The sequence below is a fragment of the Neochlamydia sp. AcF84 genome (genome assembly GCF_011087585.1).
Taxonomy (GTDB): Bacteria; Chlamydiota; Chlamydiia; order Chlamydiales; family Parachlamydiaceae; genus Neochlamydia.
The window spans coordinates 1-40,979 of sequence record NZ_VJOT01000020.1 but is presented as its reverse complement, the minus strand read 5'-3'; the positions used below and the strand labels follow the sequence as shown (position 1 = coordinate 40,979).

35 protein-coding genes, 2 tRNA genes, 1 pseudogene and 1 riboswitch are annotated in these 40,979 nt (G+C 37.9%); of the genes and pseudogenes, 18 read left to right on the top strand and 20 right to left on the bottom strand.

Going from position 1 to position 40,979, the window contains the following annotated elements:
* Positions 1-422 precede the first annotated feature (422 nt).
* The 3 genes from lpxK to NEOC84_RS01305 form a co-directional block, all read right to left on the bottom strand.
* Positions 423-1,535, bottom strand: coding sequence for a tetraacyldisaccharide 4'-kinase (gene lpxK, locus NEOC84_RS01315; RefSeq protein ID WP_166154559.1), 1,113 nt, complete (start codon positions 1,533-1,535; stop codon positions 423-425).
* A 45-nt stretch (positions 1,536-1,580) separates the two neighbouring features.
* Positions 1,581-2,180 (bottom strand): SIS domain-containing protein, encoded by a 600-nt coding sequence (locus NEOC84_RS01310; protein ID WP_166154557.1) that lies wholly within the window; start codon positions 2,178-2,180, stop codon positions 1,581-1,583.
* 745 nt (positions 2,181-2,925) lie between these two features.
* Positions 2,926-3,351: a hypothetical protein gene (locus NEOC84_RS01305; protein WP_166154555.1), complete on the bottom strand. Its 426-nt coding sequence runs from the start codon at positions 3,349-3,351 to the stop codon at positions 2,926-2,928.
* Between the two features lie 885 nt (positions 3,352-4,236).
* Between NEOC84_RS01305 and NEOC84_RS01300 the strand changes: the two genes are divergently transcribed.
* A complete protein-coding gene (locus NEOC84_RS01300) occupies positions 4,237-5,463 on the top strand; it encodes a hypothetical protein (RefSeq protein ID WP_166154553.1) in 1,227 nt (408 codons plus the stop codon).
* A gap of 85 nt (positions 5,464-5,548) precedes the next feature.
* On the opposite strand, the gene NEOC84_RS01295 is transcribed toward NEOC84_RS01300, so the two are convergent.
* From NEOC84_RS01295 to nrdR, 7 genes are all read right to left on the bottom strand, one after another.
* Positions 5,549-6,208, bottom strand: coding sequence for an RluA family pseudouridine synthase (locus NEOC84_RS01295; RefSeq protein ID WP_166154551.1), 660 nt, complete (start codon positions 6,206-6,208; stop codon positions 5,549-5,551).
* Between the two features lie 5 nt (positions 6,209-6,213).
* Positions 6,214-7,038 carry an RNA methyltransferase gene (locus NEOC84_RS01290; RefSeq protein ID WP_166154549.1) on the bottom strand — a complete coding sequence of 275 codons (825 nt, stop codon included), beginning with the start codon at positions 7,036-7,038 and terminating at the stop codon, positions 6,214-6,216.
* Positions 7,028-7,864, bottom strand: coding sequence for a class I SAM-dependent methyltransferase (locus NEOC84_RS01285; RefSeq protein ID WP_166154547.1), 837 nt, complete (start codon positions 7,862-7,864; stop codon positions 7,028-7,030). Before NEOC84_RS01285 ends, NEOC84_RS01290 begins: the two co-directional genes overlap by 11 nt.
* A 206-nt stretch (positions 7,865-8,070) precedes the next feature.
* Positions 8,071-8,772 carry a hypothetical protein gene (locus NEOC84_RS01280; RefSeq protein WP_166154545.1) on the bottom strand — a complete coding sequence of 234 codons (702 nt, stop codon included), beginning with the start codon at positions 8,770-8,772 and terminating at the stop codon, positions 8,071-8,073.
* Between the two features lie 4 nt (positions 8,773-8,776).
* A complete protein-coding gene (gene lspA, locus NEOC84_RS01275) occupies positions 8,777-9,310 on the bottom strand; it encodes a signal peptidase II (protein ID WP_166154543.1) in 534 nt (177 codons plus the stop codon).
* A 2-nt stretch (positions 9,311-9,312) separates the two neighbouring features.
* Positions 9,313-9,678, bottom strand: a complete 366-nt coding sequence (locus NEOC84_RS01270) for a TraR/DksA family transcriptional regulator (RefSeq protein WP_166154541.1) — start codon at positions 9,676-9,678, stop codon at positions 9,313-9,315.
* A gap of 27 nt (positions 9,679-9,705) precedes the next feature.
* Positions 9,706-10,221 carry a transcriptional regulator NrdR gene (gene nrdR / locus NEOC84_RS01265; RefSeq protein WP_166154539.1) on the bottom strand — a complete coding sequence of 172 codons (516 nt, stop codon included), beginning with the start codon at positions 10,219-10,221 and terminating at the stop codon, positions 9,706-9,708.
* Between the two features lie 1,477 nt (positions 10,222-11,698).
* On the opposite strand from nrdR, the gene NEOC84_RS01260 reads away from it, so the two are divergent.
* The gene (locus tag NEOC84_RS01260) at positions 11,699-13,231 is read left to right on the top strand and encodes a KGG domain-containing protein (protein WP_166154537.1); all 1,533 of its coding nucleotides are present in this window, start codon (positions 11,699-11,701) and stop codon (positions 13,229-13,231) included.
* Positions 13,232-13,297: 66 nt separating this feature from the next.
* On the opposite strand, the gene NEOC84_RS01255 is transcribed toward NEOC84_RS01260, so the two are convergent.
* The gene (locus tag NEOC84_RS01255) at positions 13,298-14,317 is read right to left on the bottom strand and encodes an LOG family protein (protein ID WP_166154535.1); all 1,020 of its coding nucleotides are present in this window, start codon (positions 14,315-14,317) and stop codon (positions 13,298-13,300) included.
* Positions 14,318-14,564: 247 nt separating this feature from the next.
* Here NEOC84_RS01255 and NEOC84_RS01250 point away from each other — a divergent pair, with 247 nt between their 5' ends.
* Positions 14,565-15,086, top strand: a complete 522-nt coding sequence (locus NEOC84_RS01250; protein WP_242678157.1) for an SAM-dependent methyltransferase — start codon at positions 14,565-14,567, stop codon at positions 15,084-15,086.
* Positions 15,087-15,526: 440 nt separating this feature from the next.
* Positions 15,527-16,333 carry an oxygen-dependent coproporphyrinogen oxidase gene (hemF, locus tag NEOC84_RS01245; RefSeq protein ID WP_166154533.1) on the top strand — a complete coding sequence of 269 codons (807 nt, stop codon included), beginning with the start codon at positions 15,527-15,529 and terminating at the stop codon, positions 16,331-16,333.
* A gap of 120 nt (positions 16,334-16,453) precedes the next feature.
* On the opposite strand, the gene NEOC84_RS01240 is transcribed toward hemF, so the two are convergent.
* A complete protein-coding gene (locus tag NEOC84_RS01240) occupies positions 16,454-17,698 on the bottom strand; it encodes an NAD(P)/FAD-dependent oxidoreductase (RefSeq protein WP_242678156.1) in 1,245 nt (414 codons plus the stop codon).
* A 468-nt stretch (positions 17,699-18,166) separates the two neighbouring features.
* Here NEOC84_RS01240 and NEOC84_RS01235 point away from each other — a divergent pair, with 468 nt between their 5' ends.
* The 3 genes from NEOC84_RS01235 (at position 18,167) to NEOC84_RS01225 (ending at position 20,390) form a co-directional block, all read left to right on the top strand.
* Positions 18,167-19,135, top strand: a complete 969-nt coding sequence (locus NEOC84_RS01235) for a pyridoxal-phosphate dependent enzyme (protein ID WP_166154531.1) — start codon at positions 18,167-18,169, stop codon at positions 19,133-19,135.
* A gap of 591 nt (positions 19,136-19,726) precedes the next feature.
* Positions 19,727-20,131, top strand: coding sequence for a DUF1761 domain-containing protein (locus NEOC84_RS01230; protein WP_166154529.1), 405 nt, complete (start codon positions 19,727-19,729; stop codon positions 20,129-20,131).
* Positions 20,132-20,162: 31 nt separating this feature from the next.
* Positions 20,163-20,390 (top strand): hypothetical protein, encoded by a 228-nt coding sequence (locus NEOC84_RS01225; protein ID WP_166154527.1) that lies wholly within the window; start codon positions 20,163-20,165, stop codon positions 20,388-20,390.
* 255 nt (positions 20,391-20,645) lie between these two features.
* Here the strand turns inward: NEOC84_RS01225 and NEOC84_RS01220 are convergent, their stop codons facing one another.
* The 4 genes from NEOC84_RS01220 to NEOC84_RS01205 form a co-directional block, all read right to left on the bottom strand.
* Positions 20,646-22,490 (bottom strand): hypothetical protein, encoded by a 1,845-nt coding sequence (locus NEOC84_RS01220; RefSeq protein WP_166154525.1) that lies wholly within the window; start codon positions 22,488-22,490, stop codon positions 20,646-20,648.
* 241 nt (positions 22,491-22,731) lie between these two features.
* The gene (locus tag NEOC84_RS01215; protein ID WP_166154523.1) at positions 22,732-23,991 is read right to left on the bottom strand and encodes a glutamate-5-semialdehyde dehydrogenase; all 1,260 of its coding nucleotides are present in this window, start codon (positions 23,989-23,991) and stop codon (positions 22,732-22,734) included.
* A gap of 498 nt (positions 23,992-24,489) precedes the next feature.
* The gene (locus NEOC84_RS01210; protein ID WP_166154521.1) at positions 24,490-26,808 is read right to left on the bottom strand and encodes a ribonucleoside-diphosphate reductase subunit alpha; all 2,319 of its coding nucleotides are present in this window, start codon (positions 26,806-26,808) and stop codon (positions 24,490-24,492) included.
* A 10-nt stretch (positions 26,809-26,818) separates the two neighbouring features.
* A complete protein-coding gene (locus tag NEOC84_RS01205; RefSeq protein ID WP_166154519.1) occupies positions 26,819-27,793 on the bottom strand; it encodes a ribonucleoside-diphosphate reductase small subunit in 975 nt (324 codons plus the stop codon).
* A gap of 181 nt (positions 27,794-27,974) precedes the next feature.
* Positions 27,975-28,163, bottom strand: a riboswitch (cobalamin riboswitch).
* A gap of 342 nt (positions 28,164-28,505) precedes the next feature.
* Between NEOC84_RS01205 and NEOC84_RS01200 the strand changes: the two genes are divergently transcribed.
* From NEOC84_RS01200 to NEOC84_RS01190, 3 genes are all read left to right on the top strand, one after another.
* Positions 28,506-29,492, top strand: a complete 987-nt coding sequence (locus tag NEOC84_RS01200; RefSeq protein WP_166154517.1) for a hypothetical protein — start codon at positions 28,506-28,508, stop codon at positions 29,490-29,492.
* A 70-nt stretch (positions 29,493-29,562) separates the two neighbouring features.
* Complete coding sequence (locus tag NEOC84_RS01195) at positions 29,563-29,994, top strand: hypothetical protein (RefSeq protein WP_166154515.1); 432 nt, start codon at positions 29,563-29,565, stop codon at positions 29,992-29,994.
* A gap of 310 nt (positions 29,995-30,304) precedes the next feature.
* Positions 30,305-30,820, top strand: coding sequence for a GyrI-like domain-containing protein (locus tag NEOC84_RS01190; RefSeq protein ID WP_166154513.1), 516 nt, complete (start codon positions 30,305-30,307; stop codon positions 30,818-30,820).
* Between the two features lie 527 nt (positions 30,821-31,347).
* Here NEOC84_RS01190 and NEOC84_RS01185 read toward each other — a convergent pair.
* Positions 31,348-31,436 (bottom strand) — tRNA-Ser (locus NEOC84_RS01185).
* A 345-nt stretch (positions 31,437-31,781) separates the two neighbouring features.
* Here NEOC84_RS01185 and NEOC84_RS01180 point away from each other — a divergent pair.
* From NEOC84_RS01180 to NEOC84_RS01170, 3 genes are all read left to right on the top strand, one after another.
* Complete coding sequence (locus NEOC84_RS01180; protein ID WP_166154511.1) at positions 31,782-32,558, top strand: zinc ABC transporter substrate-binding protein; 777 nt, start codon at positions 31,782-31,784, stop codon at positions 32,556-32,558.
* Positions 32,559-33,053: 495 nt separating this feature from the next.
* The gene (locus NEOC84_RS01175; RefSeq protein ID WP_166154509.1) at positions 33,054-33,782 is read left to right on the top strand and encodes an ABC transporter ATP-binding protein; all 729 of its coding nucleotides are present in this window, start codon (positions 33,054-33,056) and stop codon (positions 33,780-33,782) included.
* The gene (locus tag NEOC84_RS01170; RefSeq protein WP_166154507.1) at positions 33,779-34,654 is read left to right on the top strand and encodes a metal ABC transporter permease; all 876 of its coding nucleotides are present in this window, start codon (positions 33,779-33,781) and stop codon (positions 34,652-34,654) included. Before NEOC84_RS01175 ends, NEOC84_RS01170 begins: the two co-directional genes overlap by 4 nt.
* A gap of 56 nt (positions 34,655-34,710) precedes the next feature.
* On the opposite strand, the gene NEOC84_RS01165 is transcribed toward NEOC84_RS01170, so the two are convergent.
* Positions 34,711-34,798 (bottom strand) — tRNA-Ser (locus NEOC84_RS01165).
* A 405-nt stretch (positions 34,799-35,203) separates the two neighbouring features.
* Between NEOC84_RS01165 and NEOC84_RS01160 the strand changes: the two genes are divergently transcribed.
* The 3 genes from NEOC84_RS01160 to NEOC84_RS01150 all read left to right on the top strand — a co-directional run bounded on the left by NEOC84_RS01160 (position 35,204) and on the right by NEOC84_RS01150 (position 36,541).
* A complete protein-coding gene (locus tag NEOC84_RS01160) occupies positions 35,204-35,485 on the top strand; it encodes a DUF6444 domain-containing protein (RefSeq protein ID WP_166154505.1) in 282 nt (93 codons plus the stop codon).
* Positions 35,486-35,518: 33 nt separating this feature from the next.
* The gene (locus NEOC84_RS01155; RefSeq protein WP_166154503.1) at positions 35,519-35,974 is read left to right on the top strand and encodes a hypothetical protein; all 456 of its coding nucleotides are present in this window, start codon (positions 35,519-35,521) and stop codon (positions 35,972-35,974) included.
* Between the two features lie 93 nt (positions 35,975-36,067).
* Positions 36,068-36,541, top strand: a complete 474-nt coding sequence (locus NEOC84_RS01150) for a transposase (protein WP_347566621.1) — start codon at positions 36,068-36,070, stop codon at positions 36,539-36,541.
* Between the two features lie 326 nt (positions 36,542-36,867).
* Here NEOC84_RS01150 and NEOC84_RS01145 read toward each other — a convergent pair whose 3' ends face one another.
* Both NEOC84_RS01145 and NEOC84_RS01140 read right to left on the bottom strand, forming a co-directional pair.
* On the bottom strand, positions 36,868-37,014 hold the full coding sequence (locus tag NEOC84_RS01145) for a hypothetical protein (RefSeq protein ID WP_166154499.1): 147 nt from the start codon (positions 37,012-37,014) through the stop codon (positions 36,868-36,870).
* A 423-nt stretch (positions 37,015-37,437) separates the two neighbouring features.
* Positions 37,438-38,263 (bottom strand): annotated as a pseudogene (locus NEOC84_RS01140) (IS5 family transposase).
* Between the two features lie 310 nt (positions 38,264-38,573).
* Between NEOC84_RS01140 and NEOC84_RS01135 the strand changes: the two are divergent.
* Together NEOC84_RS01135 and NEOC84_RS01130 are read left to right on the top strand one after the other, a co-directional pair.
* The gene (locus NEOC84_RS01135) at positions 38,574-39,833 is read left to right on the top strand and encodes a hypothetical protein (protein WP_166154497.1); all 1,260 of its coding nucleotides are present in this window, start codon (positions 38,574-38,576) and stop codon (positions 39,831-39,833) included.
* A 522-nt stretch (positions 39,834-40,355) separates the two neighbouring features.
* On the top strand, positions 40,356-40,979 hold a 624-nt coding region (locus NEOC84_RS01130), incomplete at its 3' end, for a helix-turn-helix domain-containing protein (RefSeq protein ID WP_242678153.1).

Genomic DNA, 40,979 nt, shown 5'->3' with positions numbered 1-40,979 from the left:
TGAGAGTTGCATACTACTCAATATATGATTAAGTAAATATAAACTCTAGAAATTATTTTATTTATCACAAAGTAATTGATAACCCCCGTGACCGCTTACGTCTTTCTACTTAACGATAAAGGCTTTATAAAGTAGGGGATTGCATAAGAAGTAGCTTAAAAGCATATAATTAGAAGAGCTTCTTGCCGCTTCTGACTGCCTATGCATACTAGAGCTACTCATGGACTACCCTCGAAACGAAAAATTTAAAAGATAAGATGCAAATATTCTTTAAACAGCCGAAAGATGCATATTGGTTTTTAATTTAGCAAGCTCTCCAGTTAGCTTAAAAAGCAACCGATATTTCTTGATCTTTTTAAATAAAGCCTAGGATTTAATGAATATCCATTAAGCTAGGGTTTAGGAAAGCTAAAGATTCAAATCTATATCCTGCGCTTAATGTAGTGTTTGGTTTTTTCTATAAAACCCTCCCAATGAATTTTTCCTTCAACAATTCTTAAAGTCATCTTTAACCAACCGATTGGCTGGCCAGCTAGAGCTAATTCATCAAGTTTTACCCTATCTTTCTCCGTGCATAAGATCCACTCCGCTCCCTTTGCCTTAGCTCTTTCACAAAATTGGATTAAGCTTTCAGTAGTAAAAGTTAAATGATCTAGCATAAATTCGGTATCCACAGGCTCTGCTCCTAATTGCTTCACAGTTTGATAAAAATAATCAGGATGAGCGATTGCACAAAAGATTCCGACCTTTTTTCCTACTAGCTCCGCTAACGGCTGTCCCTGTAAATCCAATACCTCTGCAACTTCCATTTTCGTGGCTATTAAAGGAGCTTCTGAGAACTTACGAATCTCTTTTGCTATTAACTGAAGCTGCTCTTTATCTTGTAGATGATTAAGAACAATCAAATCTGCACGGGAAAGAGAAGAAACAGCTTCGCGCAGGAAGCCACGGGGTAGAAAGTACCCCTGGCCAAAAGGATCTAAAGCATTAATGACTACAATCTCATAATCGCGAGCTAATTTACGATGCTGCATACCATCATCTAGTAGAATTAGCTGGGCTCCTGCCCTAACCGCCATTCTGGAGGATTGCTGACGGTTTTTACCAACAATGATATGAGCTTTTGGTAAATTCTGAGCTAAAAGGTAAGGTTCATCCCCACAATAAGCTGCAGGATGTACAGGTCCGTTGCCATAACTTAAAATCACAGGTAAAGGAAGATGCTCGGCTTTAGAACGATAACCTCGCGATAAAATAGCAATAGTAAAATCATTGGAAAAAGCTTGTGCCACCATCAAGGTAACGGGGGTCTTACCAGTCCCTCCCACCACAATATTGCCAATGCTAATTACCACGGGCACAGGAGCATGATACTGCTTACAACAACCTTGATCAAACGCCCAATTGCGGCCAGCTATGATCAGTTGGTAAATCCAGCTAAGAAATCTAAGTAAAGTTTTAGCTATAAAAGCCAAAGCCCCTTGCTTTTTACCTTGAATAAGATCAACCAAATAGCGCTCTAGCTTTTTTAACATACAAGTTTAAATCATAAATTATAGGGTTATGAAGAGCCAATACTTTTATTTACCTAAAGCGGATGCTGAAGAATAAAAAAGCCTATTTTCTACCAATTCAATGATGATATGGATAGCTGCCATGTGTGCCTCTTGAATTCTATCAGAGGTTTCAAATCCATCAATAATTATTTCTAAATCTGCAATACCTTTTAACCGCCCGCCGGTCTTTCCTAAGAAGGCGATTATTTGCATTTGATAGAGGCGAGCTGCTTCAAAAGCTTTAACAATATTCAAAGAATTTCCGCTAGTGGTCAAGCCAACAAATATATCGCCAGGCTTTCCCAACGCCTCTATCCCCCGAGAAAAAATATTTTCATAACCTAAATCATTTCCCACGCAAGTAAGATGACCAGGCTCTGACAAAACAAGAGCTGGCAAAGCAGGTCGTGTCTGCCGAAAAACTCCTGTAAGCTCCTCTGCAAAATGTGCGGCATCACATAAACTACCACCATTTCCGGCAATAATCAGTTTATTTCCCCGACTAAAGCACTCGGCAATCAAAGAAGCTGCCTGCTGCAGGAAAGCTTGATTATGAGGTAATAAAAGCTTTTCAACTGCCTGGATGCTTTGCCGGATGGCCGTAAGGACCTTAGAATTAGACATTATTTTTCTCAATTTTTAATAACATTCATCAAATGCTAGCAAGCTTGCCTATTTCAAATCAAGAAAGGAAAAAGTAGCTCTGCAGCTGCTGTAAATGAAAATTTTAATATCATAACAATCTGAGGAAAGTTGATTCTTAAGCAAAGGTTTTCTCGACGCTTGTTGCTGCCTATTGTTTTTATATTAAATCACACCTGTAAAATCAGCGGGTTTAACTTTCATTTTAAAATTTTTATATCAATAAGCCTCAGAAGTTATTAGCCGTGTATATATGCTATCGACAAATTAGGGAACAAGAAAGGTGGCAAAAAATTTCACGAAGCATTTTTTAGAAGAGCTAAATTGAATAAAGAAAAGGTTTAGCGCTCCCCAGAATGAAGAGTTCAGGCTTCCCAGGCAAGACTTGTTATGTTTTTTAAGATAAATTTCCTTAGGCTATTTGTAAGATTCTAAGTAAGCCCTCATTTGAAGAATCAGGATCGAAGAAGAAAATCATTCGACCAAATTAACCTCTATTGAACCATGCCATGGTATCAGCAAATAGGGAGACATCCTTGGCTCAAAAATCTTAAGTTTGTATACCGGCTCCTCTAAAACCTGCCCCGCTCTACTTACAAAGTGACACTATAAAGTAAAGGATGGGATTACATAAGAAGCAGCTTAAAAACATGTAAATAAGGCTTCTTGGTCGGTAGGATTGCACTTTCATTAACACTATTTAAGATAAAATAATCATAAGATAGCTTTAGCAATTGCAATAACCACATGCATGGCAATATCCACAAGGCGTTTCATCTTTAAAGTTTAAAAGGATATGCGAACTATTTTTGCTCAATATCGTAGATATAACGTCCATAATTAGGCAAATTAAACCTCCAAGGATAGGAATACTTTCACAAACTCCTCTTGCAATCCATTTAAAGCTTCGGATAGTTAGCGAATGTAAGTGTATAGTATTAAAAAAACGATACTCTTGGATCCCTTTATAAACTCGAAAAATCCCCATAGCAGTCCCAATAATAGGGATATAGCCTAAAACTTTAGAGGATCGTTTAGTAGTAAAACTCATTGGAAGCTTAGCGCCCGAAGGTAACAACTGGATCAGCTTGATTAAGGAGTAGCTTTCGGATTTCCAAGCAAACGGACACTCTATTTCTGACATTAAAGGCATGGGTTTTATCTCGGAGAACAGTGGGGATATTAGCTCTGTCTTCACTATTGGCTCTGTCTTTGGTAACAATGAAGATATTAGCTCTACCTTCGGCAAGGATTGAGTTATTGATGCTGTCTTTGTTAACAGTTGGGATATTAGCTCTGCATTCACTATCGGCTCTGTCTCCGGTAACAATGAAGATATCAGCTGTACCTTCGGCAAGGGTTGAGCTATTGATGCTGTCTCTGTTAACAGTTGGGATATTAGCTCTGCATTCGGTAAGCTTTGGGATATCAATTCTGCCTTTGGAAACGTTTGAAATACTAGGGGCCTATTTGCTAATGTTTGAGCCATTGGCTCTGTTATTGGTAACGTTTGAAATATCGGTTGTGTTGAGAAAATTGACATTTAATTACCTTAGTTAACCTTATTGAATAAATAATAACTATATCTACCACAAATAGTAATAGCCAGCAATTTAATTTTCAAGCCAAACAAAATATTTATTAAAATCTCTTAAAGATGTATTAGTGCTAGCACCTGTGTTTTATCCTCTGTAGGGGGCTCTAACGCAGAAGAGAAGATAGGCTCTCCCCCTCCCATCCTTCCTCTACAATTGCTTTTTTTCCATTAACCTCCTTGTAAATCCCTAGATTATATGTTGTAAAAGAAGATGCCTTTGTAAGTTAATGTGAATGATATCACCGTAAGAGCTTGTCCAAAGGCCACTATTCATGCTAAAAAGGCAATCAATTAATTTAGTTGTGGAAATGGCTGGCTATAAAATGCTATTCGAAAATAAAAGCATGCTAAAAAGAAAAAGCTATTCATCCATTTTTTTGAGAATAGATACACAAAAATTAGGTTTATGATAACCTTCGCTTAAATTCACAAAGGTATCCAATGATCGGAATTTTTTTTTCTGCACTCGCCGCCCTCTTTATACTTTTTGCTCCTTTTACGCCAGTTAGCCTGCCAAATGAAAATTTACTAGGCTGCCTCTTATTGATCATAGGAACGGCTTTCTTTGTCCTCTTTTGTTTGACAATGGCAGGCAGTTTAATACCTCTGCAAGAAGCTGGGCAAAATTCCACCCCCTATTTATTAAGCTTATTTAAGAAAGATAAATACCTTTTAGGTATTTATAGCTGGATAGTGCTCTTCGCTCTGTTAAGCTACATGCTTGCCTTAGATACCCTCTGGCTAAACTATCTGCAAAAGAGCCACCGATTAGCTCTCTCGGTTTTTAGCTTAGGAATCACCCTAGATATTTATTATACGCTTTTAAAAAGACTCATCACTTATTTAAATCCTTTGGAACAGGTGGTTTTATTCACCCAAATAGCCAAAGAAAGCATCCAAAATGATAGAAAATCAGAGCTTTGCGAAGCTGTGGAGGCACTTACCGAAACAGCTTTAATATCTACTCATAAAATGAATGCAACTGTTTGCAACCATGCTTTACAAGCCATGCCAAACATTATAAGAAACTTCCTATCTTCCTCTAAAAGGATAGCACATATGGCTACCGATAGTCGGGAGAAAAATTCAGATATGCACGATAAAACTAGCTATATATTGTATTATATCTTTGAACGTATCTCACTTATTAATGAAAAAGTTTTGGCAAAAAAGCTTGAGCAAGTAGCTGCTACCTTAGTAACAGTATGGGGAAAAATAATTCTTCATTGTGCAAGATTTGATTTAACCTTGGCCAGCTATCCTCTCCGCCTTCTAAGCTGCCATGCGAAGGCAGCGATAAACCAGGGCTTACCTGATATTGGTGTTAGAGCCAGCCTGACCCTTCTAGAAATAAGTAGGACTATCTTAGAAGAGATTGAATACACCTCTTTGGATTTAAAAGATCCCTTTTTTAGCCTTATCAATGGATTGGAAGAAATTACTCAATCTACTTTCCTTCAAGATAAAAGCATTAACGTGAAGATTCTTATGCAGCCTTTTCAAGATTTGAAAGATTTATTTAAAAATCCTAAAGTAGCCACCCACCAAGATACCTCTCTTATTATAAAAAACATTGACCGCGTGTTAGGAGAATATGAAGCATTAGAGCTCGTCATGAAAACCATTCCGCCACTTCCAGACATTTCAGGAGAGAAAAGTAAAATTTAAGATTTTAGGTTTATCTAGGTACCCTTCCGCCCATCTTGTCTGCAATCTATAGTTTTTTCTTCTTAAAGCTGATTATGCTGCTTGGTTACAAAAGCTTAAGCATCTCTTCGGGCAAGGTTGCATGTAGGGTAATAGACCTTCCTAAAGTAGGATGAGGAAACATTAACTCCGCGTGATGTAAAGCAATACCTGGAGAAAAACAAGGCTTTTGACTTCCATACTTAGCATCCCCTACAATAGGTTTTCCGATGGCAGCTAGCTGAGCACGAATTTGATGGTAGCGGCCCGTCTCCAAAACAACCTCCACTAAAGAAGCCTGGTTAGTATGCTTAAGAACTTGATAATGTAAGCGACATAATTTTGCACCAAGTCTATTGCTCGAAACTACTAGACTTTGATAGTCATCATGCAAAAGGTAATGCTCTAAAGTATCTACCGGCTTTTCAGGAAGGCCTTCGACAATTGCCAAATATACTTTGCGAAATTGTTGCTGGCGTAGTGCAGCATTTAAGCGGCTAAGAGCTTTACTCGTGCGTGCAAAAACTACAATGCCGCTTACAGATTTATCTAAACGATGGACAGCTTCTAAAAATATATTGCCCGGCTTATTATAAGTTTTTTTAAGCCAGACTTTACAAATGTCTTCTAAATTTTTTTGCTGAGTACCACTAGGTTGCGTTAAAATTCCTGCAGGCTTGCAAACAACAAAAAGATGATTATCTTCATAAAGAATTTGGGGGTCCATATGACTTACCCTTGTCGTTGACGTAAAGCTTCATATAAAAGTAAGGTAGTGGCCATAGCTACATTCAGAGAATCGGCTACCCCAAGCATAGGAATTTTTACCTGGATATTAGCCTGCTGCATCCACGCCTCTGATAGACCTAGCTGCTCGGTGCCAACAGCAATAGCTACCGGTTGTTTTAAGTCGGCTTGTGTATATTCTAACTTAGCGCTAGGAGTAGCAGCAACAATAGAGATGTTATGCTTTTTTAACCAATGAATGGTTTCATGGCCTTTGCTTTCTATCACGGGGACAGTAAACAAAGTCCCTACGCTAGCACGTACTACATTAGGATTATAAATATCTGTACATTTATCGCAAACAATCAAGGCATCGAGATGAACAGCATCGGATGAACGTAAAATGGTACCTAGATTACCAGGCTTTTCAATAGCTTCTGCCACCACTAAAAGAGGAGAATGAGCATTTTTTTTAATCAAGCTTGATAACTGATCTAGCCCTCGCCGCTGTTGAGCAGCGATAGCAATTAATCCGTCGGGACGATCACGATACGACATTTTCCGAAAAATATTTTCCCAGCAATGAAAAAGCTGAGCTCCTTTACTACTTAAAGAGTCGATCAAAGGCTTTTCATTTTCTCCTAAAAACAGTTCCTGGCAATAAAAAAGACTATCAATTTTATATCCCGCTTCATGAGCACGTAAAATTTCTCGATATCCCTCAATAATGAATTGCGCGGACTTATCACGTACCCGGCGCTCACGAAGGCCAATCACTTGCTTAACACGAGCGTTTTGTAAGCTGGTTAACGTAAGGACTTTACTCTGCATATTGCCACCTTGCAAAAGTTCCACTAGGAATAGGAAAGGTTTCGGCACAGCCTTCTAATAACATCTCTCCTTCATCAATCGTTCCGGAAAGTCCTTCTAAGTTTTGTTGGAGAAGATGCTTCATAACTAAAGGAGAAAAGCCGGGAGTATGGCAAGAGAACAAGATGAACAAGGGTTTGGGGGTGAGCAGCTCTCGGCAACTTCTTAAGAGCTTGTTGATTTCCTCCTCAATTTTAAAAACCTCTCCATTAACCCCCCTGCCGAAGCTAGGAGGATCGAGAATAATGGCATCATAGCGGGACCCGCGTCTTAATTCCCGTCCCAAAAACTTGAAAACATCATCAATAATCCAACGAATAGGAGTCTTTTCAAGTTGATTTAAAGCAGCATTTTCACGGGCCCAGGCTACCATTCCTTTGGAAGCATCTAAATGGCACACTTCTGCTCCAGCCTGCGCAGCTGCAAGAGTTGAGCCACCTGAGTAGGCAAATAAATTTAACACACGCTTACCTTTAATACCCCTGCTTTGAATCCACTTCCAAAAAGCTTTTTGCTCAGGAAAAATCCCTAGATGGCCAAAATCTGTTGGAGAGATTTTGAAAACTATATCTGCAACTTTGATCTGCCACACATCTGGGAGCTTTTCTTTCCGAAAAGTCCATTTGTTTTGTCCTTCTCGAGAAAAAAAAGCATGGGCATTATCCCAGCTTTCTTGAGAAAGACGTGGCTCCCATACTGCTTGTGAGCATGGCCTTGATATTGTATAAGGACCAAATTGTTCTAATTTGTAACCGTTTCCACTATCTATTAAATAATAAGTATTCATGCAATTTTTCATAGGTGCTAATATACACTATCAAGCAATAAATTATCTATAGTAGCCTCTACTTTTTATCGGTTTAAAAAGCTTCTTTTTTCATTGATCGTTACCCCTCTGCCAGCTTAAGAAAGCTTATTTTAAGCGCTGGCTATTTAGCAAAAGACCTTCTCAGCCTAGCCTTTAAAAAGCTGGCTTTTATCCGGCTTTTTTATTCAGGGGATTTTCGTAGGGGAAGGAAGTTGGACCTGCAAACCTCTGCTTTCTAGCTGGGGATGTTGATTGATCCAGGAAAAACATTCTTTTCCTATGCGCATAGGCACGTTTATCAATTTTTCTTTAACTAAGAAAGGGGTGGGGACCGTATATTTTCTTTGCCATTGTTGAATCAATCGAAACAAAGCTGTATTAGTATAAGCCTCTCCTACTTTATAGATGGCATGTGTTTGAGGATCTTGATAAAGTTGGGGATATGAAAACTGCAGCCCCCATGAAACCGGCTCTTTTCCTAACACCATCGAACGGAATTTATTATCAGCTACCGAATAATCGAGGGTATGCAGCTGCAGCTGCACGACTGGCTTTGCAATGCGTATGAGCTGGCGATCGTTGCCTATTGACAAAGCATATAAATAATCTGCAGAAAAAGTCAGCACAGAAGTAAAGAAGGAACGAAAGTGCTCCATTTCATGAGTTTGCCTACTTTTAAGTAAGTGAAGGTAATGATTATAAGTAGACAGAAAAACTTCATGAGAAATTTGTCCTTCTCCACTTTTTTCTACCCTTCCTATGGAAAAAATTTTAAAATTTCCTAGAGCCTGAAAAAGAGCCTGCATTTCAGCTTCCTCAATCAGCATAGCTACAGAAAGCCATTTAGAGGCTTGATAAGGCTCAGGACTAGATTTTACACTAAGCATAGCATCAGGTTATAGGGTGGATTTTTTCTCTTTCAAAAAGTGAGCTAATTAATAGCCAGGCTACGCCTACTGTAATGCAGGAGTCGGCTACGTTAAAGACAGGAAAATCATACCCCCAGAAAACGAAATGAAACATATCTATCACATGCCCATAGACAAAGGTATCGATAACATTTCCTGCCGCCCCTACGACAATTAATAGAAGAGGTAGCCGCCAGCTTTTATTTCGATTATAAAAAAGAGAATAACCTATCAATCCCCCAATCATGAAGAGGCGCAAGACTAGCAAAAAGTCCTTTAGCTCAGCAAACATTCCCCAGGCAGCGCCATGGTTAATGGCATGAGTGATAGAAAATTCAATTCCTAGGAAGTCTTTAAATAGTCCTATTCCTCCATAAGGATACCATAGCAACAAATGATTGGAAATAGGTAAGTAGTAATAAGTAAGGTATTTTGTAACGATGTCTACCATCAAAGCACTACATCCAATGAAAGCTAGCATCTGCCATGATAAACAAATGGTAAAATACTTAATCATGCTCAAATTAAACCTTTCTCCAGCTGCTCCTGCGCTTTTACAGTCATAGTAGCATAAGGAACCGCTTCTAGACGAGCTAACGGTATCTCTTCGCCAGTAAGATCGCAAATTCCATAAGTGTTTTCATCAATTTTTTCCAATGCTCTTTCGATTTGTCGAAGAATATGGTATTCTCGGCTAGTTACTTCAAGGCTAATGGTTCTGTCAAAATCATCCGTACCTTGATCTGCTTGATGCTGAGAATAACCTGTAGCTTCATCAGGAGTTTTAACCTCAGCAGTCGAACCTTTCAAGATATGGGTTAGCTGAGCGCGCATCTCCTCTAGCTTCTTTTTGAAATGGGCGACATCATTTTTCTTTAATCCCATAGGGACCTCCTTTTAAAATATAACTATTTAATTTTTTAGAATTTCCGTTAAAGGCTTTCTCGTCGAACAAGCCTGGGAACTTTTATTTAAACTTTCTTTAGGTTGAATGGTTTTAATTGCTTGCATAAGTTCTTCAATATCTTTAAATCGCTTATATACACAAGCAAATCGAATATAAGCAATCTCATCTAATGCTTGTAAATGCTTCATGGCTATTTCGCCAAGTTCCTTAGTACTCACGACATGCACCTGACGTTGCGAGAGTTCCTCACTAATTTCAGCAGCCAAAGCAATGACATGATCATGACTAATAGTGGTATGACGGCATGCCGCCTCTAAACCATTCACGAGTTTTTGCTGTTGAAAATCTTCGTAATGCCCATCACGTTTATGCACTTGTACCGTGAGTTCTACTGTCTCAAAAGTAGTAAACCTTCTTAAGCATCCTAAGCATTCCCTTCTACGCCGAATAGCATTTAGTTCAGCAGCATCGCGCGAATCGATAACCTTAAGCTCACGATGATGGCAAAAAGGACATTTCATTAAACACTCTTTTGTTACAGTTGAGCGTTCATATACAAGTTTTTTAACTCACATTGCAAGCATAAAATAGTATATGTTGAAGCAAATTTTAATCTGTATTTACCGACCGTCATAAGGGTCTTTAAAAAACACACATTTTACTCAACTTTTAGAGTATAAGTATACATTTTTATTCAATCCTTCCTTACATTTATTCTATATCCTTTTTCTGTCTCTCAACCGCCCTACATTTAACTTTTGATTTGCTCATGAAAGAATTAATAAGACTCCTTTCCAAAAGTTTAAAAAATGAATTAAATTTTAAAAGTTTTGAGAAAGAGTCATTTGTAGGATATGTTAAGCCAAGTAGCTTCCTTGGTAAGAGTCTTCCCCTTCATTTCGCTCTTCTAATCCTCTTTACTTTATAAATCCTTAAGATAAAAGCAAGGGTTTATAAGATGGAAGACTTAATAAAGCCGAAAAAGATTTAAACACAGCTACAACTTAAAAAAAACCATCCTTCCAAACTTTTAATTTATCATCAGAAGCCAGCAGCCAAGCAAGAGCCATTTAAGATAAGAAACTTTATAGCCATAAGGCTTCCCAATTTATCTAAAAACCTGTTACTTATTAGATGATTACTCCTCCAAGCTGTTCCTCCATTTGCTGGGCGTCCCTTTCAATACTTCTTAAAAGATGAGCTTAAAAAGCATGCAATAAATTTGGATGCAATAGCATTCATTGAGGCTTGCCGCCACCTTTGATTTTTTAACAATAACTAAAAAACCTGATAAAGAGCATGAAAGAGTATGGCTAAGCTTATAGAAAGCTATTCTCTCTTCTTTGGACTTGCTTTGGCTTTTCGTGCAAGCTAAGCTTTGACCTTCAGAAGGTACCACACGCTCCCTTGCAAGCCAGGAAGAGAAATGAGTATATCTGTAATCTTATAACCTGCTAGAGAAGGAATCTACAAAGCTGAATAAGCTAGTCTAAAAGAGTAAAAAATTAATTTAATCCTCTGTTTTTTTATTTATAAATGGCTTAGGAAGCTAATGAGAAAAGGGTACAGAGGCAGAAGTATAATATTTAAGACCGTTTAATCCATGCTTATCATATTTTTTGGCTCTAGGCTCGCTTAAAAAGCAGGCTTATATGCATATTTAAACAAGCAAATTTTAACGCCTGTAAATAAAACCACTTTATTTTGTTTAAACCTAAGTCCTTGGCTTTAAGTGTTTAACACTCTAATTTTTTTCTTTTTTTGGCTTTTTGCTTCGCGAAGATGAAATTCCTGCTTGTCATCAAATTCTTATCTTTTCATAATCCAAGTCATAAGGTGATACTACAAGCTCTATTCTATTATAATGAATATGAGAACTGAAAATTACACCTGGAAACCCTCACAATCGAACTTTCAAATTAGCAAGCTTTCTAGCAAGCACTCAACATCTCTTATCACCTGTCAGTGTCCTTTTACTAACATATGAAGGAGGTTATTATGCCTACTAGAAAATCGTCTGGAGCGACTCGCCAAGAAGCAGGCCAAAAAGGAGCTGAAGCTCGTTCAGGTAGAAGTTCTTCTGATCGTGGTGGACGCGGTGGCCGTAGCCATCAAGAGCCTATGAGCCGCCAAGAAGCAGGCCAAAGAGGCGGCAGAGCCGTCTCGGAAAAATATGGGCCAGAGTTTTACCAAGAAATTGGACATAAAGGTGGCCAAGCTGTAGCTTCCAAATACGGCCCTGACTTTTATCGCGACATTGGTCACAGAGGAGGAGAAAAGGTAGCTTCCGAACGTGGACATGAGTTCTATCAAGATATTGGTCATCGAGGCGGACAGAGGGTCGCCGAAGAGTATGGCCCTGACTTTTATCGCGAAATTGGCCGAAAAGGTGGCCGTGCCGTCGCTTCTAAATATGGTCCTGACTTTTATCGTGAAATTGGCCACAAAGGAGGAGAAAAAGTAGCTTCCGAACGTGGACATGAATTCTATCAAGATATTGGCCATAAAGGCGGACAAAGGGTCGCTGAAGAGTATGGCCCTGACTTTTATCGCGAAATTGGCCGAAAAGGTGGTCGTGCCGTCGCTTCTAAATATGGTCCTGACTTTTATCGTGAAATTGGCCACAAAGGAGGAGAAAAAGTAGCCTCCGAACGTGGACATGAATTCTATCAAGATATTGGTCATAAAGGCGGACAAAGGGTCGCTGAAGAGTATGGCCCTGACTTTTATCGCGAAATTGGCCGAAAAGGTGGTCGTGCCGTCTCTTCTAAATATGGTCCTGACTTTTATCGTGAAATTGGTCACAGAGGAGGAGAAAAAGTAGCTTCCGAACGTGGACCTGAGTTCTATCATGATATTGGTCATAAAGGCGGGCAAAGGGTCGCCGAAGAGTATGGCCCTGACTTTTATCGCGAAATTGGCCGAAAAGGCGGCCGTGCCGTCTCTTCTAAATATGGTCCTGAATATTATCGTGAAATTGGCAGCAAAGGAGGCCATGCACGTGGGGGCTATGAGGAAGGCCATGAATCTGATGAAGATTATGAAGAGGAGGATGAAGGTTATAGAGGCCACCGAGGTGAAAGCCATGGTCGCTATCAAAGAGCTGGCTCTCACGGCGAGGAATCTCATCAAGGCTATGAATCCGATGAGGATTATGAAGACGAAGATGAAGGCTATAGAGGCCACGGTGGTGAAAGCCATGGTCGCTATCAAAGTGGCCATCACGGCGAGGAATCTCATCCAGGCCATGAATCCGATGAGGATTATGAAGAGGAAGATGAAGGTTATAGAAGCCAAAGGGGTGCAAGCCATGGCTATAGCCAAAGAGGTCAGCACCAAGGTGCTGAAGCGCATCACGACGAAAGTGATGAAGAGGAAGGCGAGGAAGAGTATAGCCACCAAGGTAGTGGCAAGATGAGCCGCCAGGAAGCCGGTCGTAAAGGCGGCTTAGCTACAGCCTCTCATCGTTCTCGCGAAGAGTATAGGGAAATGGGCCGTAAAGGCGGCCTAGCTCGCCGAGAAAATAGATAATAAAACTATTTACTTTCTCAAAAAGCCGCAGAAGGGGTTGTGTTTAACAACCCCTTCTCTTTTCCTTTAGAAAGTATTGAGTGTATCGATCATTGCTCGCAAGATTCCAAAATCGCGATGGGTATGCTGAAAAACCAGACGCGGTAAACTTAAGTGATCTATTTCCTGGGGTAATGGCCCGCTTTTCTCCATCTTGCCTTCGGCCACCAGAACTTGATAATGCTTATTTAGATGCTCTACTTGCCGATCTGTTAGCTCCCTATTTAGACGTATGACAAGCTGTGAACCTACATAACGACAAGAATGATAATGACGGTAAAACTGTTGGACATGTAAAACGGCATCTTCAACCGAGCGAGCAATGTAAAAAAGATTAAGATCTTCAGGGCTAATCCAGCCATTAGCTAACAAATGCTCATCGATATTCATTTTCCAATGGGGCCAATAGACTCCATTTTTACTTTCAACTAGGACTAAAGGCATTAAATTTGCTTTCCCTGTTTGCATAAGCGTTAGCAATTCAAACAATTCGTCCATTGTCCCAAATCCCCCAGGAAAAACAGCTACTGCATCTGAATGAGTTAGGAACATTAATTTGCGTATGAAGAAATAACGAAAAACGATTAATTTAGGATCGCCTGCAATAACAGTATTAGTGGGTGCCTCAAAAGGCAGGCGAATAGAAAGACCAAAGCTTGACTTTTTCTGAGAACCTTCTAAGCCTGCTTTCATAATTCCATCAGCTCCTCCTGTAATGCACATCCAGCCTAGTTCTGCAATTTGATTGCTAAAGCTTTTGGCTGCAAAATAATCAGGATGATTTTCGGGGGTGCGTGCTGATCCAAAAATACTGATACAACGCGACTGCTTAAATTTACTAAAGATGCGATAAGCATACCGCATCTCCTTTAAGGAGCGATTAATAAGTTTTAATTGCCCGGTATCATTATTCTCGATAAGTAGCTTAAGGCTCGTTTCAATCATCTGCGTGACTAGCTCTGCTTCGAACGTATCAGAAGATTTTCCACACATTTCTATAAGATTTTTAATCGCCAGCTGAGTCTTCTCACCCTTAAGCTCTATCATAAACCTCACTCCTTTTTTTTGAGTGGCAAACCTATTCTTTTTTTGAGCAGAAAGCCCATCCAATATCAAGCTAATAGCCGTAAAAGAAAATAGCCATGCATAGCAAAATAAGCATTTATGAATCTACAGCAAATATGGCAATCTGCTAAAGAAGCAGGAAAAATATTTGCCTATTTTACAGCTAGCTGCTTGCTTTTTCTTCCCTACTTAAGCACTATAGATAATTAAACGCTCAATAAAATGTTTTATGATTTTCTTACTACCTTTGCTACTCCTTCTTTTCATTTTAATTATTGGCTGGTCAATAAAAAATGGTATCGGTCCTATGCCTACCTCTCCTCCTGTAAAACAGATCTTGATGGACAATCTGCCATTGCAGGAAAAAGGCCTTATTTATGAACTAGGCGCAGGATGGGGAACTTTAGCATTCCCGCTTGCTCACAAATATCCTCAATGTACGGTTCTAGCTTACGAAAGCTCTCCTATCCCTTATTTCTTTTGCCTAATGCGCCATTTCTTTTCGCGCTCACCTCATTTGCATCTTCGCTATCATGATTTTTTTAAAGCTAACCTTATGGATGCTAAGATGATTATCTGCTATCTATATCCTCTAGCCATGCAAAAATTAAAAAGTAAATTTGAAAAAGAATTACCTCAAGGGGCATGGGTAGTCACCCATACCTTCGCTGTTCCTTCTTGGAAGGCTGAACAAATCATAGAGGTTGCCGATCTTTATTCTACTAAAATCTATATTTATAGGCGGCCTTGATTCATTTTGCTCGTTTCTCTAGCCTAACAAAAAAACTTTTTAGAGCACGCTGAAGATAAATCTTCAGAGATACTTCTATTTACCTTAAATAAACAGGCCATTCTTTTGATAGCCAGCTATTTATAATAGATACAAGTAGCCTATGCTCTTCACAAAATAAATACCTAGCGGTCGGGACTTCTAAAGCATTTAGATTAACTCCGGCGGCTCCTTAACTAAAATAAGCCTCCGCTGAGTGAGGAGCCGGGAGTTTTTAGGAGAGTATAAACTTTCAGCTCTTGCCAATTTCTGTTCTTAAAAATAAAAACACCTCTCTTGTTTCTCTATTACTTTGCAAACATTTCTTATTATTGTAGGCAAAAAGCACTCTTTTGCCGTAATGTATGTAAAAAATACCACGCTCTTTTTTAAAGGCTAATCAAAAAAACCTATGAATTTATATGCATAATGAATCCTCCAGCAATAGACACTCCTCTTTAATCCATTTTCTTAAACACTTGAGAGATGAGATCATTATCGCTTTTGAAAAATTGGAAAACAGTAAGCGTTTTACAAGGAAACCATGGCAACATCCCACAGGGGGAGAGGGCGAAATCTCTATTTTACGAGGAGAAGTTTTTGAAAAAGCAGCCGTTAACTGGTCGGGAGTCTATGGACCTCATTTTCCTATGAGCGAAAGCTCGGGGCCTTTCTTTGCTACAGGAGTAAGCTTGATTACTCACATGGTCAATCCGCATGCACCTACTGTCCATATGAACATTCGCTACATCGAAACGCAAGAAAAATCATGGTTTGGAGGAGGCTTTGATTTAACGCCCATGGGCTTTAGCTACGCTGAGGATACGGCGCATTTTCATCAAACAACTCAAGAGTTTCTAAACTCTATCGATCCTAGTCTATATCCTCATTTTTCGCAAAATGCTCGCGAGTACTTTTATATTCCCCATCGTCATAAAGAACGTGGAGTGGGAGGCATTTTTTTTGACCATTATAACAGCGGCGATTACGAGAAAGATTTACACCTATGGCAAACGGTAGGCAAGCAATTTTTAGCAGCTATCCTTCCTATCTACATAAAACGCGTATCTCTTCCTTATTCTGTTGAAGAAAAAGAAAAGCAGCTAGAAGCTCGCGCTCATTATGTGGAATTTAATTTAATGTATGACCGAGGAACAAAATTCGGATTTCAATCGGGAGGCAATCCTGAGGCTATTTTATGCTCGCTTCCCCCTTTAGCCAAGTGGTAGCTTCGTTGCCACCCCTTAAGCCTATTTCTTTTTAGCCATGGCGAGTATTTTTTTCCTGAAGCGACTTAGAAATCGATAAAAAAGCTTAAGTTGCAAGATAAAGAAGAACATGCAAAAAATTTAATCTTTTGCCATCGCCTGGCCAGCAATCCAACCCGTTGTCCAAGCATTCTGAAAGTTAAAGCCCCCTGTGATTCCGTCAATATCTAGCACTTCGCCCGCAAAGAATAAGCCAGGGCATTTTTTACTTTCCATCGTTTTGAAATTAACTTCATCGAGATTCACTCCCCCGCAAGTCACAAACTCCTCTTTAAAAATTGTTTTCCCTTGAATGTTAAAAGTAGAGTTTTGTAACAATTCCAGCAATGCATTTAAATGAACTTTTGATAGATAAGAACAACGCATGTCACACGGGATTCCAGCCATAATAGTAAGCTTTTTCCACAGATTTTTTGGAAGAGCTACCGGACTGTCTGAAGAAATTAATTTGGCAGGATTTTTCACTTTATAATTACTTAAACATGCTGCTAAGGCCTCTTTATTCATCTCTGGCAGCCAGTTGACTACTAAGGTAGCTTGATAATTCATACCATGCAAGATTCTTGCCCCCCAAGCTGACAGCTTTAATACTGCTGGCCCACTAAATCCCCAATGGGTAAGCAAGAGAGGACCTGTTTGCTTAAGATCTGTCTGCTGAATACGTAAGCCTACATTAGAAATCGACATGCCGGCAAGGTCTAGCAAGGGAGAAGTAGGAACATTAAAAGTAAATAATGAGGGCACAGGAGGCACAATCTGATGTCCTAAAGCGGTTAATAATTCATACATTTTAGGGCTACTGCCTGGAGCCAACAATAACTTTTTACACTCTACCCATGAGCCATTCGTAAGGTGAATAACAAACCCTGCCGCTTGGACCTCAATTTTTTCAACCCCACTCTCTGTACGAACCTCTACATGGGCAGCTTTGGCAGCACGCATTAAACAATCAATAATGGTAGCAGAATCATCAGTAAGAGGAAATAAGCGCCCATCCTCTTCTACTTTTAACTCCACGTGACGGTCTTTAAACCACTGAATAGTATCTCGAGGTTGAAAACGAGTGAAAGGACCTAGCAAAGCTTGGCTTCCGCGTGGATAATTTTTTACTAAAGCTACTGGGTCAAAGCATGCATGCGTGACATTACAGCGCCCACCCCCTGAAATGCGCACTTTAGATAAAAGCTGTCTATTCTTTTCTAAAAGAATCACTTTTTTGGCTATGCAAGCTTGAGCGCAGGCAATGGCTCCGAAAAAGCCTGCTGCTCCTCCACCTACTACCACGAGATAATCTTTCATAGGATTGGCATTTAAATCTTTAGGCATTTGAAAAGCTTATTATTATAGGCATATTTATATGAACAATTTGAAAAAAGATATAAGCCTAACCTACATGCTAGAAAATGCCATTTACAACTTAGCCAGCAAAGGCAATTTTTTATAAAGGAAGTTATTGCCTGCACCCTGCTCCAAGGTTGAAACTTACTTATGACCGACCAGTTTACACGAGCATTCATTTGTTTTTCAAGAAAGCCTAAAATTTAGGAAAAATTCTTGTTAACCTTTAATTGTAAAATATGAGCTTGAGCAGCTAACCAAGAAAAAGCTTTTTAAGCTAAAAGAAATGCGAGGGATAAAAGAGCAGGGGTAATTAAAAGAAGATAAACATTCCTATGGGTTAAAAAACTTTTACTTGTTATGTTTTTAAAAATGAACAGTTATCCGATATTGATAACATTTAAGTTTTTTTCTTACACTAATTAAACTTAAAAAACATTTCACAAGGCCCCCTTCATGCTCTTTACTTTAGAAAAAACGGTACAGCAATATATCAAGCTCGATTTTCCTTTGCACTCAAGGATCCATAAACTTAAAAGCTATAGCTCTTCCCACCTTCAATGTTATATTAAGCGAGATGACGAGCTTGGGCTCATGGGATCTAAAACAAGAAAATTTAGCTCATTAATGACCTTTTTGATTCATCAAAAAGCCAAGGCAGCCATTGTCATTGGAGGAATTAATTCAAATCATGTATTAGGTATTTCTCAGCTCTTGATTGAAAATCAAATACAGCCATTTCTTTTTCTATGCAAAAGCTATCAACAGAAGCTAAAAGGTAATGCTCTTCTCACCCAACTACTTGTGCCTAACGATCAGATTCATTGGATAGAAAAGCAAGATTGGCCAAAGGTCTATAAAGCTGCTTTGCATTTTGCAGATCTGCAGCGCCATCAAAACATCCACATCATTCCTGAAGGAGGATGCATGCCAGAATCTTTTCCAGGAGCGCTTACGCTTCCTATAGACATCCTTTATAATGAAGCTAAAGAACAGATCCATTTCGAGCATATCTTTGTGGATAGCGGAACAGGCCTTACTGCAATTGCCTTAATAGTAGGCCTGGCTTTTTTACAGCATTCAGCACATGTGCATGTGGTTTTAATGGCGGGCAAGGAAAATGAATTTTTAGATAATTTAAAACGTTATCACCTATATTTTGAAAAACTTGTTAAATCACCCTGTCGGATGCCTACGCATTTCTCTTTATGTCGCCCCCAACAAGCAAAATCTTTTGGGGCGACCTCGGCAAAAACCTTTAAAGACATTCATGAAATAGCTCGAGCAGAAGGAGTACTGTGTGATCCTATCTATAATGCCAAACTTTTTAAGGAAGCCCAACGGATCATTCAACAAAAAACCTTACAAGGAAAAGCTTTGGTGATACAGTCAGGCGGCACCCTCTCTTTACTAGGCTTTTTATAATTTTTAAAATTAAAGGAGATTAAGCTTTTTACTTTAAAATTTTTCTTATCCATTATTTTAGCTATGTTAAAAGGGCAGATTTAAAATTTCCCTTAAAATTATGCGTCCCTGCTGCTTCTCTCCTGCCCATCTTTTTCTTTAAGTTAATAAGCATTCTTTATGATTAGCATATAATCAAATTGCTAGAAGCATAGAAATCAATCTCCATAGCCTCACCTAATCACATGAATGGCAAGAAAGTAGTAAAAGGGAAGAAACTCGAGGAAAAAATTGCTTTGCTGATAACAGATTTTTCTTCTCAAGAGCAAGGATAGGTGGAGTAAACTGATATACATTTAGATTGGCTTATCAATCCATATTCCTCTCCCCCCTCTATTAAGTAGATGGCTTTAAAAGTAATAGGGTTGTAGCAGGATTAGGCAACGAGGATAATCAAATGCCTTTGTAGCAGCAGGAATTACCATCTCTCTTTCCCCTAGCTCTTTTATCTTTCTATGTTTAAGCTTTTAAAAAAGATTTGAAAAATAAAATATCATTATACAATATTGAAGCAATGACTACTTAAATTTTATTCTCAAGGAGCACAATTTTATGGAACCTACTAACGTAAATATTTGGGTCGTGCTGGTATGTACGATGATTAACAACTTTTTAGCCTCTGTTTGGTATTCGCGTAAAGTTTTAGGAGATGCTTGGGCCAAAGAACATGGTTTTGATGCAGAGCTTTTAAAACCAGCTCCTTGGCATTTTATAGGCGCTTTTCTGGTAGCTTTTACCTTATGCTTTGTCTTGAATATGTTCTTCCATAATTTTGCTATCAAAGGCATGGGAAATGGCATGGCTGTAGGCTTTCTCATCTGGCTAGGATTTATTGCCACGACGCATTTCTCTGGCGTCATATGGGCTAAGAAACCTTTTAAGGCTTATTTGATAGATTCCGGATATTTACTCTTGAATTTGATTTTGATTGGTGCAATCATGGGTACCTGGCAGTAATTTAGCAAATTAAAAATGCATGAGGTTGATTGTGGAAAATAAAACACTTACTTTAATCCTAGGAATAATAGCTATTTGTGGGCCTATAGATGCACACAGTGAAGAAGCAGTTTGTCGTAAATGTGAAAAAGTTCGGGAGTATAATGCAGCTCATCCTGAAAACAATTACTATTGGTATGACGATTACTTAAAAGAGAAAAAAGAAGAGAATCAGGGAGCTAAACCTCAAAAGGAATCTATCCCGAACTCTAAAGTGTAGCGGACTTGGCCATAGCTATAGCTGGCTTAATTATAAGAGCGAGAAGTTTAAAAAAACTCTCTTCTATGAGATAAAAAAGCTTTTTAAAGTTAATCTAAAAAGCTTTTTTATCTATATTAATCTAAAAGATTATCGTTGATAAAAACGCTTTTTCACTTTTAAATTTATATGCAGTTTTAAGAACTTTTTTCTTAAACACGCATGGCCTATAGAAAAAAAGCCCCCCTTTCAGAGGAGGGCACTTTGGCAAAAAAATTACCTTTCAGGTACAGCAGCCTCGGGTTCTAAATTAGGCAAAGACGGCTGATTTTCATGATTGAATAAAGCATTTTCTTCTTCTTTACTTTCTAAGGAAGAGGATGGCTGCTGGGGAATAATTGAAGAAGGGGCGTTCTCTTCCGTAATAGGCGGTATAATAATAGAAGAAGGAAGTTCTTCCTCCGCAGCAGGAGCTTCAGGTTTCTGTAAGCTTTTCTTAAGTTTTTCCCATGCCTCTTTCACTTGCTCTAGCGAACTACTTCCAATTTTAACATGGTCTTTTTCCATAAAATTAACAGTCACTGATAAAGTTGCACTTTCCTGTGAAGCTTCATTTGCTAGGCTCCGAAAAAAATCTATAATTTTTGCTTCCTTGTCCTCATCAATGATGCTTAAGGATAAAGGTTGCTTGTTAAATTCAGCGATTTTTTCCAAAACAGGATGAATGCGATTAAAATAAGCGACCAGGTCGTGAATCATTTGTTTGTAATTTTTCCATTCAAACTCATACTTACCTTGAGGGTGGCTTTCAATAAACTCTGCTTGACCATGAGATTTAATTCCATAGGGCTGGGTATCTAAATCAAAGTTATGGATAATTATTTGATGAAGAAAAGGTTTCTTTACAACATCTCTAATCTTCACATCCGCATCAAAGATAAAACTCTTTTTACCCAGTTTGGCATAATCAGGTATAATATCTTCTAACCTATCCTTACAGCATTTTAATAGCTCATCTAATAGTTGGCTCTCTCGCTTTGAAGCAGAGGAGGCCGTCTCAGAGGCCTTTAACTTAAGTCCTTCCATAAATTGCCGGTGTATAGCTTCTATGCCTTGGGGGGTTAAGATAGAGTCTGTACGAAATTCAAGATGAAGATTTCTATGATCATGCTCTTCCTGAGTATGAGCGATCTTGGAAGTGACCAAAAGCTGGCCATATGGATTTTTTATATTCAACTTATTAAGGGTGATGTCAAAATTCTCAGCACTTAAAAAATTCCATAAAGCCAGATGAAGAGGTAGGCTAGCCTCAAACTCTAAATTAAACGTATTTTTTCCAGAGCTTAGAAAGGAAGGAATATCTAACCCATCTGTATTAAGCACCATAAATTTCTTGAAATGTTCTAGCAAAGCTTTACCTTGATTTGCCGCCTCGGCATCTTCTATGTCCAAGCTAAATAAAAATTTATTTTCTTTATTTTTATTTGGATGCTGCTTCCAGCGAAGCCCCCCTTTGGAAAAGCTTAGCCATTGTGTTTGAACATCCCCCTTTTTTTCATATAAAACAAAATCGTGATCTTCATAGCTTACCCTTTTCGATTCTCTTAAAATCTCGTAAATAGAAAAATTTTCTGCATTAAAGCCTTTGGGTAGCTCTGCAAAGGGATGGATAAAAGCATGAGAATAGTGGGGATGAACTGTCTCTAACTTTATTTCTCTATTGCCCTTACATATGTATTCTTTGGCACTTGCCTGACTAGAAGTTGGAGCTATATACTTCAGATCGCCTTCCTGTTTTAGCCAGTAAGATTTTCCTAATATATCCGTTCCTATTTTCAAAGTTCCGTCGATACCCAAAGTTGGGGATGACAGGGATTTTTTTCCTTCTTGAAGTAAAATATAGCGAGGTTTATTTAATTTGACCTCGTAGCTGAAAGGAAATCCTTGCACGGACACATCCCCGGTTTCTAAACGATAGAAGCCCGATGATTGTTTTTCATAGTTTTTAAGATGAGCCAGAACAAATTCTTTTGCTTGCTGGGCACGGTAGAACCAATGACCTACATAGAGAAAAGCAAAAATGGCAACTATAGAAACTGTAAGACGATTGATAATTTTCATGGTTTCCTCAAAATGTTTATTAGGCTTTTGTCACCAAATCTCTTAATGCTTAGCCTAGTTTAGAGCTTGTATTTTTCTTTCCATATTAGGAAAAGAGAAATTATTTATTTACAGGCCATGCCCGGGGGTAATTCTACTTGTATATTAACGCTTTTCCTATAATAAACAAATATTTTAGTAAGAAAAATTATAGAAAATTATTGAAAAAGCTTATTTGCTTGTTAGAAGAGAGCATTTATTCTTATTGACAAACATGATAATTACCTTGGACAAGCCTTTTATAGCTCATCAATTCTTTTAAAGTAATAGGACCTGGGAGGCGGAGCTTATGCAGATTATTTAAGGTTTCTGGCTCTTCACCCATTAGGGTTTCATCTAAAAAACGAAGAGAGGAATTAATCATAATAACTTCAGAACTTACTAAAGAGGAAAATTGCATGGCATGGACAGGATGATCAGAAAGAATACCATCACAGCTTCCTGATCCATGCAAATGGATATGTTCGATAGCCTCTTCCATACCTTTAACCAACTTAATATTTAAAGCATTGGAATGCCAGGCTGTATCCCAATCTTGTGATACTGCTAACTGAGCATTTTCAGGATTTAAAGAACAAGAGACCAACAGATTCCAACATCTACCATCTAAACGCAGAGAAATGTTTTTATCAAGTAAGGTTTTAAAAAGAGCAGGAAGAAAAGAATCTGCTAAAGCTTCATGGACAAGCAAAGTGCTGAGGGAATAGGTAGCCTCTACCTCTTGCATTTTAGCATTATTGATAATGTCAAGTGCTTTGTCACTATTGAGAAATAGATCAATATAAAGATGGCCAACACTTTTATTCTCATAAACAAGAGGAATAAGGCTATTTTTTTGGCAAAAAGATGTAAGAGAGGCACTCCCTGCTAAAAGAACGAGATCCACACTTTTTTTACATTGTATAAAATCTTTTAATTGCTCTTCATCATGAGATGGAAGGAGTTGGACGCTCTCGATAGGTAAATCAGCAGCCTCCAACCCCATTTGAATGATCTTAACTAGAAAACAGCAAGTATTTTTGATCTCTTTTCCCGCCCAAATGATTAAAGAATTTCCTGATTTGATAGTTAGAGCTGCCACCCTTATAACTGCATGGGGATTAATATCTAAAACATATCCTACAACACCTATAGGAACACGATATTTTGCTAACTTCAAACCATTGGAAAGTGTTTGATCATCAAAAATTTCTCCATTCAGATCAGGCATTCTTCTAATATCAGATATACATTCTATCATCTGATCTAAGCAGCCAAGTTCAATGCATTTCTTTTTATCCTCACCTGACTGAGAAAGATCCTGTAGATTAGCCTGCTTTATTTCTTCTAGGTAAGCAGATAAAGCTTTGGATATTTCACTTAAAGCCAGGTTTTTTTGGCTTTCGGAGGCATTAGAAAGTATTAAAGCGGTGTTTTTGGCTTTATTTGTTTTTTTATCTAAATCCGCCATCATCCTATCCATAAGTTCTCTTCTCCTTAAGCATAAATTTGCATGCTATTAAGTGAAAAGGTGACCTGTCAAGTAAAAAAGCCTTTAAGGAGCAACACTTTTTCCGCTTGGGAAATAAGCGAGCAAAAGAGATGAGCAGTCAGCTCTATATGGCCCTGCGTTTGTTTAACTTACAAACTCATTGCATAGTTAAAATATCTGGCATAATTTTTAAACTTTTTGCCTTTTTTTAAAAGGATACCTAGTTTCATGCAAAAGCTTGTAACTTAAAATTTTGATAGTCGTCAGAATTTTTTCTTAATTTTTATAAGTTTTTCCTTGGAAATAGCTTAAAAGCTAGCTATTTCCAAGAGAAAAAAATCCGCAAGATCAAAGCTAAAATTCTTAGAGGATTGTCAGGAAACTCCGCTTTTTTAAATTTCACAAAAAAGAAATGCCAATATAAGATTCTTTAGCCCTTCTTTTCAACATCAAGCGAGCCTTATTTAAGCATCTTAATCCTTATTTAACTTAAGCACTGCAAGATAGACATTCTTCTTTGTTATTTACACTACAAGCCGCAAAAGGCTTGGCTTCTAAAGTAAATTTAATTGCATCCACAGCCGCTTGAGTTCTTAAATAGTACATGCCTGTCTTTAAACCACATTTCCATCCATAAAAATGCATAGAGGTCAGTTTGGCAAAGGTAGGATTTTGTACAAATAAGTTTAGCGACTGAGATTGGCAAATAAAGGGTCCACGCTCTGCCGCCATTTCTACTAATGTTTTTTGCTTGATCTCCCAAGCTGTCTTATAAAGCTCCTTAATATTTTCAGGAATTTCTTTAATACCTTGTACAGAACCATTAGCAGCGATCAGCTGATTTTTAAGCTCTTCACTCCATAAACCTAGATGGATCAAATCTTTTAATAGATGTTTGTTCACCACGATAAATTCTCCCGATAGCACACGGCGTGTATACAAATTGGAAGTATAGGGTTCAAAGCATTCATTATTCCCAAGGATCTGCGAAGTAGAAGCTGTGGGCATAGGGGCTACTAAAAGTGAATTTCTTACTCCATATAATGCCACTTCAGCTTTAAGAGAGGGCCAATCCCAACGTTTTCCTGGAACCACATTCCACATATCATATTGAAAGATTCCTTTAGACATAGGAGAGCCTTCATAAGTTGAATAAGCCCCATGAATTTTAGCCAGGTCTTTTGAGGCTGTTAAGGCAGCAAAATAGATGGTCTCAAAAATCTCGCGATTTAATTGCTTAGCCTCCTGAGACTCAAAAGGTATTTTTAATATTAAAAACACATCTGCCAAGCCCTGTACCCCAATACCAATGGGGCGGTGACGGAGGTTAGAATACTCAGCTTCCGCTACAGGATAATAGTTGACATCAATAATTTTGTTTAGATTCCGCGTGACCACTTGGGTAACTTCAAATAGCTTAGGGTAATCAAACTGTCCGTCTTTGATGAAACGTGGCAAAGCTAAAGAAGCCAGATTACACACGGCTACCTCGTCTGGAGCTGTGTACTCTACAATTTCGGTACATAGGTTACTCGATTGAATAGTCCCTAGATGTTGCTGATTCGATTTTCTATTACACGCATCCTTATAAACCATGTAAGGACTGCCTGTCTCAATTTGTGCCTCCAGAATTTTAAACCAGAGCTCTTGAGCTTTAATTACTCTACGGGCACGCCCTTCTTTTTCATACTTTCTATAAAGTTTTTCAAACTCCTCTCCCCAGCAGGCATCTAAACCTGCTGCTTCATTAGGACAAAACAAAGACCAAGCTTGGTTAGCCTCCACGCGCTGCATAAAAAGGTCGGGAATCCAAAGCGCTGTAAAGAGATCCCGCGCCCGCATTTCTTCCTTCCCTTGATTTTTCCTTAAATCTAAGAATTCAAAAATATCAGCGTGCCAAGGTTCTAGATAAACGGCAAAAGAGCCTTTACGCTTTCCTCCTCCTTGATCTACATAGCGAGCAGCATCATTAAACACTTTAAGCATCGGAATGACACCATTGGAGATACCCCCTGTTCCACGGATGTAAGAGCCTGTCGCTCGTATACCATGGATACTTAAGCCTATGCCTCCTGCAGCTCGAGAGATTTTAGCACACTGTTTAAGGGTATCGAAAATCCCGTCAATACTATCTTCTTTCATTTGTAGTAGAAAACAAGAAGAGAGCTGGGGAGCTGGTGTACCAGCATTGAAAAGGGTTGGGGTTGCCTGAGTGAACCATCGATCGCTCATCAGATGATAGGTTTCCATAGCAGCCTCAATATCTCCTTTATGAATGCCTATTGCTACCCGCATTAACATATGCTGAGGTCTTTCCACTACTTTACCTTGCATTTTTAGTAAATAAGCTTTTTCTAAAGTTTTAAATCCAAAGTAATCGTACAAAAAATCTCGATCATAGATGAGAGTAGAGTCTAAGAGCTGTGCATGCTGTTGGATAATCTCATAGACATCTTCGGCAATGAGAGGGGCATGTTTACCGCTTTTGGGATCTACATACAAATAGAGGGCTTTAATAGTCTCAGAAAACGATTTGCTGGTATTTTTATGCAAATTAGAAATCGAGATTCTAGCCGCTAAAATCGCATAATCAGGGTGGTTAGCCGTTAACGTTGCCGCCACTTCAGCAGCTAGATTATCTAGTTCACTGGTAGTTACACCATCAAAAACGCCTTCGATGACACGTCTAGCTACCAGCACAGGATTAATATGCTTAGCATCTAGGGCATAGCATAACTTTTGAAGCCGAGCTGTAATTTTGTCAAACTTCATAGCCTCTTTTCTTCCATCGCGCTTAATTACAAACATACCCCCCCCTTTAAAATTCTTCATTTAGAGTAAACTCATGATTTCTTTGAGTCGACATCACACCTGGTTTCTGATATTCAGAAACCCTTTTTTCAAAGAAATTAGTTTTACCCTGCAGAGATATAAGTTCCATGAAATCAAAAGGATTATTCACGTGATATAATTTAGAATACCCCAGCGCATTTAATAATCGATCGGCTACAAATTCGATATATTGGCACATCAAATCTCCGTTCATGCCAATCAATTTGACAGGTAACGCCTCCATGACAAATTCCTTTTCAATCTTAACTGCATCTCCAATAATCTCTTTAACAAGTTCTTCGGATAGTTTATGAGCAAGTTGCGAATAGATTAAACAAGCAAAATCGCAATGCAAGCCTTCGTCTCTAGAAATTAATTCGTTGGCAAAACTTAAGCCTGGCATGAGACCCCGTTTTTTAAGCCAAAAAATTGAGCAAAAGCTTCCTGAAAAGAAGATACCTTCGACGGCAGCAAAAGCTACTAAACGTTCAGCAAATCCCCCTTTAGAAATCCACCTTAAGGCCCATTCTCCTTTTTTAGCTACGCAAGGAAGGGTATCTAAGGCATGAAAAAGCATGCTTTTCTCTTGCGAATCCTTAATATAGGTTTCAATTAATAAAGAATAAGTTTCAGAATGGATATTTTCGATCATGATTTGAAATCCATAAAAACATCTTGCTTCAGGATATTGAACTTCATTAAGAAAATTCACGGCCAGGTTTTCATTTACAATTCCATCACTAGCAGCAAAAAAAGCTAGTATATGCTTGATAAAGTGCCTTTCATTTTCATTAAGTTTTTTCTCCCAGTGCTGTACATCTGTAGACAGATCGATCTCTTCAGCAGTCCAAAAGCTAGCTTCAGCTTTTTTATACATCTGCCAAATATCTTGGTGATTGATAGGAAATAAAACAAAGCGTTCTTTGTTTTCTAATAAAATTGGTTCATGCAAGGCCTGCATAGGAAACTCCCAAAAAAATAAGCTTAAGGTCTACCATCCTATCTAGAATGATAAGCCCATGATTTAATAATTAAAGAAAGGGAGAAAATAGACCGAGCAGATTGGCCAAAAAGAGAAAGAATATTACTCTTTATTTTCCCCATCCTGTCTTTAACGAGACAGTTCACCTTTTATAAAAAAGATGCGATGAGCAAAGATAAGCAGGTCTTCTGACTCTGAGATCATCCTACTTGCCAGCCTTCCCACTAATAAAAGCAGTGGCATTTTAGCTTTCGTCACTCATTACAGCGGCGTTACCGCACAGGATTTACACCTGTTTCCCTATTCTCTTCTAGCCTTAACTAAAAGCACTTATCTTAAATCCAATGTATTTCTCATTGTGCCAGTAAATATATACGTTGCCAAGATTTTGTCAATAGGAATAAAGAATCTGCACAGTTTTCTTAAATTTTTTATGCCATTAAAAGCTCTCTTAGAAGGATATAAACTGGCAATCCCTATTTTAGTTAGATAGCCAAGCTTATATTGCTGGAGAGAAAAAAGAAAAATGTGTATCTATTTGCAAGCAGTTAATCTTAATGCTTTTTAAGAGAGTGCACCAGGAAAGTCCGCTTCCCACTAAATTTCTTGAAGAATAAGAAAGCAAGCCGATAGCTTTAATATTTATTAAAGAGCTCTTTAACAATCATTCATTTTATTTTAAGGATTAGCAATGAGTTCCCTTACGATTTCTTCAGAGAGATTTCCTTCCAGTGCCTCTTCCCTTAGCCAAGAAAAAGCTGCACGCTTTCCCAGGGAGAGTTTACAGAGATTTTCCCCAGAGGTTATCCTCGGCCTTATGCAAAGACGGGGAGATTTGGACAATCCTCTCTCTTCTTATAAAATTAAAGGGACACCATCCCGTGGAGAATGGCATGACTTTAAGTCTCCTAGAAAAAACCTTTCTTCTTCTAGCTTATCCTTTAAAGCCTCTGTACTTTCTTCTGAGCACGCCAAAAGTGAGAAAATTAATTTTTTTTCTAAGGAAGCAATTAAAGAAATGGGTTTCGAAGCAGTTATATTGACAATTGCTCATCTCTTAAAAACGCTAAATTCTTCGGGCTTTCAAGAAATTAAAATAGGAGGCCTCACAGCTACAGCTTTGCTACCTATCCTGATGATTAATTTTAATAGATTAGCCCCTCAATTTCCTGCAGAGAAAGTTCAATTATATGGCCTGGGGTATGCAGCTGAGCAAAAAGAATTTCTAAATTTAAGTATTGAGGCTCTTTTAAAATCCAAAGGGAAAAAAAACATTACCATTAGTGGCTTTAGTGAGTCTAATCTTTTTCAAAACATAAACTTGCAAAAAAAGTATGAACGTCATGTGGGCACATTTGACATTATTTATACTAATCTCTCTTTAGATAAGCTGCCAGAGCTTAAGGCTCTTTTAAAAGTAGGAGGAGCCCTAATTTTTAAAGAAACTCTGAGCATTCCCCAAAGAGCAAAATCGCATGAAAATTTGCTCTCGGAAGAAGAAAATAATTATTATAAAAAGTTTCAAGAAGTTTTCGCCAGCATTCATGCTCCGGTTGAGCATCATCTTCCCCTCTATGCAATCTGTAAAAAAATCCTCCAAAGTGGTTTTCATTTCCACAAAAGAAATATTAGCTCCTCTTATCAACCTACTTATGTTTTTCTTTTAATAAATAAATAGCTTGATTAAGGCAAGCGTTTAGTGTACTTATTCAATAGCATGAAAAACTAAAAATAAGCTGAGGATAGAAATGAAATCGCCCACCTTTCGTCATCAATTATATAACAACGCGGTAGCTATCATTAGCTTAATAGTGGCCGTCATTGCTTTAGCTGTAAACACCTGGCGATTAGAGCAAACAGAAAAAAATAGAAACACCCGCCAAGCAGGCTTTGAAATGCTCAAAAACTTAGGAGGACTGCAAGCTGTTGTTAACACCACTTTATATAAAGAAACGCATTCAAAAATAGAGGCTATTGAAGGATGGAATTATATTGCCATGATGAGTGACATTGTTATCCTTCTCCCCTCCCCTGTCCCAGAGAATCTTAAACAGCTAGCTAAAATATGGAGTGTGCATTGGAAAAACTTAGCTACAAACCATAATAGTGTCTCACAGATTAACCATCAAATAGATACAACAAGAGAAGCTGTTATGCATGCTTTAAACCAATTGCATTAAAATTAAGGTCAATTTCCAAAGAAAAATAAAGGATCCCTCCCTAGGATAAAAGCTTAGCTATAGGGGATTAAGCTAAAAGATTCACAAGCTTTGAAAAAATAGAAAAGAGTAGAGAAGCTTTTTCCTATTCTTCGTGAGAGAGTTTCTATATAATATTTTCTACATTTAAATCTCCTAGCTAAAGTGTGAAGAGAAAAATAATAAATTGGCCCCTTTAGCTTAGCTAGGAAAAGAGGCATTTCAATATTTACTGCCTCAAAAATCTAGAGGGCTTAACTAAAACTTTGGTGATCTTAAAGGAATTTAGCTCATGCTCAAAACGATAATACAATTACCAGAAATTAAACTGGTGGGCATTACAAGCCGCACTAACAATTCATTGGAGAAGGACCCATCCTCTGCTAAAATTAGCTCAACAATCCAAACCTACTTCCAAGGTGCATGCTTAGAAAAAATTCTTTATCGCGCAAAACCAGGTATAACCTATTGCGTTTATACCGATTATGAATCTGATCTTAAGGGAGACTATACTTATTTTATTGGTGAAGAAGTCAGCAAATTCGCTGAAATGGCTGAAGGATTTTCCGCCCTTGTTATACCTGCTCGAAATTACGTAAAATTTACAAGCAATCCAGGTACCCTACCTTCCCTATGCATTAATATGTGGCAAGAAATTTGGTCGATGTCCGCTCAGGATTTGGGTGGGGAAAGAGAATATTTGGCTGATTTTGAAATTTACGATGATCGTGCAAGCAATCATCAGAATGCAATACTCGATATTTACATTGGCATTAAAAGCGAAAATCAAAGGCCTTCTTGCACCTAAAGGAGTAAGGTTTAAAAAGTGGCGATTTTTCTCCCAGGTTTTCCTATTATAAACCATAGTCCCTTACCCTAGGTAAGGAGCTAGAAAGATCCTGCGAATACCCATAGAAGTTGCTTTATTGGGTTTGTCTATTAGAATTAGCAAATCCTCCCCTATTTAAACTTAAAGCAAGATTGTATTTCTCTTGAGGCAAGGTCCAAGTGCATTGGGCAGGCCTTATGATTATTAGGATAGCTCTTATATGATGAAAAAGGGTTTGTCTAGAATAGCGTTTTGCATTCTTAAAAACGTATGAAATTTTAAGTTGGATAAGCTCAAAAAATTAATGCATTTTACCACGCCTTCGTTGAAGGTGAAAGAAGGACAAAGTGTGAAAAAAGCTTAAGCCAAATATAAAGAGAAAGCAAAGCAGATGGAGGAGTCTAAAATTCATGTCTTCTTCTGAAAAGCCCGCCAAATGCAACGCTTTAAAGCTTTATCTGCCTTTTGCTGAAGTAAAAAAGAAAAATTTACTCAGGTAAATAGGACGGAGAGGGTGGGATTCGAACCCACGGTACGTTTAAAAGCGTACACACGCTTTCCAAGCGTGCTCCTTAAGCCACTCGGACACCTCTCCAAGATTAAGGAATCTGCAGTAGATTAATCCATCTTTAAAATAAGTTGCAAGAATAAAAAACTTTAATCGTTTGATCTTTCGTTTTTTTTCATTAGCAAATTGCATTCATTGCTACATGAGAAAACGTTTATAAACTTTTTTTTAAAATCTTTATTTATATTTTAATTACTTGCTTTAATTCTTAATTCTCAGCATAGTAGAGGTAAATTATTTATCTTATAACTATTATTTATGATGATAAGCTTTAAAAAACATTTAATATTTTTCACTATTTTCCTCTCTTTTTTTTCGCTATCCCATCCGATGTTTTCTAGTGAAAATTCAGCGCGCTCTCATTATGTGCTAGTGAGTGTAGCTCCTCACAAATTTTTTGTAGAAAAGCTTGCTGGGCCTACTCTTCAAGTAGGAGTTATGGTGCCTGCGGGCGCTAGCGCTCATACTTATGAGCCGACGCCTAAACAGATGCTAGAGGCTACTAAAGCTGATCTTTGGTTTTACGTAGGAGAAGGATTTGAGCCAAAAGTTAAGTCAGCCTTAAAAAGCTATAATCCACGCATGCAATTGATCGATTTAAGGCAAAATCTTGATCTTATTTCTTATGAGAGCAAACATCCTCACCGTTGCTGTCACTCTCAAGAAAACAGCTATGATCTTCATTATTGGCTAAGCCCCATTCAAGCTAAAATTCAAGCTAGCACTATTGCAAAAGCCTTAATCAAAACCTATCCAGAGAATGCCTCGCTATATCAAGACAATTTAGCTCACTTTCATCAAGAGCTCGATCACCTCCATCAGGAGATTCATACTCTTTTAAGTAAGCCTCATAATCCTGTGCTAATGGTCTCTCACCCAGCTTATGCTTATTTTTGTCGCGAATATAATTGCCGACAGCTCTCCATTGAGTTTGAAGGGAAAGATCCTACCCCTCAACAACTTACTCGATTGATTAAAGAGGCTCAAAGCCATCATATAAAAACTATTTTCGTGCAAGTTCAATACAGTAGTAAAGGGGCCAAATTGATCGCTGCCCAATTAGGTGCTCGCCTAGTTAATCTAAATCCTTATGCTGAAAATTACTTTGAGAGCATGCGAGATATTGCTAAAGCTTTTGGGGCCTCTTAAAAGAAATTTGCCCCATTTTTTCTTATGCTTAAGAGAAGCTTTGGCAAATATTCTTTATCTTAAAGCTTACCTCATGTCTTTCTTGAATGTATGAGTAGCTTAAGCTTTTACCATGTTTTCTTTATTCCCTATCGAATAGCTTACAAGAAGAAAGTAGATCAACTTTTCCCGCCCTACAATTGACCACCTAACTGAAATTTTGCCTGCTCACCCAAAGCTGGGTGTATGCACCTAATTTGCTGAGGAATTTTTGTTCCTTATCCTGTACCTTTTTCCTTCTTAAAATTTGCTGGGAGCAGAGGCACCTCTAAAAAAACCCTTTTAACAATCAATCAAAAAACCTAGCACTTAAAATTGATAGAAATCGTCTAATCTTCTTATCAGGAAGGCTCAAGAATATTAGTTAATTTTCAGGGCTTCAGAGATAGATGGACAAATTAATTCTAAAGACTTTAATATAAAAAACCATTAAATTTAGTCTAAAGGCTTTTCTTGATGCCTCCTGTTATCCATATAGATCATCTCAATTTCGCCTACGCCGAAACGCCCGTCCTTACTGATATCCATTTAACTATTGAGTCGAATGATTTCATTGGTATTATAGGACCTAACGGCGGGGGTAAAACCACTCTTCTTAAGCTGTTGATGGGATTTTTAAAACCCTCTTCTGGTAAAATAGAAATTTTAGGATCACCGCCTCAATCCTCTCGCCATCAAATTGCCTATGTCCCTCAAACACATCGTTATGATCGCGAGTTTCCCATTTCTGTTTTAGAAGTGGTTTTAGCTGGGCGCCTCTCTAGGCTCCCCTGGTATGGAAAGTTCTCTTCAGCTGATAAAGAAGCTGCTAAAGAAGCTTTAAATCGCGTAAAGTTGCCCAACTTTCATAACAAACCTTTTGGTACATTATCTGGTGGGCAAGCTCAGCGAGCATTGATTGCTAGAGCTTTAATCTCAGATCCGCAGCTTCTGCTGTTAGACGAACCGACAGCTCATGTGGATTCACAAGCAGAAGCTGATATTTATGATATTTTAGATAGCCTTCGCCAAAAAATGACTATTCTTATGGTAACCCATGATTTAAACACAGCGATCGAACAAGTAAGACAGGTTCTTCTCGTCCAAAACACAGCTTTATTGTTAAAGCCAGAAGAAGTTTGTGAACATTTCGCTATGGGTCTTTACCATTCACCTTTGATTCAGTTAAAGCGAGAAATTCAATGACCTCTTTTTTTGACGCCTTACATACCAATCCGCTTTTGCTAGCAGCTATATTAGCTGGGATAGCAGCTTCATTTGTGAGCGGAATTATAGGCTCTTACGTGGTAGTAAAAAGAATTATTTTTATTTGTGGCAGCATCTCGCATGCAGTTCTTAGTGGGATAGGTATTTGCTTATGGTTAGAAAGGGCTAAAGGCGTTGTAGGGGCCTCGCCTTTGCTAGGTGCTCTTATTGCAGCCATAGCTTCTTCTTTGCTCATCGGATGGATTCATCTTCATTATCGCCAACGTGAGGACACTGTCATTGCTGCCATTTGGTCGATAGGTATGGCGGTAGGGATTCTATTTATTTCCCAAACCCCTGGTTTTAATGTTGAGCTCACCAATTTTCTCATTGGAAATATCTTATGGGTCACCCCTACTGATCTAAAAATCTTGCTTATTTTAGATATCGTCATTTTTTTAACAGTGCTTTGCCTACATAAACGCTTTTTAGCCATTTGTTTTGATGAAGAACAAGCTCAGCTCCAAGGTATCTCTGTTAATTCACTTTATCTTTTATTACTTGTGTTAACGGCTGTTTCCATTGTCCTTTTGATTCAAGTGGTGGGTATTATTTTAGTGATGACCATGCTTACAATCCCCGCTGCGATTGCCAATCTATTCACAACTAGGCTTTCTCGAATGATGGCCATTGCGATTTGTATCAGCATAGGATTTTGCTTTTTCGGAATGCAAGCAGCTTTTTATATGGATTGGCCCGGCGGAGCGACGATTGCGCTAGTGGCAGGCTTAACTTACGTGCTCACCTTACTAGGAAAATATGGGATGAAAAGAGCTCGGAAGACTAGCTTAACTATCTCTTCCGATAAATAAAATAAGAGTAAGATCTATCACAAGCCTCGTTAGCTTGCATAGCCTTAAGTTAACTACGGAAAGAGAGGGATTCGAACCCTCGATACCCTTGAGAGGTATGCGTCCTTAGCAGGGACGTGCTTTCGGCCACTCAGCCATCTTTCCATAAATACGCTGATTAAACAGATATCCTAGCGTGCAGACTGTTTTTACGCAACCCTTTATATAGAAAAAGAGAAGTTTTTAAGAAGAAAACTGATTTAAGACCCTCCAATATTCCTAAATTTTGTGATTTCTCTGTATATTTCAAATATTATGAAATAAAAAGTAAAGAAAACCTTAAAGCTTTTAAGAATAATCCGATAGCACGTAAGCGGTCACGGGGGCTATCAATTACTTTGTGATAAATAAAATAATTTCTAGAGTTTATATTTACTTAATCATATATTGAGTAGTATGCAACCCTCATACGAGCAACTATTTAAAGAGAATGCAGAGCTAAGGGCTGAGATTATCCAGCTAAGAGCTGAAAATGCCTAGCTTCGAGCTGAAAATGCGCAGTTAAAAGCGTTGGTAAATAAATTAGAAAAGGTAATTACCAAGCTTGAAGCGCGCATGGCTCAGTTGGAAGAGCAGCTCAATCAAAATTCTAAGAATAGCTCCAAGCCACCATCGACAGATCAAAAAGCTAATCGTTCATCATTACCTAAAGCAGGAAATCGACCTTATCATCCTGGTGCTAGCCGTCAACTGCTACCTGCTAGTGTAGTTACCTCGCATGAAGTTCGTAGTGTAAAAAGTTGCCTACACTGCCACTCTGCTATGCATGCCACTGATAAGCTTTTTTCATGACAGCAGATCGAGCTTCCTGAAATTAAACCTTTGGTGCATCAAATCGATTTAGTGACGAGCAGATGCCCTTGCTGCCATCTAGAAACACGGCCTGAACTTAAAGAAAATGAGCAATTCTTGCTCGGTCCTAGGCTGGAAGGCTTTATTAATCTGCTGATGGGGCAATATCGGCAAGGGCACAGAGCTGTGCGTACCATGATTAGTGCTTTATTGCCTAGCGTGGTTTTAAGCCAAGGTTTTATTTCTAAAGTTAAAGCTCGCACCGCTGCTTTGCTTTTTTCGTCTTATGAAACACTCGTTAAAGCAGCTATTACTACAAAGCAGCCCTTGCATCTAGATGCGACAAGCTGGCGTCATGCCGCTACTAACGAGCATTTGCTAGTACTACGTGTAGGAAATGTGATTGCTTATGCATTAAGACCCTATCAAAATGGCGCTACTCTAAAGGCACTAGCCGGCCAGGAGATTCATTGCTTAGTCAGCGATTGAGGTTTAGCTATCCATCAAATTAAGGTAAAGATCAAACAGTATTGTCTAGCTCATCTGCTCCGTAACATACAAGGACAAGCAGAATAGCCCAATATATCTTTAGAGGATACACAGCGCTTAGGACACCTATATGATACCTTGCAAGAGCTTTTTAAAGATAAGCATCGCCTAGAAAAAGGACAAATCAGCCAATCTACTTGGCAGCAGTATAAGTATCTTAACTGGCGTTATATACAAGAAGAATTGCAAGAACTGCAGTGCTGGAGTAGCACCAAGAAGTTGCGGAAGTTTTGCCACAAGCTTTTAAAGCAGATCGAACATTTCCGTGCTTACTTGAAAGATCCTGCTATTCCTATGACCAATAATGCTGCCGAAGAATCTTTAAGAAATCTAGTCATTGTACGTAAGTTATGTCTAGGTAGCCAATCTATCTATGGCAAAAGGTGGAGGGAAGTGATGCATAGCTGTATAGAAACTCTTTATCGACAAGGAAAATCTATTCTAGATTTTCTAGCAGATGCTATCTATGCACCTCGTACCAAGCAACCTATCCCTTCTGTTATCTAAGAAACCTTTTATATCCCGTGACCGCTTACTGTAGCACTCTTTTTTCTGGATAATCTGCAACTTTTTATGGTGATTAGCCATTCTATGAAGAGGTAATAAAAAGGTATGCAATTTAAGGTAAAGGCTATAATTTTTTTACTACTTTAAGAAAATCCCGCTTTTTTTGCGTTTTGCCTTAAATTCTATAATTACGACATCTTTTGCGCCTCTATAACTTTTTACTCTGACGAACTAGACAATGAAGATACAAACTTTTTTCAGCTCCGGCCTAAAAAATAATTATTATAGCCAAGATATCTTTTCTATGAGATTCTTCAGCGGATTTCCTAGTATCCAAGGTATAACCATTTATGTGAATGCTCTATTTCTGAAGGAAGAGAGGTGAGCTGGTTATCGTTTAAAGAAAGATAGTGCGAATGAAATAAACGCCCTCTCTCTGCCGGAAGAGTGGTAAAATGGTTATCAGCTAGCATAAATATCTCAGCCTCCTTTTCCTCATGAGAAAAAACCATCAATGGCTAGTCTTTCCCAATTAATCATTCCCGCCATATCCGCGCATCCTTTTAATGCCGATAGCAAGCTATCTAAAGTTCCATCCTTTTGCCATTTACTTAGCCACCGATGAGTAGTAGATCTTGATCCCCAATTCGGTCCTTTAGGGAGATCACACCCACATGAGCCGGTAATCAAAATCCAAAATAAGCTATTACAAATCTTTCTCTAGGGAGTATGAGGTTTTTCCTTTAATTTTTTTTTGACAGCTCCGCGGCAATAGTGATTTTAAGATTCTCCATTGAGTATCTGTAAGTCTTTCAAATTTTCCTGATATACGTCTTCTCCTTCTTAAAAAAATATGCCTCACCAGTTTAAATTCCTCAAGAGACCTCTTTCGAAACTCACTCATTTAATTCCCAGTTATAGATTGCTGCAATTAAGTTGAAGCGAAGCGCAAATCTTTTACGTCTATTTCTATATCGATCGGCTATGATTTTAAATCGTTTGAGAAGGCCAATTACATTATCCTTAGCAACTCTTTCTCTTGATAAGCTTTAATTTGCTTTTTTGTCCTCGTTAGTTAGAGGATATTTCTTACTCTTTTTCTTAGGCATCTGTGTTTGAATATGCAGCTTTTTTAATCCTTGATAACCTGAATCAATTAACACTTTTATTTGTGGATGGATTTTGACTTGGGATTCTTTAAATAACCTAAAATCATGCTTTTTACCATTACCATAAGAAGTGCAAATCACTTTCTTGCTTTTTTTATCGACTACAAGCTGCGTCTTTAGGGTGTGTTTTTTCTTTTTCCCTGCATAATGGCGCTTTTGTTTTTTTAGGGCGCTCAATAGGCGTTTCTGTAGCATCAATTAAGATAACCTCATATTCCGTATCGCTTTTCAATAGTTCTTTACGTCCCGGTAAAGCAAAATCTGGATGCTTGATTAAGGTATCTTCAATCCACTTCACCGCTTTATAAGCTGAGCTTTCACTAACTCCATAGCTTTGGCTAATATGAAAATAGGTCCTATATTCGCGCATATATTCCAATGCCATCAACAACATGTTTCCTAGACTTAGTTTATATTTACGCCCACCTTTAATCTTCGTGGCCTTATCGGCTTGCTGTAAAATTTGCACCATCTTATCAAAGGTGGTACACTTGACCCCTGTCAAACGTCGAAATCGCTCATCATCTAATTTCTCTATCTTATCAAACTTCATGGGCCTCCTTTAAATATTGAGTCACCATCTTACTAAAATTTGCATTTTATTACAGTTTCGAAAAAATTCTAATTTAATCAGCGGAATAGTTTTATAGGCCGAATAAAGCATTTTTCTTTTTTGCTATAACATTTAATAAAATTTATAAATTATTTATATTCCAACAATAATTTAAATAATAAATTTTTCAAGATATTTACTAAATTATAATATAATTAACTAGAATAAACATTATAATATTTAAATTAAATTATCATTATTATAAAATTAATTTATAATTCGATTAAATTTTGTAATTAAGGATAAAATAATGCAAAATAACCCTTTTACAGATGGAAAGGAAATCTTAATAAGTAGATTGTATCACTTTAAATTTGCGAGAGATAATATAGATGAAGAGCTTAATCCCCTAAAGCAACCGCATTTCACACCAGAGGTGAAAAAGATTAGCCTCGCCAGAGTAATCATGATTGGTGAAACCCATGAAAGTAAGGCGAACGAAATTAGCGAGCTTGTAAGGAGCATCGTAGAGTATCATTTTAACCATGGAGGCACAACTCTCTTCCTATTGAGTGAAAGTGAAGCCAGGTGCTCGGATTGGAGTTTAGCTAAGCTAGGAGAGCAAGTAAAGATTGCTTGTTGGGACCAAGACCCCTCGACAAAAGCCTTGGATATCTTTTTTGGAAAAGCAGTTTGGCCTGCAAATCTTTACATTAGTGACACACTTATAAATTATCTAAAAAATCCTTGCCTAGAAAATTTGCTAGAATTCCATAAAAATTTAGCTGCTGTGCAAGCTTTAATTGAGAAGACCTTTGAGAAACCTATAATTCAAAAGTTTTTTTCTAAAGAATTTATTAATACATCTTTAAATAAATTATCTTATAATTTAAAAGGATACGAATTTATAACAAATATAAAAAAAGCTTACGCTTCACATGAGATACAGTTGGTTTTGGCCTGCAAAAATTTCATAAACGAATTGAATTTATTAGCGTTAGAAATGACTTTAAAAGTAAACAAACACAGAAATACTACAATGATAAAAATTATTAAGGAAGGGCTTAATACCTACGATAAAGTAATTGTGATTGCAGGAAGGCTTCACTTCAGTACTCGGGAATCCCCACATTTAGAACAAAATATTTATATTAAAGAAAGCATTCAAATTATACGGGAGGAGTTATCGCCAGCGAATCCTTTTGAAGAACGCTATCCCTATGTTATTATTGAAGCTTCTTTACCTGAAGATGACCTCCCTTTACCTATTCCTCTCTCTGACGCCTTTCCCTTACCCGCAGAAAAACACCACTCTAGACAAAGAAAGGAAAAAAAGAAATGTAAAGAGGAATCAGAACATGATAAAATAAAAACAAACGCAAATAAATTTAAAACAGTAGACACGCTTTCTCTTTCTGATCAATTTATTAATAAACAAAGCCAAATTTTAACACATGCGCAAGCAACAGGTAAACTACATAATACTGATATAGCCATGCTTGCAAATTTGATGATCGAAACTCTAGAACAATTAATGGATTTGAAAAAAACTCAAGTCGAAAATAAATAAAAAGCATAGAATTATTAGGGACTTTGCAGGCAGATTTTTCTCTCCTAGAGAGCACTTGACCTGACAAGCATGGGTTACCTGGTAGATGCTCTTTCTGTCAATTGTAACTTATCTAACGCGAGTTATCGGATAAGGAAATAGTTGAAAAAAAGACCTTCACATGGCTTAAAAGTATTTTTGTACTAAAAAAAACTTAAAGCTGGAAGGTCAAAATGATTGAAAAAGATATCCATTTATTAATGTCCATTCTTTGCGATGTAGATGATTTTTGTAAACAATTTAAGGTTGAATGGCATAAAATATTGGCTGAAAGCCACCCCAAGTTACTGACTGGAAAGAGCAACAAAAGAAATAGAGGGTCAAAACTATCATTAAGTGTAATAGATAGGACTTAATCTGACATTTGTGATAAAAATAAAGGAAACTCAATTTAAAAGCCGCGAAGCTTGAAGCCCTGTCGCTCATTAAAATTGGCAAGGCTGAAGTTGAAGTGAGCGGCTTAAGACTAATAAGGAGTATCAAATGTCAAATTTAGCAACTCATCAAAAAGTCATTAAAAATAAACTCGGTGTTTTAAAGCTAGCTGAAACATTAGGAAATGTATCCCAGGCGTGTAAGATGATGGGATATTCTAGAGATAGCTTTTATAGATTCAAAGAACTTTATGAAACAGGTGGAGAAGCAGCTCTTCAGGATATGACACGTAAAAAACCCTGTATAAAAAACAGGGTGGACGAGTCCATCGAAAAAGCTGTTGTTGATTTTGCTCTTCAAAAGCCTGCTTATGGGCAGTTAAGAGTATGCAACGAGCTTAAGAAGCAAGGAGTTTTCATTTCGCCAGGTGGCGTACGTTCTGTTTGGCTACGATACAATCTTGAGACCTTTCAAAAACGTCTCAAAGCATTGGAAGCTAAAATGGCTCAAGAAGAAATGATATTAACAGAGGATCAACTAAAAGCTCTTGAAAAAGCCAAGGAAGAAAAAGAAGCACATGGCGAAATTGAAACTGAACATCCAGGCTATTTATTATCTCAAGATACCTATTACGTAGGCACTATTAAAGGTGTGGGACGCATTTATCAACAGACAGTGATCGATACCTATTCTAAGGTAGCTTTTGTCAAACTATACGATAGAAAAAATGCG

Coding starts and splice junctions, on each gene's coding strand:
- lpxK (WP_166154559.1), bottom strand. CDS start 1,535: ATGTTAAAAAAGCTAGAGCGCTATTTGGTTGATCTTATTCAAGGTAAA.
- NEOC84_RS01310 (WP_166154557.1), bottom strand. CDS start 2,180: ATGTCTAATTCTAAGGTCCTTACGGCCATCCGGCAAAGCATCCAGGCA.
- NEOC84_RS01305 (WP_166154555.1), bottom strand. CDS start 3,351: ATGCCTTTAATGTCAGAAATAGAGTGTCCGTTTGCTTGGAAATCCGAA.
- NEOC84_RS01300 (WP_166154553.1), top strand. CDS start 4,237: ATGATCGGAATTTTTTTTTCTGCACTCGCCGCCCTCTTTATACTTTTT.
- NEOC84_RS01295 (WP_166154551.1), bottom strand. CDS start 6,208: ATGGACCCCCAAATTCTTTATGAAGATAATCATCTTTTTGTTGTTTGC.
- NEOC84_RS01290 (WP_166154549.1), bottom strand. CDS start 7,038: ATGCAGAGTAAAGTCCTTACGTTAACCAGCTTACAAAACGCTCGTGTT.
- NEOC84_RS01285 (WP_166154547.1), bottom strand. CDS start 7,864: ATGAATACTTATTATTTAATAGATAGTGGAAACGGTTACAAATTAGAA.
- NEOC84_RS01280 (WP_166154545.1), bottom strand. CDS start 8,772: ATGCTTAGTGTAAAATCTAGTCCTGAGCCTTATCAAGCCTCTAAATGG.
- lspA (WP_166154543.1), bottom strand. CDS start 9,310: ATGATTAAGTATTTTACCATTTGTTTATCATGGCAGATGCTAGCTTTC.
- NEOC84_RS01270 (WP_166154541.1), bottom strand. CDS start 9,678: ATGGGATTAAAGAAAAATGATGTCGCCCATTTCAAAAAGAAGCTAGAG.
- nrdR (WP_166154539.1), bottom strand. CDS start 10,221: ATGAAATGTCCTTTTTGCCATCATCGTGAGCTTAAGGTTATCGATTCG.
- NEOC84_RS01260 (WP_166154537.1), top strand. CDS start 11,699: ATGCCTACTAGAAAATCGTCTGGAGCGACTCGCCAAGAAGCAGGCCAA.
- NEOC84_RS01255 (WP_166154535.1), bottom strand. CDS start 14,317: ATGATAGAGCTTAAGGGTGAGAAGACTCAGCTGGCGATTAAAAATCTT.
- NEOC84_RS01250 (WP_242678157.1), top strand. CDS start 14,565: ATGATTTTCTTACTACCTTTGCTACTCCTTCTTTTCATTTTAATTATT.
- hemF (WP_166154533.1), top strand. CDS start 15,527: ATGCATAATGAATCCTCCAGCAATAGACACTCCTCTTTAATCCATTTT.
- NEOC84_RS01240 (WP_242678156.1), bottom strand. CDS start 17,698: ATGCCTAAAGATTTAAATGCCAATCCTATGAAAGATTATCTCGTGGTA.
- NEOC84_RS01235 (WP_166154531.1), top strand. CDS start 18,167: ATGCTCTTTACTTTAGAAAAAACGGTACAGCAATATATCAAGCTCGAT.
- NEOC84_RS01230 (WP_166154529.1), top strand. CDS start 19,727: ATGGAACCTACTAACGTAAATATTTGGGTCGTGCTGGTATGTACGATG.
- NEOC84_RS01220 (WP_166154525.1), bottom strand. CDS start 22,490: ATGAAAATTATCAATCGTCTTACAGTTTCTATAGTTGCCATTTTTGCT.
- NEOC84_RS01215 (WP_166154523.1), bottom strand. CDS start 23,991: ATGGATAGGATGATGGCGGATTTAGATAAAAAAACAAATAAAGCCAAA.
- NEOC84_RS01210 (WP_166154521.1), bottom strand. CDS start 26,808: ATGTTTGTAATTAAGCGCGATGGAAGAAAAGAGGCTATGAAGTTTGAC.
- NEOC84_RS01205 (WP_166154519.1), bottom strand. CDS start 27,793: ATGCAGGCCTTGCATGAACCAATTTTATTAGAAAACAAAGAACGCTTT.
- NEOC84_RS01200 (WP_166154517.1), top strand. CDS start 28,506: ATGAGTTCCCTTACGATTTCTTCAGAGAGATTTCCTTCCAGTGCCTCT.
- NEOC84_RS01195 (WP_166154515.1), top strand. CDS start 29,563: ATGAAATCGCCCACCTTTCGTCATCAATTATATAACAACGCGGTAGCT.
- NEOC84_RS01190 (WP_166154513.1), top strand. CDS start 30,305: ATGCTCAAAACGATAATACAATTACCAGAAATTAAACTGGTGGGCATT.
- NEOC84_RS01175 (WP_166154509.1), top strand. CDS start 33,054: ATGCCTCCTGTTATCCATATAGATCATCTCAATTTCGCCTACGCCGAA.
- NEOC84_RS01170 (WP_166154507.1), top strand. CDS start 33,779: ATGACCTCTTTTTTTGACGCCTTACATACCAATCCGCTTTTGCTAGCA.
- NEOC84_RS01145 (WP_166154499.1), bottom strand. CDS start 37,014: ATGCTAGCTGATAACCATTTTACCACTCTTCCGGCAGAGAGAGGGCGT.
- NEOC84_RS01135 (WP_166154497.1), top strand. CDS start 38,574: ATGCAAAATAACCCTTTTACAGATGGAAAGGAAATCTTAATAAGTAGA.